The sequence below is a fragment of the Bacillus sp. ok061 genome (assembly GCF_900108285.1).
Lineage (GTDB): Bacteria > Bacillota > Bacilli > Bacillales > Bacillaceae_G > Bacillus_A > Bacillus_A thuringiensis_S.
In genome coordinates this window covers 1-48836 of sequence record NZ_FNUW01000036.1, presented here as the reverse complement: position 1 = coordinate 48836, position 48836 = coordinate 1, and the positions used below count along the sequence as shown (strand labels likewise).

Here is a 48836-nt window from a genome sequence, read left to right as displayed (position 1 = left end):
TAATGCGACGCGGGTCCATCCATAAGTGACAGCCGAAGCCGCCTTTCAATTTCGAACCATGCAGTTCAAAATGTTATCCGGTATTAGCCCCGGTTTCCCGGAGTTATCCCAGTCTTATGGGCAGGTTACCCACGTGTTACTCACCCGTCCGCCGCTAACTTCATAAGAGCAAGCTCTTAATCCATTCGCTCGACTTGCATGTATTAGGCACGCCGCCAGCGTTCATCCTGAGCCAGGATCAAACTCTCCAATAAAGTTAGTTTGTCTAGCATCTAAAAATAAAAATTGACGTTTCACGTTGTTTGTTTCGTTCAGTTTTCAAAGAACTACTTGGTCGCTCAGAAGCGACTTTATCAATATAACATTTCGTTATATTCTCGTCAACAACTTTTTTCAATAAGTTGTTTTTCGTTTGTTTTGCTTGTTACCTTTCGTGGCAACGAATATAAATATACCAGTTTGATTATTAAAATGCAATAGTTTTTCTAATAAAATTTTTAACTTAGTAAAAAAGTATAAAAACAGCACATTTCTTCTATATAAGTATAATTTCTCGCACCATCAAGATCTATTATACTCACGCAACTCATACTCAAATAAAAAAAGCTTTGGAGAAATCTCCAAAGCTTAATCTTGTTTATGGCGCATAGCAGGGAATAATAATACATCACGAATAGATGGTGCATTTGTTAATAACATAACTAGACGATCAATACCAATTCCTAATCCACCCGTAGGAGGCATACCGTACTCAAGAGCTTCAATATAATCGTCATCCATCATATGTGCTTCGTCATTACCTTGTTCGCGCTCTTTTAATTGCGCTTCAAAACGTTCTTTTTGATCGATCGGATCATTTAACTCAGTAAATGCATTTGCATGTTCACGTGCAACGATAAATAATTCGAAACGATCTGTGAATCGTGGATCTTGGTCATTCTTTTTCGCAAGTGGCGAAATTTCTACCGGATGACCGTAAATAAATGTTGGTTGGATTAATTTATCTTCTACTTTTTGCTCGAAGAACTCATTAATAATATGACCAACTTCCATTGTATCCTTAATTTCTACATTATGTTCTTTCGCAAGCTCACGTGCTTCTTCTACACTCATTGGATTCCAGAAATCCGCTCCAGAGTGTTGCTTAATTGCATCTACCATATGAAGACGTGTCCATTCTGGTTCTAGATTAATTTCATAATCACCATATTGGATTGTTGTTGTACCCAATACTTTTTTCGCAATATGAGCAACCATATTTTCTGTTAGTTTCATAATATCATTATAATCAGCGTACGCTTCATATAATTCAATCATCGTAAACTCAGGGTTATGACGAGTTGATACACCCTCATTACGGAATACACGGCCAATCTCATAAACTTTTTCTAATCCGCCCACAATAAGACGTTTTAAATGAAGTTCAATTGCGATACGCATATATAATTCCATATCTAACGCATTATGATGCGTAGTGAAAGGACGAGCAGATGCTCCACCTGCAATCGCGTGCATCATAGGCGTTTCTACTTCAAGATAACCGTTGTCATCTAAATATCTTCTCATTTCACGAATGATTTTACTACGAGTAACAAATGTTTCACGACTTTCCATACTTGTAATTAAATCTAAGTAACGTTGACGGTATCGTTGTTCAACATCTTTTAATCCATGGTATTTATCCGGTAACGGACGAAGAGATTTCGTTAAAAGCGTAAATCCTGTTGCTTTTACTGAAAGTTCTCCAACGTTTGTTTTGAACACTTTACCTTCAATACCTACTAAGTCACCTAAATCTGCTGTCGTAAATAACTCGTACTCTTCATCTCCAACAGTATCTTTACGAACGTAAATTTGAACTTGTCCGTGTAAATCTTGAATGTGCGCGAATCCAGCTTTTCCTTTACCGCGTTTTGTCATAATACGACCAGCGATAGCAACAGTGATTTCTTTCTCTTCTAATTCTTCTTTAGAGAATTCTCCATATAAACTTACTAAGTCGGTCGTTGAATTTGTGCGTTCAAATCGTTTACCGAACGGATCGATTCCTTGCTCACGTAAATTATGTAGCTTTTCACGACGAACAAGCAATTGGTCGTTTAATTCTTCGTGGTTCATGTTATCCATGATATTGATATCACTCCAGCTCTATTAATTTTTACAATATATACAGTATAGCATTTTCTACTCAACTAGAAAAACTGCCAGCAACTAACTGGCAGTTCTTCTTTCTTTCACGTAATTATAGGAAGTGTGTAGAAGAATGTCAATCTTCTCCGTCCCCCTTATTAACCAACGTAAATTGTTTGTTGTTTCGCTTCTACCTCTTCTACAAATGCACCTAATACATTCGCAAGGTCTTCACGTGTGTTGCAAGTATTGATACCACTACGCACACTCGCATTACCACGAACACCTTTTAAATACCAAGCCGCATGCTTTCTCATCTCTCTTACAGCAACATTTTCGTTCTTTAAATCGATAAGACGATCTAGATGCAACATACATACATCAATTTTCTCACGTACTGTTGGTTCCGGCATTAACTCACCTGTCTCTAAATACTTTACTGTACGATAAATCATCCATGGATCCCCAAGAGCCGCACGGCCAATCATAACACCATCTACACCAATCTCATCAAGCATACGCTTCGCATCTTGCGGTGTTTCGACATCACCATTTCCGATAACTGGGATATTCACAGCTTGCTTTACTTGTTTAATGATATCCCAATCCGCTTTACCTTCATACATTTGCACTCGCGTACGACCGTGAACCGCCACAGCTTGTCCACCAGCACGCTCAATAGCTCTAGCATTTTCTATTGCGAAAATATGTTCTTCATCCCAACCGATACGCATTTTAACTGTAACCGGCTTTTCAACGGCATCTACAACTGCTGCTACCATTTCATATATTTTATTTGGATCTAAAAGCCATCTTGCCCCCGCATCACATTTTACGATTTTCGGTACTGGGCAACCCATATTGATATCAATAATATCTGCTGTCGTATATTTATCTACGTATTTCGCAGCATCTACAAGAGTTTCTTTCTCTCCACCGAAAATTTGTAAACTTAATGGTTTTTCTCTTTCATCGATATATAACATATCTAATGTTCTTTTGTTATTAAGTAATATCGCCTTATCACTTACCATTTCAGCACAAACTAGACCTGCACCAAATTCTTTCACTGTTAAACGGAATGCAGAATTACACACTCCCGCCATCGGTGCTAATACAACCGGATTTTTCATCTCAATATTTGCAATCTTTAACAATCAACCTACTCCTTCCTGCACAGTCACTTTGGCATTAATTCATCTATCGAAACATTTAATGCCTTAGCAACTTCTACTACAAAATCTTGAGAAGGTGATCGATTCCCTCTCTCAACTTCACCTAAAACAGATACAGATACCCCTAATTCTTTAGCAAAACCTTCTTGCGTGTAGCCTTTTAGCTTTCGAAAAGCACGAATGCGTCTTCCCCATTTTTCTGCTTCCATACCGTTACTCCCTCTCGCCTTTTCATTTCTTCTACTTGTGAACGTGAAATGTTTTGTTTTATGTCTTGATTAATCTCTAACAACGGAACGATAACAAAAGCTCTTTCAAACATCCGCGGATGCGGAACAATAAGATTCTCTGCTTCAATATTCTCTTGATTATAAAGTAAAATGTCAAGGTCGATAGTCCTCGGCCCCCACCTAATTTCCCTTTTTCTTCCTAGGTCATTTTCTACTTTTTGTGTTACTTTCAATAATTCTTGTGGTGATAAATTGGTAGAAATTTTTATAACTAAATTTAAAAAGCAACTTTGGTCAGTATAGCCAACTGGCTCAGTTTCATATACAGATGAAATATCATCAACCTGAATATAAGGATTTTTATTTAAGAACTGAATCGCTTCGGTTAGATACGTATAACGCTCTCCAATATTTGACCCTAATGCAATGTATGCTACATTATTCATGGACGTTCTCTCGTAATTTCTACTGCTACAGCACGATAATGACCTGGTATCGGTGGATCCGGCTTAATTACCTTAATTGTACATCGTGAAATACTCTCATATTGTTTTAATATATCTGCAGCAATATTTTCAGCGATACTCTCCACAAGCTTATACTTTCTATCCTCAACAACTTTTCTACATAATTCGAAAAGCTCTCCATAATTGACCGAATGCTCTAATTCATCACTTTCCCCTGCACGCTTTAAATCCAACTCCACCGTTAAGTCAACTTTAAATCTCTGACCTAATTTATTTTCCTCCGGGAACACACCATGATAACCGTAAAACTCCATATCATGGATATAAATTTTATCCAATTACTTTACCCCCTTACCAATCATTGCATCCATCATTTTAGCCATACGCGCCATTTCTTTCACATCATGGACACGAACAAACTCACAACCCTTTTCAATACCAAGACAAACAGTAGCTCCAGTCCCCTCAAGGCGTTCCTCTACTGGCAAATCTAATACGTGCCCAATAAAGGACTTTCTCGAAGTACCTAAGAGAACCGGATAACCTAGCACATTTAACTGTTCTAAATTACGCATCACCTCTAAGTTTTGCTCAGGTGTTTTAGCAAAACCGATACCTGGATCTAAAATAATATTCTCATCTCGCACACCAGCATTTTTAGCAATTTTGATACTATCATACAAATCAGCAATCATATCCGCCATTAAATTACGATAATTTATATTATCGCGGTTATGCATTAAAATGATAGGTACATCATAACGAGCTGCGACTTCAGCAATTTTTGGCTCCGCCTTTGCTCCCCAAATATCATTAATAATATGAGCACCAGCCTCAATTGCTTGCTTTGCAACTTCAGCTTTATATGTATCGATAGATATAGGCAATTTTACTTCTTTTGAAACCGCTTGAATCATCGGGACAACTCGCTTTATTTCTTCTTCTACTGATACTTTAGCAAAACCCGGGCGAGTAGATTCGCCACCAATATCAATAATATGAGCACCTTCACCTTGCATTTCTTTTGCGTGACGTACCGCAGCATCTACCTCGTTGTAACTCCCACCATCAGAAAACGAATCTGGTGTTACATTTAAAATTCCCATAATTAATGTCTTTTCATTTAAATTCAATGTATATTCGCCGCAGCGTAAATCATAATCCCACTTCAAACTACACATCTCCTCTTCGTAATTCATTTCTGCTCCATAATTTCTCTCTCTGCATTCCATAAAGGTACATTAAACTTTTTGTAACCACTCCCACTTTCCCCGGGAAATCCTGCGCTTCTATACGATAAAGCGGAACAATTTCTTGAATTGAGTTTGTTACAAAGACTTCATCTGCTGAAAGTAATTCATCTTTTGTAAAGAAACCTTCCTTTACTTCTATATTCAATTCTTCAGCACTTTTTATAATAAACGCACGAGTGATACCATTTAAAATCCCTGTTTTTAACGAAGGTGTATATAAAACATCACCTTTCACAAAAAAGAGATTCGAAACAATACCCTCTGCAACATAACCTGCTTCAGTAAGGAAAATACCTTCCTTGCTCACTACATTTCCAATTTCACGCTTCCCTAAAATGTTATTTAGATAATGATGAGACTTCAGACGAAATGCTCCTTCTGGTGTATTTCGCACTTGTTTTAAAATAACCCCTTCTTTTTCTACTACATCTTCTGGAGCTGTTAAAGGTTTTATAAAAACAATAACCGAAGGGTCTTCATACATTTCCGTTTGTAATCCTATTTCATCTACACCTGCTGATACATTAAAACGTACATACGCATGTTCCAATTCATTCTTAGCGAGTAGATTTTTCAAAATAAGCATCACGTCATCTTTTGTCATTATCCATTTAATTTGCAATATATCTAGCGCATCTATTAAACGGTTATAATGATCATCTAACAAAAAAGGATGACCATTATAAATACGAAATGTCTCAAAAACTCCCAGCCCATATAAATAACCATGGTCATAAGGGGAGATTTTCGCTTCACTCGCTTCTACATACTCGCCATTTACGTAAATTAACATGATGTCACACTTGGACTATATTTACGAATGAAGTTCTGTAGTAACTCTTTCCCATGAGAAGTCATAATAGATTCTGGGTGGAATTGCACACCCTCTATCGGCAGTGTCTTATGACGAATCGCCATAATTTCCCCTTCCTCTGTCCAAGATGTTACCTCTAAACAATCTGGCAATGACTCTTTCTTAACAATCAGGGAATGATAACGCGTTGCAGTAAATGGATTAGGAATATCTAAGAAAATTGTTTTCTCATCATGATGCATAAGCGATGTTTTCCCATGCATTAATCGCTCTGCACGAACAACTTCTCCACCAAATACTTGTGCAATCGATTGATACCCAAGACAAACTCCAAAAATCGGAATCTCCCCAGCAAAGTATTTGATAACTTCCATACTAATCCCCGCTTCATTAGGACTACATGGACCTGGCGAAATCATTAAGAAATCTGGTTTCATATTCTCAATATCTGCAATACTCACTTCATCATTACGCTTAACAACAAGCTCTTGTCCAAGTTCTCCAAGAAACTGTACTAAATTAAATGTAAAAGAATCATAATTATCAATCATTAATATCATTTCTCTCACCTAACCGTTTCTTCGCTACTTTCTTTTGCACGCCATAAAGCAATTGCCTTTTTTAACGACTCTTTATATTCATTTTTCGGATTTGAATCAATTACAATTCCCGCTCCAGCTTGCACATGTGCTTGCCCATCTTTCGCAAGAAGCGTTCTAATGACAATATTTAATTCCGTATCTCCAGAATAACCAATCCAACCAATTGAACCTGTATAAATCCCTCGGCGAACAGGCTCTAATTCTTCTATAATCTCCATCGTACGTATTTTCGGTGCACCAGTAATTGTTCCACCAGGAAATACAGCTTTCACTAAATCGAAAGCATCCTTATCTTCTTCCACCTCACCACGCACATTGGAAACGATATGCATAACATGTGAGTACTTTTCAATTACCATAAATTCATCGACTTCTACAGTGCCATATTTACAAACGCGTCCTAAATCATTTCGCTCTAAATCTACAAGCATCACATGCTCTGCTCGTTCCTTTTCGTTCTCAATTAATTCCCTTGCTAAGTCTTGATCCTCTTGTTCATTTGCACCGCGGGATCTTGTACCTGCAATTGGTCGTGTACTTACTTCTTGCCCTTGTTTTTTAATTAGCAATTCAGGCGAAGCACTAACAATTTGAAAATCCCCAAGCTCTAAGTAACCCATATATGGAGATGGATTAATTTTACGAAGACTTGTATAAATTTCTAGTGGATGCGTTTGTAAAGTTCTTTCCTGTCTTGTCGACAAGTTTACTTGAAACACATCACCATTTCCAATATACTCTTGAATACGTTCAACAGCCTTCATAAAGCCCGCTTCTGTAAAGGCAACCGCTTCATTTTTCTTTTTAGGACGTTCAAACGGCATAGTCACTTCAGGCACTTCTGCCGTCCAAAGATCCTTCCATTCATTTAAACGTTCTTCCGCTTCTGCATGCTTATCTACATAATGTGTAATAATCCACAATACTTTTTCTTTTTGATCATAGACGAACACATCGTCAAATAATAAAAAGTATATATCGGGTATATTCAGATCATCCTCTGCAAGAGAAGGGAGTTTTTCGATATAACGGATACAATCATAACTAAAGTAGCCCATTGCACCACCTTGAAAAGGCGGGTACTCTGGATTGTAGTCTGTTTTCCATTGCTCCATATATTCTTGCATTAAATCTAATGGATTCCCTTTTTTTATTGTTTCCTTACCACTTTCACTTATATGTAACTTTTCACCCTTTCCTTGGATTACCGCTACCGGGTTTAAACCCACTATGTTATAACGACCGCCACGTCCACTTTCCAGCAAAATATGTTGCGGCTTATCCTGAGAAAGAAATTTATATTGCTTAAAGAAATCTAACTGATATGGAATAGAAAGCGCTAAAGATTTTCTTCGTTGCATATCAACACCCCGTCTTCTTTTATCCCACCCTCTTAGATGAACCACCTCAAACTACATAAGTTATTTATATAGAGATTGATTATACTCGAAGGCTAGTGAAAATAATTTAATTATACTACCTCTTATTTTACATGAAGTTTTCTAGTCATTCACTCTTTTCCTATTTCCAATCCAAAAAGAAAAAGCATCCTTTTTCAAGGATGCTTTTTCAATCGCATTTAATTATGATTCAAATTGATAAAGCGGTGTACTTAAATAACGTTCACCGTTACTTGGAATAATAACGAGTACCTTTTTCCCTTTACCTAACTTTTTCGCAACTTCTGTTGCTGCATAAATAACTGCTCCTGAAGAGATACCAACTAAAATACCTTCTTCTTTAGCCACTCTTCTCGCATATTCAAATGCTTGCTCTGTTTTCACTTGAATAATTTCATCATATACTTCTACATCCAATGTCTCTGGAACAAATCCCGCCCCAATTCCTTGGATTTTATGTGGACCTGGTTTCCCACCAGATAATACTGGTGAATCCGCAGGTTCTACTGCATAAATTTTAATACCTTCATATGCTTCCTTCAGCACTTCACCAGCACCAGTAATTGTTCCACCTGTACCAATACCTGCAATAAACGCATCTAATTGGTCGCCCATTTGTTCAATAATTTCTGGACCTGTTGTTAAACGGTGAATTTCTGGATTCGATTGGTTTTTGAACTGTTGTGGTATAAAGTAGCCATGCTCTTTCGCTAATTCAGTCGCTTTACGAATTGCTCCACCCATCCCTTCAGGACCTGGAGTCAATACTAATTCAGCACCGTAAGCACGTAATAAATTACGACGCTCAATACTCATTGTTTCTGGCATTACTAAAATTGCATTATATCCTTTAGCAGCCGCTACCATCGCTAAACCAATCCCTGTGTTACCACTTGTTGGCTCAATGATTGTATCGCCCTCTTTTAACAATCCCTTTTTTTCAGCATCTTCAATCATAGCTAGTGCAATACGATCTTTAACGCTACTCCCTGGATTCATAAATTCTAGTTTTAAGTATATATCTGCGCTGTCTGATTCTACGATGCGGTTCAACTTAACGATCGGCGTTTTCCCGATTAATTCTGAAACTGATTGTGCCACTCGCATTCCTGTCACTCCTAACACCGAGTATTTTTATTGGTTTTATCTATATTTAGATTTTGTCAGAAAATTCCCTGTTTGTCAATCTATTCGGAGGGTTAATCCCCTTATTACAAATTCTCAATTAAATTTGTAATATCTTCTTTAGAGAACTTGTATCGTTCATTACAGAAATGACAATGAACTTCTGTTTCTTCTTCTTCTTCACGAATTTGCTCTAACTCTGTTTTACCTAAACTAATTAACACACTCTCAATACGTTCACGTGAGCACGTACAATTAAATTGAACATCCATTGTTTCTAATACTTTTACTTTATCTTCTCCAAGGACTGCATATAGTAGCTCTTCTGGAGAAAGACCTTGTTCGATCAATGTTGATACAGGCGGGATTTTTTGCAAACGATCTTCAATGAATGAAATTGTTTCTTCCTGTGCGCCCGGCATAATTTGAAGGATAAATCCACCCGCCGCTAATACGCTGTCATCTCCATTTACAAGGACACCGACACCAACAGAAGAAGGCGTCTGCTCAGAAACTGCGAAATAATACGTGAAATCTTCCCCTAGTTCTCCCGAAACGATTGGGGATTGACCGATAAACGGCTCACGCATACCAATATCTTTAATTACTGTTACAAAACCTTCTGTACCTACCGCTTGATATACACGTAATTTTCCTTGTTCCGTTCCTTCAAAATCAACATGTGGATTCGTTACGTAGCCACGTACATCTCCATTTGCATGAGCATCCACTAAGATAGGGCCAATCGGACCATTACCTTCTACCTTAATCGTTAACTTTTGATCACCTTTTAACATCGCACCCATCATTGTACCTGCAGTTAAAGAACGACCAAGTGCCGCCGAAGCTGTCCTCCATGTATCATGACGTCTTTGTGCCTCACTTACTGTATTTGTTGTACGTACACTATACGCACGTACTTCTCCATCAAACGCTAACGCTTTTACTAAATAATCTTTCATACTTATTTATTCACCTTTCTCCTGCTGTAAATTTGCATTACGCTCATATAACATATACAAGCCTTTTAACGTTAAAAATGGATCTACAATATCAATTACATTCGATTCTTCTGAAATTAATTTCGCCAATCCACCTGTTGCAATAACTTTCGGTTCTTGTTTAGCTTCCTCTTTCATACGCTTAACAATACCTTCCACTTGTCCTACATAACCATAAAGAATACCTGATTGCATCGCACTTACTGTATTCTTCCCAACAACACTGCTCGGTTTTGTAATTTCAATACGAGGAAGTTTTGCCGCCCTACTATATAAAGCCTCTGCTGAAATCATAATTCCTGGCGTAATAACTCCACCCATATAATGCTTTTCTTCATTAATATAACAATATGTAGTAGCCGTACCAAAATCAACAATAATAAGTGGACTTCCATACAATTGGATTCCTGCTACTGCATTTACAATTCGATCTGCGCCTACTTCACGTGGATTTTCATATTTAATATTTAGCCCCGTTTTTATTCCAGGTCCTACTACAAGCGGTTTAATTTTAAAATATTTTTCACACATACGTTCTAAAGCGAACATAATTGGTGGTACGACTGAAGACACAATAATACCTTTCACATCTTCAAACGAGAGACCCTCATGATCAAGTAACTGTTTTACAAGCATTCCATATTCATCTTCTGTCTTATGACGATCTGTTTCCATGCGCCAATGCTGACGAAGTTCCCCCTCTTCAAACACGCCTAGTACAGCATTTGTGTTCCCTACATCCAATACAAAAATCATATTCTCACCACTTATCTTATTTAATCTATATTTGTGTAGTATGTATAAAACTTATAAAAACATCATATCACACATACTTATATAATCAGCTTTCCTATCCTCATCATTTTACAAAAAGATTGCTCTCTATTTCAATTTTTAATACTAGTTTTACTTAAATTACTTTATCCACTAAACCCTCAATAGTAATTAGCAAAAAACTTAACAAACAAAAAAGGAGTGACGATAGTCACTCCTTCATTTCTTACTTATCTTCTTTATCTTCTTTATCTTCATCGTCTTTCTTCATATTGATGTTTACTTTCACATCATCTGAAGATGTTGGACGCTCAGGTAATCTGCCATAATCATATAAATGATTAATTTGCTCTGCATCTAATGTTTCTACTTCAAGTAACGTTTTTGCGATAATATCAAGCTTATCTCGTTTTTCAGTAAGAATTTGTTTCGCACGAGCATAACAGTCTTTAATAATCGTTTGCATTTCCACATCAATTTCATGCGCAATTGCATCACTGTAGTTTTGTTCTGAATGGAAGTCTCTTCCTAAGAATACCTGACCACCTTGTGAGCTACCAAATTGCATCGGTCCAAGCTTATCACTCATACCGAATTCCGTAACCATACGTCTTGCAATACCAGTCGCACGTTGGAAGTCATTGTGAGCACCTGTACTTGCTTCACCAAATACAATCTCCTCAGCTACTCGACCACCAAGTAAACCAGTGATTTTATCAAGTAACTCTGGCTTTGTCATGAAGTAACGATCTTCCTTCGGAAGCATTACCGCATATCCACCAGCTTGACCACGAGGGACAATTGTTACTTTATGAACGACATCAGCTTCATCAAGAACAACACCAATTACAGTATGGCCTGCTTCATGGAAAGCAACGATATTACGTTCTTTTTCAGAGATAACACGACTTTTCTTAGCTGGACCTGCAATAACACGATCCGTTGCTTCATCGATATCACTCATATCAATTTTCTTCTTATCTCGACGTGCAGCTACTAAAGCAGCTTCGTTTAATAAGTTTTCAAGATCCGCACCAGAGAATCCTGGTGTACGAGTCGCAATTGCTCTTAAATTAATATGCTCATCAAGCGGTTTATTACGCGCATGTACTTTCAGTACAGCTTCACGGCCATTTACATCTGGACGATCTACTGTAATTTGACGGTCAAAACGACCTGGACGTAATAACGCTGGATCAAGAATGTCTGGACGGTTTGTCGCAGCAATGATAATAATACCTTCGTTTGCACCGAATCCATCCATTTCAACAAGTAACTGGTTCAATGTTTGCTCACGCTCATCATGACCACCACCAAGACCTGCACCACGTTGACGACCTACTGCATCAATTTCATCAATGAAAATGATACAAGGAGCATTTTTCTTTGCATTTTCAAATAAATCACGTACACGTGATGCACCGACACCGACAAACATCTCTACAAAGTCAGAACCACTGATAGAGAAGAATGGAACGCCAGCCTCACCTGCAACAGCACGTGCTAATAAAGTTTTACCTGTACCTGGAGGTCCAACTAATAGGACACCCTTCGGAATACGGGCACCAACTTCAGAAAACTTACGAGGGTCTTTTAAGAATTCCACTACCTCAACAAGTTCTTGTTTCTCTTCATCCGCCCCAGCAACATCTCTGAAACGAACTTTTTTCTTTTCATCATTATATAACTTCGCCTTACTTTTCCCGAAGTTCATAACACGGCTACCGCCGCCTTGAGCTTGATTTAATAAGAAGAAGAATAAAATGAAGATGATGACAAACGGAATGATTGAAGTAAAGAATGTTACCCAAGCACTTGTTTCTTCTGCTGGTTGATACTTAACTTCGGCACCTTTCGCTTTATCATTGATTTTCTTTTGTAATTCCTCAGTATTTGGTGCATAAGTAACAAATTGTTCTCCTTGGCTAGAGTTATTGAATTGTCCTTTTACCTCAAATACACCATTTTTCGGTTGAAGTTGCACATTACGCACTTCACCGCTTTCTAGTTTAGTAATGAATTTGTCGTAGCTAACTGATGTCGTTTTTTGTGTCGAACCATTAAAATAGCTCACGATTCCAATTACTACTAAGAATATCAGTAAATAAAAGATGGTATTACGGAAGATACGATTCATTCCTAACCTCCTCTCACGGCATAAACACTATAGTAAATCGTAACATAGAAAAACTTTCCTATACAATTGTAAAGCCTGTATTTAATTAATTTGAGTAAACGCTTGGTTTTAATACGCCTACATAAGGAAGATTACGGTACTGCTCTTTATAATCTAATCCATATCCTACTACAAATTCATGTGGAACAGTAAATCCAACATAATCCGCTTTCAGATCAACCTTACGGCCTGTTGGCTTATCTAATAATGTAACAATTTTTACAGACTTCGCTTTACGATATTTGAATAAGTCTACTAAGTAGCTTAGTGTAAGACCACTATCAATAATATCTTCGACGATTAAAATATCGCGACCTTCTACAGAAGTATCAAGGTCTTTTAAAATTTTCACTTCGCCTGTTGAAACTGTAGAGTGACCATAACTAGATACAGCCATAAAATCCATTTCAAGATATGTATCTGTTCTCTTTAATAAATCTGCCATAAATGGCATTGCGCCTTTTAATACACCAATTGCAAGAGGTACTGTGTTTTTATAATCCTCTGCAATAACTGCACCTAGTTCGCGCACCTTTTCTTGTATTTGTTCTTCAGAAATTAATACTTTTTCGATATCTTGATTCATCATTTCATTATCCTCCCGGAAGACTCCTTGCTTTTGTAGTGAATAATCATATATTTACCCTTCTTTGCCATCTCTTTCGAAATTGCAAATGCAGATCGCTTCAACAAGGGTACCCAAATAATGTTCCCACTTGCATCACAAACGACCGGCCATTCTTCCCTTTTTTCTTTTGGTACTTTCGCTTCGATAAAAATAGCTTTTATCTTTTTCGTGCCATCCATACCTTGTATTGACATGCGATCTCCATTTTCCCTAGAACGAATACGAAGTGGATATGATATATCATTATACTTAGCAACAAATACTGTTTCATTCATGTTACTTGGTATATCTTCGCTCACCTCTGTTACAAATTCATCCCCGTTCAATAGTGTAATGATCCCGGGTACTGATAAATCTTGCAAAAAAGGAGAGACGATTTCTTGTTTAAATCTAAAGCTACACTCCTCGTATGTGCGAACAATTTTCAAATCACCTGGAAAATCAAGTGAACCTGAAGGTTGTGTCCGCTTAAAAAACTCAATCACCTTGTCAATATGTATAGAAGAAAGAGAAGATGGAATCTTATATTCATAAAGATAGTTTAATATTAGTTGAATCCCTCTTCTTTGTAAAGGCATAGACATGGATTCAAAGGCAGGAATTGATAAGCTAATTTGTTTATCACTTTTTTTTGTAATTACTTTATTCATTTTCTCAAAAGCTAATTCCTGCAAATAAGCCTCATCCTCTTGCATCTGCACGCTAAATTTTTGGAATTTCTCATGCATTTGTGGATTTTCTTCTTTTAAGTGAGGAAGGACATATTTACGTAATCGATTCCTTGTATATACTTCCTTTTTATTACTCGGATCTATACGTGGAATTAAATTTAGCTTATTACAGTAATCAACAATTTCTTCCTTCGTTACCCCAAGTAACGGCCTAATTAAATATCCATTATGAAAAGGACGCTTCACTGCAATTCCTGCATATCCTTTCGGAGTACTCCCTCTTACAAGACGCATTAAAATCGTCTCTACTTGATCATCTCCATGATGTCCAAGAGCAACATATCTTGCATCATATTTCTTCATTATTCTTTCCAAAAATGCATATCTGCATTCCCTAGCAGCAACCTGTGCATTCATCCCGTATTGCTGTTGATATTGTGATACATTAATCCTTATCGTTTCACAAATAATTCCCAGTTCTTCACAAAGGTCCTGCACAAACTGTAAATCCTCATGAGATTCATCACCTCTAAACATATGATCCACATGAGCTACTACAATTTCCAACTGTTTTTCCGCTCTTTTTTCTAATAAATAATATAAAAGGGCTAACGAGTCAGGACCACCAGAAACTCCCACAACAATTGTTGAATCATTCTTTAATACATCATGCTGCTTTACAAAGTCATCTACTTTTTCAACAAATGTATCTTTCAACTTCGCAATCACCTTTCATTAAACAAGAACAGCAACATTAGTCGCCTTGTCTATAATGGTACAACTTTTACAAACATTGTGCAAAAAAAAGATATACAAAAATTACATTTTTATCTTACATCCTCCGTCTGTATTCACAAAATCAATAGCATTACCTTTTCCCACAAAAAAACCTAGGTATTCGCCTAGGTTTTTAAAATCAAATTTTAGATAAACATTCCACTTACATTTTACTGCGCCTGCATGCCTACAATCGGAATCGTAGCCCACTTCGGCATATTTTTCTTCACTTTTGCCACTACAATAGTCATATCATCATTTATATAACCATCACAAGAGCGAATCACTTCTTCCATAATGATATCAGCAATTTCTTGCGGGTCTTCGGTTTGCAATTCTTTAATTTTTCGTTTCATCCACAATTCATGATTCTCTACATGCTGCGCTCCCTCAAAAATCCCATCGCTCATCATAATAAGGATATCGCCCGTTTTTAATTGTTCACCCACCACATCAACTTCAACATCTTCGATGATTCCCATCGGCAAATTACTTGCTTCAATTTTCAAAATATTATTCGCGCGTTTAACAAAACTCGGCGTTGATCCGATCTTTAAAAACCTTGCACTCGCATCTCGCAAATCTACCATAGCTAAGTCTAATGTCGTAAACATCTCTTCCGTCGTTCTCAAAGAAAGAATTGAATTAATAGACTTAATCGCTATTTCTTCGTCAATACCGGATTGGAGTATTTTTTGTAATAATTTCACCGTTTCCTTACTTTCCATATGAGCTCTTTGCCCATTCCCCATACCATCACTAATCGCAAGTGCATATTTGCCAACACTTAAATCCATCATCGCATAAGAGTCACCCGAAACAAATCCACCGCCCTTTGCGGCTGTGGCCAATCCCGTATCAAGAGAATACGTCTTCGCCGAACCGAATGATATTAAACTGTGGCCATTCGGATAAGAAGACTTTTCTTCATGTTTAACGACAATATTTTCTTTAAGGATATCCGAAAGCATCGGTGCAACTAACTTTTCACATTCACCATGTTCATTAGATGCAACGGGAATCAACATTTCAATATCAATACTTCCTCTATCTAAACAATAAATATCAACATGCTCTACTTCGACACCAAAATCACGGAACGCTTGCATAATCTGTTCTTCCTGCACCTGATGATTTTCACGCTCTCGTTGTATCTCCTTAGCAAAATCCTCCATAACCTTTGATACACCTAATAGTTGCTCCGCAACTATTCTACGATTTTCCTTCATTTGTTTTCGTAATTTTTGTCCCTCATAGAAATGATCTAATTCACCCGCTACTAAATCCGTCACTTTTTTCCCTCTCACACAATGCTTGTCCCACTCACGAACTAATTTACGATTATGTTGCAGGGTTCCTTCTTCCGTTTCACTCATTATTTGTTTCATATAATCGTACGTTTTATCGAAATTCACTACCCAGCATTGATCCTTTTTAAAGCATGTTTGACATGTTTTCGCAGTAATTGTACTCAAAAACAAATCTGCTTCTGTCTCTTTATCTTCTTCCTCTACATACCCATATACAGAAAAGCTATTAGATAAAGCAGCAAATACATTTGCAAATTGGTTGATTTTGTTCGCTGTAACATCGCGCATCCTTCTTAAATATTGTTGTTGATCTTGCGAATGCTCTTGTGTACCTGGCATAAATTTAGCAATACGATCTAAAACAAGCTTTGGCGTTAATAAGAAGATAGCAATCGCTACGCCTGACTCAATTAAAGTCGTTACAATATTTGTCTGTTTGTCTACATATAATGTAATTAAGCTTGTCCCAATTAATAAACCTAAACTAACACCTAAACGCTTCCCTTCTTTTAACAACCCACCAAGCAATCCAGAAAAAGCAAGAAGGCTAAGCTGGGACAAGCTAGATACATTTGCTAAACTTAATATCAAACCTGTTACGACCCCCACTGTAGATCCTGTAGCAGCACCCGCAATAAATGCAAATACTAGTACTAAATACCGTGTAAAAATATGTTGAATAGAAGCATCATATACAAACCAATCTGTTGTACCCGTTAAAACAGATGCTAGTAATATAATCAAACAAACAATTTCTTCCGTCTCTAACGCCTGTTGTTTTCCTTTCCTTTCTACTAAAAGCGGAACACTTTGTAAAAATATCATAGTTAATACAAAACTAAGCCCAGCCTCAATGGTACTAACGAGTAAATCGTACATGGTGACAGTTTGTTGTGCAAAATATACAACAACTAAGTGTGCGGTTAATGCGGAGATAAATACTTGAAATGGAACAAGTCCAACGGTTTTACGTGTGAATCTACTAAAGAAGATATTATAAATGAAGAAAGTAAAGATAGATGCAAAAGTAAAAAATAAATTATCTATCGAGACTGAAAGAGCTCCTCCCATTAGAGCTAAAAATGCTAGCGGCATCTTATCCCGCTTCATAACATAAACAGCAGCAAAAAATGGTAGTGCAAACGGTAAGATATTTGTTAATATATATGCTCTTCCCAAAAGAAAACCAATAACAACAATAATAAATCCCCATCTAAAGAAAACTTGTTCAAATTTCATTCGCAACTTACTCGTCCACTTTATTCCTCCAAGCTGACTCTCATTCATTGCCAATGCACTTGTATTCATAGTATTCCTTCCTGCTTTAGGCATACTTTTAACACCACCTGCATAGTTTAATTACTGTCATTATAAAAGATGATTGTTGGGATTTTTGTCAAAACAACAGTTTTCACTTTTATAATCGTTCGACTTTTTATTCGAAATAACTCTACAGATATACACGGTATGTAAGTTATTTCAATTTTTTAATTAAATATTCAGAAAATATAGGGTGATTTTGTAGAAGTGTTGTATATCTTAATCCATTTAACAAAAAAAGATCATGCAAATTTGCATGATCTTTTTAGATGACCCGTACGGGATTCGAACCCGTGTTACCGCCGTGAAAGGGCGGTGTCTTAACCACTTGACCAACGGGCCGTTAAATTAAATATAGCGGCGGAGGGGATCGAACCCCCGACCTCACGGGTATGAACCGTACGCTCTAGCCAGCTGAGCTACACCGCCATGTCGTCGTATTTAACGGACAATTAGTATCTTACATCAGATATTATTTAAAGTCAACATATCTTGAAAACTTTTTTAAAATATATTTTCACATATAAAAAAGTACCCTGAGCCATCACTCTGGGTACCTCTCTATATGTTAAAAACTAAACGGTCTTATTATCCGCGACGTGCGCCACGGCCACCACGTTTAGACTCTGTGTTACGCTTTAAAGAAGTTAAACGATCTTCGCTATCCTTTAAGAAGCGTGCCATCTTTTGCTCAAATGTTTCTTTTGGAGCTCGGTCGTTACCGCCACCGCGATTATCTCTGTTGAAAGAGCGATTATTACGTTGTGGACGTCCAGAACGTTGTTGATCACCACCGCGTTGGTATTCACCGCGTGGACGATCTCCTTCTGTTTTTTCACGTTCTTTCGCTTTTTTGATAGATAAACCAATCTTTCCATCTTTTTCAACATTAATAACTTTTACTTCTACTTGGTCGCCCACTTTTAAGTGATCGTTAATATCTTTTACATAGTTATCAGCAACTTCACTAATATGAACAAGACCAGTTAAGCCTTCTGGCAGCTCCACAAAAGCCCCAAAATTTGTAATACCTGTTACTTTACCCTGTAACTTGCTGCCTACCTCGATTGACATAAAAAAAATGCTCCTCCTTAGTGGTTAAAAAGTCAAATTTTACTTTATTATATATAATCCTAAAATATAGTGTCAATAAGACATACTCTACTTCGAAACAGGAAAAATTATCTCCCCTTTACCAGAGAAGAAATAATCCCTTCTAGCAATCTTTAATACGTACTCTTCATCATTTAACTTTTGAACTTCGTCTTTTAGACTTTTTTCTTTATTCGTTAATGAATCCAGTTCTTTTTTCATGTCCTTAACTTTTGCTTCTTTTGCTTTAATGGAACTGTTTTGTTGATAAAACGTTACACTAATACTCGCAATAATTGTAAAAGTAAAGACAAGAAAAACCGCTAAACGGCGATAAAGTCGCTTCCTGTTCTCATCCGTTTGTATTATATGCTCTTTAACAGGATTTGGACTCTGTTTTTCGATTGTTCTTTGTCTCAGTTCCCTCATTTCCGAGGTCCCCCTAACTTCTTTTTTATACGCTCCCATATTTGGAAGATATGTCCCTTCAATTTTGCTATATATTGCAGGAACCCTATATGTTTCACTATAAAAAGTTTAACACGATTAGGGAGAAGTTTCCATATGAGCGAAGCAATAAATCGAACAGGCCAGAAAAAAACTTTCCATATGAAAAGTAATATCCAAATCACCATTTTCCATAACACATGTCCAATTGAAAGCAGTATACGAAATAAGAATAATATAAATGCAATAAATAGCTGCGCTATAATAATAACAGGTTTTATCATGAGTAGCTGTATAATTCGAACAAAAAAATATGTTGTTTGCATAAAAATATAGATGAGAAAATTTAACAGCTTCATGTATAGTGCTTTCAGTAAGCTTTGATATGCCGCAAAACCACATAATAATGCCAAAAACACATATATACGTAACTCAGCTTCATTTACGAGAAGCAATACATAAAAGACAAATAATGCTTGGACAATCCAAAATAGTATATCATGTATAAATACAAGCCAACGTTTACGTTCTTGACGCTTTAAAAAACGTTGATATGTATCTAAAGATGCTCCAATCCAAGCACCCATTCCAATCATTGAAAGCATTGTATACAACTGAATTGTTAAGCTCATTTAAACAACTTACTAAAGAAACCTTTAGTTTTTTCTCCTTGATTTTCATCAATATACAGCATCTCATGAACTTTCCCTTTAATCGACACAATACCTTTTTCTACATCTAAATTTTTCATTTGTAAATTTTGACCACGAATCGTTAAAAAACCCATTACGGTTTCGAGTAAAAACTCTTCGCTATCAAAACTCTCTACCTGCTTCACACCAGTAATATCAATTACACGCCTTCCACGCATAATAATATCATGCTCCACAGAAACATTTTGTTGATTAGAAGACGTAGGTGAGTAACCATTATTCACGTAAATCCCCCCATAGGTTTTTACTAGCTAATAGTAATGTATGAGGGGATAAATGATTTTAGAACAAGCCTTCTTCCGCTTTTACTTTTTCTTCGCGAACTAAGCTATACATATTTGCTGCATCTTCTTTTTTAGTTGTTTCTTTCAATTCATTTATTTTTACAGTCACTATTTTTTGACCAAAACGAATTGTTAATTCATCAGCTACTTTCACATCCGAACTTGCTTTTGCCACTTGACCATTAATAGATATTCTTCCTTGATCAGCTACTTCTTTCGCTAATGTTCTTCTTTTAATTAAACGTGACACTTTTAAAAACTTATCTAGACGCATCTCAAATCCCCCTATTAACGCTCTGTTTGTTTCGCTTCTTCCCATAAAACATCTAACTGTTCTAATGATAAATCTTCCATCTCTTTATTCATTTCAGCTACTTTTGCCTCCATGTATAAAAAACGACCAGTAAATTTCTCATTAGTTGAACGTAACGCCTCTTCTGGATCTATTTTATAATGACGAGCTATATTAACAAATGCAAATAGTAAATCACCAAACTCACCTAGCATCTTTTCCTCATCCATGTTTGTAACTTCTTGTTGGAACTCTTGCCATTCTTCCAAAGCTTTCTCTATCATAGGCTGCACATCAACCCAATCAAATCCAACCTTACCGGCTTTCTTCTGAATTTCATAGGCGCGTAGTAACTGCGGCAAACTTTTTGGAACGCCATTTAAAACAGATTCTTTCACGAATCCTTTTTCTTGTTTTTTAATTTCTTCCCAATTGGCAATCACTTCATCAGCATTGTTTACATCCGTATTTCCAAATACATGTGGATGGCGACGAACCATTTTCTCAGATAGAGTTCGAATGATATCATCTATAGAAAACCAACCTTCATCTTCTCCAATTTGAGCATGAAGCATAACTTGTAATAATATATCACCTAATTCTTCTACTAAGTGATCATCATCCTCTTCATCAATTGCTTCCAATACTTCATAAGCTTCCTCAATTAAATATTTCTTTAATGATTGATGTGTTTGCTTTTTATCCCACGGACAACCATTTGGGCCTCGAAGTTCTGCAATAATTTCTCTAAGTACATCGAACTGTTGATACAAGGATGCACGCTCCTGAACTGGCGGCACATACACACTCGTTAAATTATTCAATTCCGTTTCATGATCTAACATATACAACGGTACCTTCTTTACTTGTTCAAATGAAGTTCCTGCAGCTGTTACGATATACACTTCATAATCATCCGGCAACATCTCCATTAATGTTAATTTCACATCAGATGCAACGAATGCATCATATACTTGGCAAAAGATTAGATGTTGACGTAATTCTAATTGTCCTCTTTTAAATGATGTAGCGTCAAGTAATTGAAATCCTTCAATTGGATCAATCTTTAGGCTTGCAAACATAGGATCAAGGAAACTTTGTCCACCCTCAATTCGCACTTCAACATTTGAATCTTCACCTTTTTCCAACAGTAGCTGAACTGTTCTTTCTGCTACAAGCGGATGCCCTGGAACAGCATAGATAATTTCTGTACCTTCAGCTTGTTCTAGCAATTTATTCGCAATTGTTTCATATACAATTTCAAACGTATCATGCGCTTCATATACATCATCAAAAGCCGTATATTGTACGCCTTCTTTCTCCAATTCTTCTATAACTGGATGTTCCTTCGTCCTAACAAACAGATGATCTGCTTCTTTTATCTTTCGATATACACCCATCGTTAGCTGATCTAATTCACCAGCACCTAAACCTAAAATAGTAATGATTCCACTCACAATCTGTCACCTCTATCCACTCTTCTTCAATGAACCTTCTTTTTTCTCTTGTTTCATAACGGTTCCTAATTCTTTTTTTGTAAATACACGTAATTTCAAAATTAAAAACATATATGTCAATCCGCCGACAACTACACCTAGCAACGCTTCAAGCGTCGCGATTCCTCTATGTTCCGTATCAATTACTAATCCAGACACCTGCAACACACGTGTGAACATCATTAATACAAATCCCATACAGATACCACTAATCACTACACCTAACATATTTCGCTTATTGATAAGCGATCCTGATACAGCTCTCATAAGCAACAAACTATTTAGCCCAGAAATTATAATTAACGCACACAAAGTCGCAAAGGCTGCCCCTTTCACACCAAAATAAGGCATAAATATATAATTTAACGCTAACTTTAAGCAACCTCCAAATACAACAAATAATGCTGGCTTAAATGTTTGTCCCAACCCTTGTAAAATAGAAGCCGTCGTAATTGACAACGAACTAAATAAAATAGATAAAGATAAAATAGATAAAACATCTGATCCATCACTATTTTCAAACAACATAATATTCGTAGGTTGAATAATACAAGTTAGTCCAATAGCTGCTGCAAGTCCAATAACAAGTGTTATTTTCATTGCTAACTTTACCTTTTCTTGAATAAAGGAAAGATCTCCTCTTTCCTTCGCCGCTGTAATAATTGGAATAAGTGACAACGAGAAAGAAGTCGTCACAACAGTACCTAATTGCATTAGCGGAATACTTCTATCATAAACACCCTTTAATACCTTTGCACTTTCAACCTGTTCTCCCGCACCAATAAGTAAGGTGTACAAGGATATTGAATCTGCCATCTGTATAAAAATAAGCACTAAATTACTAACACAAATCGCTAACCCCTGCCAAAAAAGGATTTTAATTATCCTCCTTTTGCCCTTAATTCTCGCTACACTTTTGAAAAATATAGAACGAAAATCTCGACGCATATACAACATAAGTACAATAATCCCAATAAGTCCACCCGCAATTGAGCCTAACATAGCCCCTGCACCAACTGTATATAAATCAAATCCGTGAGCAATTAGGAATAGCGATAAAAATACAATAATAGAAACTCGAATTGTTTGTTCTATTACTTGCGAAACAGCTGTTGGCATCATATTATTGAAGCCTTGAAAATACCCTCTTGCTACAGACAAAAACGGCATCAATAAGAATGAAAATGAAATAGCACGTAGTAACTTATCTAAGTATATATCGCCCATAGCTATCGCAATTGTTTTGGCCCCAAAAAACAATGTAAAGAAGCCTATAAAACCAATTCCCAATAAAAAACAAAAAGATACACAAATAATTTCTTCTGCTTCTTTTTGTTTTCCCCGCTCTAGTCGTTCTGCAACCATTTTCGAAATGATAATAGGAAACCCATAAGTAGCTAAAATTAAACAAAATCCATAAAACGGGTAAATTTGTTGGTAAATATAAAAACCAATATCACCCGCTATATTTTGATATGGAATACGGTAAAAAGCGCTTAATACTTTTGTAACAAAACTTGCAATCGTTAATATAATAGCCCCACGCCAAAAGGCTTGATACTTCTTCGCTTCCATACAAGAAAACTCCTTTTTCTATTCTCACCTCTCGTATTATATCATAAAGAAATGAACAAGCTGCCTTACCACCACGGGTAATAATAGGTTCCTGCACCGTTAAAAATACTCAACGAAAAAAGGTAGCAAAGCGCTACCTTCATTCAATATACATATATCTCCAAATAATTGATTTCTCAAAAAGAAAGATCATAATTAGGAAAAATTGCTACTTCTAAAATTATACACCCTTACTGTTCCATTTGTTTCGCTAAGAAACTGGCAGCAGTATTAACCGCTTTATGCTCGATTTCGCTTATAATAGCTTCTTTCGAAAAAATAATGACAGCTCCAATTGGGTCTCCGTTTGCAACAATCGGTCCAACTGTATAAGAATGAACCTTTTCTGTTACACCATCGATAATGGAAATATCACTTTCGTCCGTCATAATAACAGACTTTCGTTCTTCCATCGTTTTTTCGATTAAATCGCCAACACTTTTATTTAAGTATTCTTTTTTCGATACGCCTGATACTGCGATGATAGAATCTCGATCACAGACAAGCACATTATGTCCTAAGCTGTCATATAAAGCCTCAGCATATTCTTTTGCAAAATCACCTAGTTCACTAATTGGAGAATACTTCTTTAAAATTACCTCTCCATCGCGATCAACAAATATTTCTAGTGGGTCTCCTTCTCGAATACGTAAAGTTCTACGAATTTCCTTCGGGATTACTACCCTGCCTAAATCATCAATTCGACGTACGATTCCAGTTGCTTTCATTCTAATGCTGCCTCACTTTCTACTGATGATCAAAGTGGTGAATTTACCTGTTCATGTAAAAATCACCAACTGTTAGACATAGTATTTTACACATTAGTTCTTCTATGCACGTCGAATTGTATTTTTTTATCTTATTTTAGGCATTTATTACTTCTTTTTTTACATCTGGTAAGCCTTTTAATAAATTTTCAGCAATTGTTAACCACTTCGATGTCTCTAAACCATTTGTTTTCATAACAATTTTCAATTGTGATCCTTCCATTCCTAAACCGATCATACGTCCAAAACTATTTCCAAGCATGAATAATTTTCCACCATCAATATTTTGACTTGCTTGTTCAGAAAACAGGAATGTTACTTCAAATTTATTCTGTTTAATTAACTCAATTTGTTCTTTCATTGCCAACACTTTAATATTTGCAATTTGTAATAAATAACCGACTTCTTGTGGATAATCACCGAATCTATCGATCATTTCTTCCTGCAATTCTTCAATATCCTCAATTGCAGAAACACCTCTAAATTGTTTATACATCATAATTTTTTGCTTACTATCTGAAATATAAGCATCTGGTAAGTATGCATCTACCTCTAAGTCAATTTCAACATTAACTGTATTTTCAGCCCCATCTGTTCCTCTACGCTGTTCAATTGCATCTTTTAACATTTGAGAATATAGATCAAATCCGACAGAATCAATAAATCCATGCTGCTCTGCCCCTAACAAATTACCCGCTCCACGAATAGATAAATCTCTCATTGCAATTTTGAAACCAGATCCAAGTTCCGTGAACTCTTTAATTGCTTGCAGACGCTTCTCTGCAACCTCTGACAGCACTTTGTCACGTTTATAGGCAAAGTATGCATATGCAACACGATTAGAACGTCCAACACGCCCACGAAGCTGATACAACTGTGATAATCCCATACGATCTGCATCAAATACAATTAACGTATTTACATTCGGAATATCTACACCCGTCTCAATAATTGTTGTACTTACAAGAACATCATGCTGTCCTTCTAAAAATGATAGCATAACAGACTCTAATTCACTTTCGTTCATTTTCCCATGTGCGTACGTTACGCGGGCATCTGGAACTAACATCGAAATTTCATCTGCTTTTCTTTCAATATCCTCTACACGGTTATATAGGAAGTAAATTTGACCGCCTCTTGCAAGCTCTCGCTCTATCGCCTCTCGCATTAATGCTGGATTATACTCTACTACATACGTTTGGACTGGGAAACGATTTTCTGGCGGTGTCTCAATAACAGATAAGTCGCGCACACCAAGCATAGACATATGAAGCGTCCGCGGAATCGGAGTTGCCGTTAATGTTAATACGTCAACATTCGCCTTCAATTGTTTAATTTTCTCTTTATGCGTCACACCAAATCTTTGTTCTTCATCAATAATAAGAAGCCCTAAATCTTTATAAGCAACATCTTTAGATAAAATACGATGTGTTCCGATTACAATATCTATTGTGCCATCCTTTAAACCCTTAATCGTTTCATTTTGTTGTTTTCTCGTACGGAATCTACTTAATAATCCTATATTGATTGGATAATCTTGAAAACGCTCTCGAATTGTTTCATAGTGTTGCTGCGCAAGAATCGTTGTCGGTACTAAAATTGCAACTTGTTTTTCATCCATAATTGCTTTAAATGCCGCACGAATAGCCACTTCAGTCTTTCCATACCCTACATCACCACAAAGGAGCCTATCCATCGGGCGTCCGCGTTCCATATCTTTTTTAATCTCGTCAATAGAACGTAACTGATCCTCTGTCTCTTGATATGGGAAAGATGATTCGAACTCTTGTTGTTCTGCTGTATCTGGCGTATATGCATAGCCTTTTGAAGCTTCGCGTTCAGCATATAGTTTAATTAGGTCATCCGCAATGTCTTGTACAGATTTTTCAACTTTCGTTTTAACTTTTTTCCAATCATTACCACCTAATTTGTAAACTTTTGGATCCTTACCTTCAGACCCTACATATTTTTGGACTTGATCAATTTGTTCAATTGGAACGTATAACTTATCATTACCTTGATATTTAATATTTAAATAATCTTTATGAACACCATTAATCTCTAATGTCTCAATACCTAAAAATTTACCTATACCATGATTTACATGAACTACATAATCTCCAACTTTTAATTCCGAATAACTTTTAATACGTTCAGCATTCGATAACTTTTGTTTACGTTGTGATTTTTTAACTTTCTTATGAAAAAGCTCCTTTTCAGTAATGACAACAAGCTTTTGCATCGGCATTTCAAATCCTGCATGTAAATCACCTACAGCAATTTGTAACCTTCCAGGCAATAAGATATCTGTACCTTCTACAATATCTGCCTCAATATCATAATCACTTAAAATATGTTGTAATTTTTTCACACGTTCATCATCTGTTCCAAGTACAACAGTCGTAAAATGCCCTTCATTCCATCTATCAATTTCTGTTTTTAACAAATTCATCTGTCCATGGAAATCTTGCATTGTTTTACATGTTACATTCACAATATTTTGCGGATGTGTGTGTGCAATATGACGCAAGAATAACGTTAAATATACAAAACTTCTTTTTTTATGATGAAGAAATCCCTCGAATGCGTGAGAGAAAGATAAATCTTGAATAATTGTTCCTTCACCAAGAAGTGATATATACCATTCCGCCTCTTCTGTTTCTAGATGTGATGCTGTTTCTTGAATACGGGAAATCTCATCTAAAATTACAACACCGTCTTCTGGTAAATAATCTATCAGACTAGCAGGTTCTTTATAGAAAATAGATAAGTATTTAAACATCTGTTCTATACTTTGCCCGTTTTTCAACATCTCAATTTCATGACTTACCGTCTCAAGTACTGTAGTCTTTAGTTTATCATCAGAAAGTTTTTGCATCGTCTTAGTCAAACCTTCTTCAAGATGCTGAATTCCTGATTTTAATTCTTCCTGTGAAAATAAAAACTCTGTTGCCGGACCAAACTTAACGCTTTCTTTTTTTCCTTGAGAACGCTGTTCATCCACATCAAATAATCGAATAGAATCGACTTCTGTATCGAAGAATTCAATACGAAATGGTAGTTCTTCAGTTAAAGGATAAATATCTAATATTCCCCCGCGCAAACTGAACTCCCCTGGAGCTTCTACCATCGACTTACGTTCATAGCCAATATGATGTAAAGTATGCAAGAGCGCATCTAAATCAATCTCTTGCCCTAGATTGATTTCAACTTGCTTTTGCTTCCACAATTCTTTTATTGGTAAAAATCTACGCAATCCTGCCACTGGAGCTACAATGATTCCATTCTCTCCCGCAGCCAAACGATTTAATACTTCTATACGTTGCGCCTTCAATTCTGGACTTGCAACCCCAATTTCCGATGCTATCAGTTCATTCACTGGATATAGCCACACATCTTTTTCACCAAGTAACGCCACTAAATCTTCATGTACTTTTTGCGCTTGATATAAGTTATGTGTCACGATTAATTGTGATTTTTTTGTTTTTTTATATAAAGCCGCCATTAATAATGAACGAGAAGACGTTGCCATCCCTGATATAAGTTGTTCCTTTAACCCATCTTCTAATCCATTAATAACCGATTGTATCTCTTCATTTTTATAAAATTGCTCTAATAAACCTATCATTTTTAAAACTCCTCTCAACATAAAGAGCAAGTCATTCTATTTTATGCAAATATTTCGGAAAAGGAAAACAGAAAAATGCTTTGGACATGCCAAAGCGACAACATTTTATTGCAGAAATTTTTCATATTCATAATACTCAGGATAAGATGCGAGCGTTTCTTGACACGATTCACAAATCGTTTTTATATATATATTTCCATTCTCATGAAAATGAATCATCTCTACTACTTCTTGCTCTGTTAGTTGAAATAAAACGTCGCTATATACTTTTTCTGCGTTAATGGAGCCTACATTACCTCCGCAGTGTCTGCAATAATAATACCCTTCCATACTAGCCTCCTAAAAATTAAATTACTACTAGTATGGGTAAAACAAAAGAGAACTATTCCTAATCTCATTTTTAACTATTGAAAGTATTCATGATTTGGAGAAAAGGCTTATTTAGCCACTCTTCACATGCATCCGCTGCTTTTTCAATAGAATGATTAACATCCGGAATCTCTTCAGATGTAAAGCGTCCTAATACATAATCGACTACCTTCATTCCATTTTTCGGGCGATCAATTCCCATACGGATACGTTGAAATTCTTGTGTTCCTAGGTGTGAAATCGTTGACTTTACACCATTATGTCCACCAGCACTACCTTTCATGCGAAGACGTAATTTACCTACAGGAATGTCTAAATCGTCGTACATAACAACGAAGTCCTCAACATCAATTTTATAATAATCCATGAGTGGACGAATACTTTCCCCAGATAAATTCATATATGTTAGCGGCTTTAATAAGATTACCTTTTCTCCATTAACAAACCCTGCACCAAATACACCTTTAAATTTTTGTTCATTCAAAGAAATGTTCCAACGCTTCGCAAGCTCATCAATGGCCATAAATCCAATATTATGCCTTGTTAATTCATATTCTCTACCTGGGTTCCCAAGTCCTACTATCAATTTCATTCTTGTACCACTACTTTCTTTTTTCGATACGAAAAGACGTAACCAATTTTGGTTACGTCTCATTCTATCCAATTAATTGAATAATACACTCACAGATTCTTCTTCGTATACACGAATGATTGCTTCTCCGATTAATGGAGCAACTGAAAGTTCATGTACTTTGTCGATTTTCTTCTCTTCCGGTAATACGATAGAGTTCGTTACAACTAACTCTTTAATATTTGAATTTTGAATACGCTCAATTGCTGGACCAGATAATACTGGGTGTGTACAGCAAGCATATACTTCAGAAGCGCCGTTCTCAACAAGAGCGTTTGCTGCTAATGTAATTGTACCAGCTGTATCAATGATGTCATCAATTAAAATCGCTGTTTTGCCTTCAATATTACCGATAATGTTCATTACCTCCGAAACGTTCGGGCGAGGACGACGCTTATCAATAATAGCGATTGGCGCTTTTAGACGATCTGCCATTTTTCTTGCACGAGTTACACCACCATGATCAGGAGACACGATTACGATATCTTTAAGACCTTTTGTTTCAAAGTAATCAGAAAGAATCGGTACACCCATTAAGTGGTCGATTGGGATATCAAAGAACCCTTGAATTTGTGGAGCATGTAAATCTAGAGTGATTACACGAGTTGCACCTGCTGTTTCAAGCAAGTTTGCTACAAGTTTCGATGTAATTGGTTCACGAGAACGCGCTTTACGGTCTTGACGCGCATAACCATAGTAAGGAATAACAATATTAATTGTTTTCGCAGATGCACGTTTTAATGCATCGATCATAATAAGTAATTCCATGATATGTTCGTTTACTGGGAAGCTTGTAGATTGAATAATGAATACATCGCAACCACGGATACTTTCTTCAATGTTAATTTGAACTTCTCCATCACTAAAACGATCAACAGAACATTTTCCTAGTCCTACTCCAATATGCTTTGCAATCTGCTCAGCAAGTTCCTTATTAGAGTTTAAAGAGAATACTTTCAAATTAGAATTTAGATATTGAGTCGACATCTAGATTAACCCTCCACATTATGATTTTTTCTTATTCAGCAATTGATCAACATAGTCTTCTTTGTTAACTTGACGTGCACGTGCTACCGATAATGCTTTTGATGGAACATTCTCTGTAATTGTAGAGCCTGCTGCCACATAAGCACCATCTTCAACTGTTACTGGAGCAACAAGGTTTGAATTACATCCAATAAATACCCCATTACCAATCACAGTTTTGAATTTATTCTTACCGTCATAGTTCACCGTAATTGAACCACAACCAAGATTCACGTCTTCTCCAACTTGTGCATCCCCGATATAACTCAAGTGTGAAGCTTTACTTCTATTACCAAAGACAGTCTTTTTGATTTCCACGAAGTTTCCAACGCGTACTTCATCTCCAATAACTGAATCTGGGCGAATATGTGCAAATGGACCAACCGATACTTCTGTACCAAGTTTACTATCATGTACAGTAGATTGACGAATTGTCGTACGATCTCCAATTTCACTATCACGAATTACTGTATGCGGTCCAATTTCACAATCAGAACCAATTACAGTGTTCCCCTCAATAATTGTTCCTGGATGAAGAACTGTATCACTACCGATAATTGCATCAGCAGAAATATAAGTGTTACTTGGATCAATAATTGTAACACCATTTACCATGTTCTTTCGGTTAATACGGTTTTTCATAATAATTTCCGCTTGCGATAGAGCGACTCTGTCGTTAACACCTAACGTTTCATCGAACTGCTCTGTTTGATAAGCTGATACGATATGACCTTCATTTTTTAAAATCTCAATAACATCTGGAAGGTAATATTCACCTTGTACGTTATCATTTGAAACTTTAGAAAGTGAAGCAAATAAAGCCTTATTATCAAAACAATACGTACCTGTATTGATTTCTTTAATAGCTAATTCTTTCTCATTTGCATCTTTATGCTCAACAATCTTTTCAACATGACCATTTTCATTACGAACAATACGGCCATATCCAGCAGGCTCTTCTATGTATGCTGTTAGCACCGTCGCCATTGCTCCTGCTTCTTTATGTTGCTGAAGTAATGCTTCCATCGTTTCAGCAGTTATTAGAGGCGTATCACCACAAATAACTAAAGTTGTTCCTTCTTCATTTGCAAGTACACTTGCAGCTTGATCTACAGCATGTGCTGTACCAAGTTGTTCTGCTTGTAATGCAAACTCACTTACGTTCCCTAGCTGTTCTTGTACCATTTCAGCACCATGTCCAACAACCGTTACAAGTTTCTGCAATCCTAATTGAGATACTTGATCGACTACGTGTTGTACCATAGGTTTTCCACATACAGGATGCAGCACTTTGTATAGCTTAGACTTCATACGTGTGCCTTTACCTGCAGCTAGAATCACTGCAAATCTGTTTGACATATAGACCCTCCATCGCAACCTATTTATCCATTAAAGATATTATCCTAAATCATCATATATTTCAAGAAACACATTTTAACTATTAAATTTTACCATAATTCTTATAAGATGTTTTACTCTTTAGTATCTTTTTTAAGAAATAAGCTATACTATTTAAAATGATTTTGAAAAAATTAGTAGTTTCTTCTTTTTATGTTAATGAATTATGAAATTTTCAAATATAAAGCCAAAAAAACAAACTCCTGTAAATGCTTACAGGAGTTTGCTACAAAATTATAAGGCTTTTCGTCAAAGCCCTTTTCATTCGAATTTTACGAAGCACCTGCTTCTTCAAACTCAACCTCTTCTAACTCGCCTAAACGATGATACTCTGTTAAAACCGCATCTTGAATTTTAGAGCGTGTACCAGAATTAATCGGATGTGCAATGTCACGGAACTCTCCATCTGGAGTACGTTTACTTGGCATTGCTACAAATAATCCATTATTACCATCAATTACACGAATATCATGAACAACAAATTCATGGTCCAAAGTAATAGAGGCAATTGCTCTCATGCGGCCTTCTGTGTTTACGCGGCGTAATCTTACGTCAGTCACTTCCATCTTGTGTTCACCACCCTTTTCTAAATAAGCGATATATTTGTATAAATTCCACAAATTTTCTATTTTCCCTTTAATTTTTTAAAAATTTTTAAGATAAAAATTTTTAATGTAGTTGAATATAGAGATTAGTGGAGGCTATCGCTTACAAAAGGTTACTTAACTAGGGCGATTACTTCAATTTCAACGGAAACATCTTTCGGTAATTTTGCTACTTGCACACAAGATCGAGCTGGTTTATGAGTAGAGAAATAAGAGCTATACACTTCATTCACAGCATTAAAATCATCCATGTCCTTTAAAAATACTGTTGTTTTTACGACTGTATCAAATGAAGCACCAGCTTCCTCTAATACCGCTTGTAAATTTTGAAATACTTGTTCTGTTTGTACTGTTACATCTCCTGTTACAAGCTCCCCATTTGCCGTCAATGGAATTTGTCCTGAGCTATAGAACATATTATTTACAATAATCCCTTGCGAGTAAGGTCCAATTGCTTGTGGTGCCTTGCTTGTTTGAACAACTTTCATACTTTTCACCCTTTTATTATTTATTTTACTCTTTAAAAATAGTGTACGAAAGGCAGTTTGTCCATCTATTTTATAATCTATAAATAAAATAAAAAAGATAGAGCTATCTAATCTGCTCTACCTTTTATTCAGCCTCTACAAGCCCTTCATCAAATGGTGCAAGAGAATAATTCCCTTTTTCCACTTGAATCGTTTTTTCTTTCACATCAACTTCCGATAGACGAATTAATGATACAAAATTATTAATTAGTCGTTCTTCAATATCTGTGGATTCTACTAATACACCAATACCAACAACATTAGCCTTGAACTCTTCTAACATACTCATCATACCTTGAATCGTTCCGCCAGCTTTCATGAAGTCATCAATAATTAAAACATTCGATCCTTCTGGAAGGCTGCGTTTTGCTAACGTCATTGTTTGAATTCGTTTAGAAGAACCCGACACATAGTTAATACTAACAGTCGGACCTTCTGTTACCTTATTATCTTTCCTTGCAATTACAACTGGTACATCTAAGTAATTTGCCACTGCATAAGCAAGTGGAATCCCTTTCGTTGCCACCGTCATAACTGCATCAATTGATTGCCTAGCAAAAACAGAAGCAAACAAACGACCTGCGCCATTAATATGGCGAGGATTACTCAATAAATCTGTCATGTATAAGTAACCGCCAGGCAAAATACGATCTGGATTTTCAAATAAGCCACAAAGCTCATCAATAATTAGATCTGCCTCTTCTTCACTTATATACGGTATATATTTCACTCCTCCTGCTGCTCCTGGTATCGTTTGCAATGTGCCGACCCCTTGTTGTTCAAACGTTTGCTTAATAATAACTAAATCTTCACTAATAGAAGACTTAGCCGATTGATACCTTTTAGCAAAAAAAGTGAGAGATACTAGCTGACGAGGGTTTTGTAGCAAGTAATAAGTCATATCGACTAATCTTGTACTTCTTCTAATTTTCATACTCTCACCTCAAATCACGAATATTCTAAACAAATCATAACGTATTATACGTCTTTATTCAAGCGTTTCTCGCTCTCCTAATAAACGTACCGCATAGACTTGTTCACAAAATCCTTTTAATCCGTTATAAATGCGATGCATTCGTGAATCATGGTGTACAAGTCCAAATACAGTTGGACCACTTCCACTCATCAATACAGCATCCGCTCCGAATCGCTTCATCTGTGATTTAATACGTGCAACTTCAGGATGCATTCCAAATGTTACATCTTCTAAAACGTTACCAACAGTATCACAAATCCCTTTATAATCCCCAGAATTTATGACATCAACCATTTTATCTACATTTGGATGTGTAACTCGATTTAACTTTAAATTTCCATACACATCAGCAGTAGATACACCTATATGTGGTTTCGCTAAAATAACCCAACAAGAAGGCGGAGTCTTTATATGCTCAATTTTCTCTCCTCTTCCAGTGGCAATTGCTGTGCCGCCGTATACACAGAACGATACATCTGATCCAATTTCTGCGCCAAGCTCTGCTAACTCATCAATTGTAAGCCCTAAATTCCATAATTTATTAAGACCACGTAATGTCGCTGCTGCATCACTACTTCCACCTGCTAATCCAGCTGCTACTGGAATCGTTTTTTCAATAGTAATAGATACACCTTTTTTTACATTGAACTTCTCTTTTAATAATTTCGCTGCCTGATAAGCTAAATTTCGTTGGTCGTCTGGGACATACCGATTATGGGATAAAATTTCAATACGGTCTTCTGCTAATTCCGTTAGTTCTAGACGATCTGCTAAATCAATGGTTGTCATAATCATTTTCACTTCATGATATCCGTCTTGTCTTTTTCCCAGTACATCTAACGACAGATTAATCTTTGCTGGTGCTTTCACTAGTAGCTTCAATCTATTCACCCACTCTATGTACTCAATCTTTTATCGTTTATTTTACCATAAATTTATAGTAAGACGATGACACTTCCCTAATTATAACGAAAAGCATTCAGAATGAAACTACTTATGTAAAATGATGGCACCTTTTCGAGTACAAAAAGCCGAGGAATGTCTCCTCGGCTACCGTAGCATAGAAAGTATCTTACAACTACTGGTTTCGTTTCATTAATTGCTGTTCTGCAATTTCTATAGCACGTTTCACCATGTTACCAGCATCTTTCGCACGAATTCCGCCCCATCCTTCTTTCTGAACAACATCATAAAAGCCAAGCTCTTTTGCTAGCTCTTCTTTAAATTGGTTTGACATGACACCTCTTCGTCTACTCAATGCAGAGTCCCTCCTTATTTTGCTACGGTACAGTTAGTATGCAAAATAATATAGCCTTTCATTTATGGGAATATATGTAATGTATACGGATTATAAAATGACCTCATTATGAGGGTCTCCATAAAATGTTAACTCTACTGTCTCTGTTAAAACATCTGCATAACTATAAGATACACGTTGCAACGCATCTTCTTGTTGATCCAATTGTACAACAAAAACGGAACGGTATGTTTCTGCTAGTACACCTGATTGCTCCACAGTTTTTCTTCTTCCACTATTTGCTTTTAACATAAGTCGCTGTCCAAGATGGTGATCTAATTCGCTTTTAATTTCATCTAAACGTTTTGACATATACTTCGCTACACCTCGCTGTAATTTAGATTGAACACTTAAAGCACGATATATCTATCCTAATTATTAACCGCGATTCACAGCTAATATCATCCTGCGTTTGAATAGATAGAAGAAATACTATATTGTAAAAGTATCATTATGTAGTCTGTACGTTCTTATCTCTTTTTATCCAAATTCATTTAAATCCTTCCATACAAAAAAGCAAGATACATATGTACCCTGCTTACTCTTCGTAATGTTGAAAAGGTAATCCCGTTCGTAAAATCCCTCTCGTTTCAATTCCACCTAGTCCCTTTTCACCAGTAATTGTATTACGTACGACATCCCATACATTGACTCTCTCCATAAATGAAGTAAAACTAATTTTACCAACTACATATACAGGATCTAGTGCATGAATATTAATTCTAGATGGTGAACTAGCGAAATTGGCCCCTGCACGAATTAGTGCCTCAAAGTGCGATTGACATGCCCCAGCAAAAATAACAAGTTGATCCAATGATGGATATTTTTTTCGCACTTCTCGAACAGCCTGTACAAAATGCCTTGAATGCCTATATGCCGCTAAATCCCCCTTCACTCCTTTCGATTTTGTATATGCATCATGCCCTGTAATAACGAGAATGTCTGGGCGAAAGTGATCTATTAAGTCTACTACTTTTTCATGCATCTCCGTTTCTTTACAATGAATACCTTGTACAGGAACGCCAATTTTGTTATATAAGTCTAAGCACTTGCGCAAATATAAAGGGTCTCCATCTATATGCAATACACGTCCTGGCATTTGAAAATAATTCACCTCACTTGTGTATCCACCAGTTGAAGTATGTTCATGCCTTTGTTTCATTAATACATAATCTTGTTGAAACAAACGATACGTGCGCTCCATTGTTTCTTTCTCACGCTTCACCCTTTTTTTATGTTCTCGTTGATCTATACTAATTAAATCTTCAAGTGGCGCATCCGCCACCAGTCTAATTTCCTCTCCAAACAATATAGCTATTTCGCCTTTTATTTCTATAATACGAAAAAGAATATCCCTCTTATGAGAATATCGTTCCACTAATTCTCCAACATGTAAAGCCATTCTCCTACCTCCAAACTCATTAGGCCATCTTACCTGTTTTTAAAATATGAATTTAGAGGGAGAAAGGTGACAAAAGGGACAGTTCAAGTTGAACTGTCCCTTTCATATTCTTATGATAATTTATGAAGAACTAATGCATTACTTAATGTTGCAAACTCTTCAATAGATAGCGTTTCGCCTCTTCGCTTTGGATCAATTCCCACTTCTGTTAAAATTCGATCCAATAACTCCTTATCTTTCGGGAAACCATTTAAATTATTTGATAAATTATTCATTAAAGTTTTACGGCGCTGTGCGAAACTCGCTCGTACTACTTCAAAGAAGAACGTTTCATCTGTCACCTCTACAACCGGTTTAGGACGCTTTAGAAGGCGAATAATTGCAGAATCAACATTTGGCTGTGGTACAAACACTGTACGCGGTACAGTCATAACTGTTTCAACTTCTGTATAATACTGAATGGCAATCGATAAAGAACCATACTCTTTCGTTCCAGGTTTAGCAGCTAAGCGATCTCCAACTTCTTTTTGCATCATAACAACAAATCCGCGAACTGGTAATTTTTCTTCAAGCAATTTAAATAAAATTGGCGTTGTAATATAGTATGGCAAGTTAGCTACTACCATTACATCTTGCCCTTCTTCAAATTGCTCATTAAATACTTCATGTACATCCGCTTTTAGTACGTCTTTATTAATAACTGTAACGTTACCATATGGCGCTAACGTCTCATCTAAAATTGGTAATAGTCTTTGATCAATTTCAAAAGCCACTACTTTTTTAGCACGCTTCGCTAATTGCTCTGTTAATGCACCGATACCTGGTCCAATTTCAATTGCACCACTTTCTGAACCAATTTCTGCATGATCGACAATACGATTTAATACATTTGTATCAATTAAAAAGTTTTGTCCTAAACTTTTTTTGAATGAAAATCCATACTTTTCAACAATGTCTTTTGTACGATTTGGCGTTGCGATATCCTTCATTTTTTTTCCTCCTGTATTACTTGCTTATAAGCTTCTCCAAATGATTCCTTTGAAACTTGAAACATCTGTAATCGTTTATGTAACTGTTTTGCATTTGTATAACCAATCTTTAATAGCTTACCCATTCTTTCTCTGCGGCTCTTTGCCATTTCTCCGCCCACTAAGCCTGCATCGACTAAATCACTCCAACTAATTTCACTTGTGTAAGCTTCCATTTCTTCATGTATATTCTCTAGAGCACGGCGAATCGACTCATTAGAAGCGTGTTCAATCCCAACACCCTTTTTCCTTTTAGCGAGCGCTTCTTCCTTCGGTAAAAAAGCATGCTTACAGCCAGGAACCTTATCAGAAATAATTTTTCGAATACGTTCTCCAGGATAATCCGGATCTGTGAAAATAATAACGCCCCTTTTTTGCTGCGCTAATTTAACTTGCTCAATAACATGATCACCGATTGCTGAACCGTTCGTTTCAATTGTATCCGCATCAACAGCACGCTTAATCGCAACTGTATCATCTTTACCTTCTACAACGATAATCTCTTTTATTTTCATGCTTGCCTCCACACTCGTTTCGTCTCTACTTAGTAAAACAAAAAAATGACGACTTTTCCATTATTATTTTCCCCATTCTTATATTTTTAAAAATAGAATAGAAAAATCTTTGTTCTCTGTCTTTATTGTAACACTTCATCATTCACATTTATTTTCTTCATCACTTCTACTAGTTTTTTTCAAAATAAAAAAGAACAGGTTTCCCCATTCTTTTTTATTCAACACCAAATAAAACTTTTGCATTTTTGGTTGTCATTTCTGCTACTTCCTCATAAGAAATTCCTTTTAAATTCGCAATTTCTTCTGCTACAAGCTTTACATAACTCGGTTCATTTCGTTTTCCTCGAAATGGATGTGGTGTTAAATATGGACAATCCGTCTCTATTAACAATTTCTCTAATGGAATCTCCGTGGCAACTTCTTTCGGTTTCTTAGCATTTTTAAATGTAACTGGGCCGCCTAACGAAATTAAAAAGTTCATATCAACACATCGCTCTGCTACTTCTACGCTGCCGCTAAAGCAATGCATAATGCCTCCTACTTCAGCTGCATTCTCTTCTTCTAGAATATCAACAATATCTTGAGTTGCATCGCGGTTATGTATAATAATCGGCAATTTCACTTTTTTAGCTAATGTAATTTGTTTACGGAATACTTCTTTCTGTATTTCTTTTGGAGACTTATCCCAGTGATAATCTAAACCCATTTCTCCAAGTGCAACGACTTTAGGATGAGAAGCAAGTTCTTCTAACCAAGCTAAATGTTCTTCTGTCATGTCAATTGCATCAACTGGATGCCATCCAACCGCAGCGTAAATAAAATCATAGGCTTCAGCTAATTCCATCGCCTTTTTTATCGTTACTTCATCAAAACCAACAACAACTGTATAAGTAACTCCCGCTTCTTTCATTCGGGCAATAACTTCTTGCAAATCTTCTTCGAATTGCTCTGCATTCAAATGTGAATGTGTATCAAACAACATAATACATAACTCCTTTTATATTGAAATCAAGTTTATTCTACAAAAATAAGTTCTTTAATAACTTAACGATAACAATACTACAATCTTAATGCAAAAATAGAGAGTGTAAAAAGAAAAAAGACGCTTCACACATGTTACACGTGAAACATCTCTTTTCTTGTCTTAATTACTTGATTTTTGTACCATTTGGTAGGTTTTGATCAATTGATGCTAATGACAATACGCCATTCTCTTCACCCGCTAAAATCATACCTTGCGATAATTCACCGCGTAATTTTACAGGTTTTAAGTTTGTTACACAAATAACCTTTTTACCTTTTAGGTCCTCTGGCGAATAGAATTTCGCAATTCCAGAAACAACTTGACGCTTTTCTGTGCCTAAGTCTAGTTGAATTTTTAACAACTTGTCTGCTTTTTTCACAGGTTCAGCAGATAGTACTTCAGCTACGCGTAATTCTACTTTAAAGAAATCATCAATTGTAATTTCTTCTGCCTTCGGTTCTTCTTCTTTTTTCTCTTCTACTTTAGGAGCAGAGCTTTTCATTTGTTCCTTAATGTACTCTACTTCCACTTCCATCTCTAAGCGAGGGAAAATTGGGTTTCCTTTTTCTACTTTTGTTCCAGCTGGAATACAGCCAATTGTAGATAGACTTTCCCAAGATTTATGAGCCTCATCAGTAAGGCCAAGCTGAGCGAACATCTTGCTTGGTGCTACTGTTAAGAATGGCATAAGCATAATACCTGTTTGACGAAGTACTTCTGCTAAATGAGCCATTACAGAAGCTAACTTTTCACGATCATTCTCATCTTTCGCTAATACCCATGGTTGTGTTTCATCAATATATTTGTTCGTACGACTAACCAATTGCCAAATAGATCCTAACGCTACAGAGAACTCCATATTCTCCATTGCCTCTTCTACTTTTTTCAATGTATCTTTTGCAAACGTTACTAACGTTTCATCAAATTCCGTTACATCCGCTTTAAATGCAGGGATTTCTCCATTAAAGTACTTATCAATCATAGCTACTGTACGATTTAATAAGTTACCTAAGTCATTTGCTAGATCGAAATTAATACGCTCCACAAATCCTTCTGGTGTGAATACACCGTCAGATCCGAATGGAACTTCACGAAGTAAGTAATAACGTAATGCATCTAATCCGTAACGATCGATCAATGTAACTGGATCTACTACGTTTCCTTTTGACTTACTCATCTTTCCATCCTTCATTAAAATCCAGCCATGAGCAAAGACTTTTTTCGGAAGAGGTAAATCTAATGCCATTAAAATGATTGGCCAATAAATTGTATGGAAACGAACGATTTCTTTTCCAACTAAATGCACATCTGCCGGCCAGAATTTCTTATACATCTCTTCATTTTCTGTTCCATAACCTAATGCTGTAATGTAGTTAGATAATGCGTCAACCCATACGTAAATAACGTGTTTCGGATTACCTGGAACACGAACTCCCCAGTCAAATGAAGTACGAGAAACTGCTAAATCTTCTAAGCCTGGTTTAATGAAGTTATTAATCATTTCATTCTTACGAGACTCTGGCTGAATGAAATGTGGATTATCTTCATAGAATTTTAATAGTCTGTCGACATATTTACCCATTCTAAAGAAATATGATTCTTCACGAACAAGTTCTACATCATGACCACTATCTGGACTTTTTCCTCCAACTACTTTGTCACCTTCCATAATTGGATCTACTAATTGATGCTCCGTATAGAATGTCTCATCTTGTACAGAATACCAACCTTCATATTCATCAAGATAAATATCACCTTGATCTACTAGTTGCTTAAAGATTTTTTCAACAACATCTTTATGACGATCTTCAGTTGTACGAATAAAATCATCATAAGAGATATCCATCTTCTCCCAAAGTTCTTTAATTCCTGCAACAATATTATCCACATATGCTTGTGGTGTAATATTTAATTCTTCTGCTTTTTTTTGGATTTTCTGTCCATGCTCATCAGTTCCTGTTAAATAATGAACATTGTATCCTTGCATACGCTTATATCGTGCCATTGCATCTCCTGCTACTGTCGTATAAGCATGTCCAATGTGTAATTTTCCACTTGGATAATAAATTGGGGTAGTAATATAAAAGGACTTATTTTCCTCTGTCATTGTTTTGGACCTCCCGAATAACCTCATATGTATTTATAAACAGTATATCAAAAACTCATATATAAAGTGAAACTTTAATCAGCGGGGTTTTTGTTCATCCCCACTGATTATTAGCCCACATCAATCGGGCTTTTACGAGCAGCCCGAATCTCACTTATCTTCTTTACCCCAACCTAATTTTGAATTTGGGTTCTTAATGCTCGATATCTTTATCATCTATTGCTCATATTCCAAAAAAATATACAATCTCCACTTAAAATTTGTTAATTTTTCAGAAAACAATGTAAATAATTGTGGAATTTCCTCTCAATCTATTATATATAAGAAATAAGAAATCTATAAATCTTTTTAAAAAATATAGAATTTAAGAATTGACGGAAATGTAAATGATTGGTATCATATGTCCATAGGGTATTTTGTCGAAAAATGACGAATCTAAAAATAGACTCGAAACTTATAAACTATTTATTTAGGAGGAAAAAAATTATGAAATCTACTGGTATTGTTCGTAAAGTTGATGAATTAGGTCGTGTAGTAATTCCAATCGAATTACGCCGTACTTTAGGTATTGCAGAAAAGGATGCTCTTGAAATCTATGTTGATGACGAGAAAATCATCTTAAAAAAATATAAACCAAACATGACTTGCCAAGTAACTGGTGAAGTATCTGACGGTAACCTTTCTTTAGCTGAAGGTAAAATCATCTTAAGCAAAGAAGGCGCTGAGCAAATCTTAAACGAACTTCAAGATTATATCGAAACAGCAAAATAAGCTTCTCAATTATGAGAAGCTTATTTTTTATCGACATGATAGATTTGATATACATCTCTTTTCGACAAATCTCGATCTTTAGCGACTGTTTTAATCGCTTCTTTTGAATTCATACCTTTTTCATTTATATAGTGTTCAATATGATCATATACTGAAAGAGATTCCCACCATTGTTCTTCTGGAGCAGGTTCTTCTGTCGAACCAGCTACTAAAATACAAAACTCACCACGTACCTCATTTTGCTTCGTCCACTCAATTGCTTCTTCGACTGTTCCTCGAATAAATTCCTCAAATTTTTTCGTTAACTCCCGACATAATACAATCTCTCTATTTCCCAACACTTCCTGCATCGAAATTAAAGTATCATCTAAACGATGAGGCGCTTCATAAAACATCATTGTAGTTTGTACATAACGAAGCTTTTCTAACTCCATCTTTCGTTCCTTTTTATTTCTCTGCAAGAAACCATAGAAATAAAACTGCTTTGTTTCAAGACCAGATGCAATTAATGCTGTAAGGGCTGCATTTGCTCCAGGAAGCGGAATTACATGATATTGCTCAGCTACTGCCTCAACAACAATATCGTAACCTGGATCAGAAATACACGGCATACCAGCGTCACTAACAAGTGCTACATTCTTTCCATCCTCTAATTTCTCTAATATTTTCTTCCCACTTACTTCTTTATTGTGCTCATGATAACTCGTGACAGGTGTTTCAATTTCAAAATAATTACAAAGTTTTTTCGTTTGTCTCGTATCTTCAGCAGCAATTAAATCAACTTCTTTTAAAATTCGTATTGCACGAAATGTCATATCTTCTAGATTTCCAATAGGAGTTGGTACTAAATATAAAACTCCCTTTTCATTTTGTTGAAAGCTTTTTTGTTGCCACATAGCGTTCTCCTTTTTGCATATATGCCTCTTTTTGTTTTCTCGTTAATTGCTTAAAATAATACTCCGCTTGCATAGCTGTACGCTTATCATCGTGGGTCTCTACATATTTTAAAACGACAGGAAGCCTCGCACGTGTATACCTAGCTCCTTTGCCGCTATTATGAGTCTCAATTCGTTTTTCTATATGGTTTGTATATCCAGCATAATAACTTCCATCAGAGCACTCTACCACATAAAAAAAATGCTTATTCTTCTCCATATAAAATTGAACGTATCTCCTTTGTATATTCGTTATTGTCCTCATATACAACGAGGGGTGGTAAAATTTTCAAATCTGCATTTCCATCCTTAATTCCTTCAATTAACAATGTATTTGCTTCTTTTCCAATCTTAGGATAAACAAATCGCACACGCTTTGGTTCAATTTTATATTTACGCATTAATGTGACAATGTCGAGTAATCGTCCTGGACGATGTACAAACGCTACTTTCCCGCCTTGTTTTACTAACTGACTACTTGCAGATACAACATCTTCTAATGTACACATAATTTCATGACGAGCTATCGCTAAATGTTCATTCATATTTTTCTCTGAAGTTTGAGGCGTTTGAAAATATGGTGGATTACATGTAACAACATCATATTGATGACGCCCGAGTTTCTCTGGCATATCTTTCAAATCTCCATGTATGAGGTGAATTCTTTCTTCCAACCCATTGTATTGCACACTTCTTACTCCCATATCATATAAGCGTTCTTGAATTTCTACACCAGTAATCTTTCCTTTTGTTCTTGTACTTAATAGAAGGGGGACAACCGCGTTACCTGTACACAAATCAAGTAAATTTCCCTTTTGAATCGGTACCCATGCAAAATCTGCAAGTAAAACAGCATCTAAAGAAAAATTAAATACTGATGGGCTTTGTATAATCTTCATGTCTTGCGCTAATAAGTAATCTAAACGTTCATCTTCATATAAATTCATATACTGCTCCTTTTCTTACCCTTAACCTACCCTATTTCATGTATAAAAAATTACCTTTCCAATTATAATTGGAAAGGTAATTTCACTTTTTATTTAAGAATGACAGACAGAACAAACAATCTCCCTCTTTACGTACACTTCCATAATGAAGATTGCAAATATGAAAACCTTCTTGATACAGTCTCGCTAAATTGTCATAGCCTTCACCAATATCTGTTTTCGGCTTCACTTCTTTACGTTTTTGAGTTTTTTGTTTTTCTTTATTCTGCACTTCTTCAAAACGGTGTCGCAAATTGTTATTTTCCATTTTTATATGCTGGTTTTCTTCCAACAACTCTGCAAGATGCTGTTTTAACTCTCCCAACTGTTTGTATAAATGTCCAATTTGCTCTTCCATACTAGAAACCGATTCAAAAATATCTTTTTTCTCCACAAGCACCCACCTCATTAATCTGTGGTTTGACTCGAAACGACCCCTTTATTCACTAACTCATCTAACGTATATTCTACTATCCGTTCCTTGTCTACTAGTTCCACTTGAATTAATCTTTCTAAAATATTTAATCCGATAACACGGCCAGTACCATGCGGGGTTTGTATACGTTGATCTAAATCAGGAAGTTGTTCCTTTGCTGCCTCATATTCATCATTCTCATATTTTAAGCAACACATTAAGCGACCACATAAACCAGAGATTTTTGCAGGATTTAATGATAAATTTTGATCCTTTGCCATTTTAATGGATACAGGTTCAAAATCTCCTAAAAAAGTAGAACAACAAAGCATACGACCACATGGACCAATACCACCTAGCATCTTCGCTTCATCACGAACACCAATTTGTCTTAGTTCAATTCTTGTTCTAAAAATTGCCGCTAAGTCCTTCACTAGTTCGCGGAAATCGATCCGACCATCCGCAGTAAAATAGAAAATAATCTTATTACGATCGAATGTATACTCTACATCTACAAGTTTCATATCAAGATTATGCTCTACTACCTTTTGCTGACAGACTTGATATGCTTCTTTTGCAGCATGTTTGTTCTCTTCAACAATGGTACGATCATTTTCATTTGCAATACGAATAACCTTTTTTAGCGGTAATACAACGTCGTTTTCATCAACTTGCTTTTTGGTAATAACTACTTTTCCATATTCAATACCTCTTACCGTTTCTACAATGACAAACTCATTTTCAGAGATATCGAACTGATTTGGATCAAAGTAATATACCTTTCCGGCCTTCTTAAAGCGAACACCTACTACATCATACAAAACGGTCATCCCTCCTGCAACCGCAACACTAACTGTTCGAACACAAGCTGCGCATTTACATTAGCGTTGATTCTATTTTTTGCCTCTAATATATTAAAGAGAGCTGATACAATGCGCTTCTGAGCATAGGAAAATGATTCAAACATCTCTTTCTGCTCATGAAAAACAAGACGATCTTCTTCTCCAAGTTGAACATATAGTAAATCCTTATAAATAAGGAGTAACATATCTAAACCTTGCTGTAATTGTTCTTTCTCTCCAAAGTGTTTTCCCCATTTTTCTTGTACAAAAAAAATAGAGGTTTTATCTTTTTCGAGCGCTTCACATAATTTTATCACTAAAGCTCGTGCTTGTGCAAACCATTCATCACTACATAAAGCTAAAGCTTCATCAAAACTATTTGTGAGTTGAGCAGCAAGTGTCGATAAAGATGCTGTAATACCTTCTTCCTGTAATCTTCTAATTAAAGATTCCGTAGGTAACGGTCTAAACGTAACAACTTGGCAGCGAGATAAAATCGTATTTAAAATTTGATGACTTTGTTCAGTAAGTAAAATAGCGGTTGTATCACTACTTGGTTCTTCTAAAAATTTCAAAAGTGTATTTGCCGCATTTGCTGTCATACGATCTGCGTGCTCAATAATATATAATTTTTTATTTGCCTCTAATCCTGTTTTTGAAAACTCTCCTTGTAAATCATGAATTTGCTGCTTCTTAATAGATAATCCGTCTGGTTTTACAATATGTAAGTTAGGGTGGTTACCTGAATCAATTCGCTTACAATTTGTGCATACATGACAGGGCTCTACTCCATTCCGCTGAGAACAGAGGAAACTCTTTGCCATTTGAATTGCTGTCGCAAACTTTCCCGTACCTTTCCCTCCCTCTAACAAGTAAGCGTGGGATATACGCTCTTTTGCAATGCTATTCATCAACATTTTTACACCGATGGGTTGTATAGCAGAAAGCTGCTCCCACGTCTTCATCATAATGCATACCTCACTTATTTCATTCTTTCCTTCTATTATAACAATTTATCTTCTATAATCTGAACAACTTCTTCTATAAGTTTTTCCATCGGCTGATCAGCATTTACCAATACAATACGATCCGAGAAACGTTCTACAACTTGTAAATACCCCTCGCGTACACGTTTATGGAAAGAGATATCTTCCATATCTAGTCGATTTACTTCACGTCCTGCATCTTTTTCAATCCGAGCCAAACCAACCTCAGGCTCAATGTCTAGATAAATTGTTAAACTAGGCATACAGTCCTCTGTTGCGAAACGATTTATTTCAAATACCTTATCCATACCCAATCCTCTTGCATAGCCTTGATATGCTAAAGAGCTATCTATAAAACGATCACATAACACGAGATAGTTCTCATTAAGTGCTGGCATAACTTTTTCTACTAAATGTTGTCTGCGCGCAGCAGCATAAAGAAGCGCTTCTGTACGTGCTTCCATCATCGTATATTCTTGTTTATGTAAAATCGTCCTAATATCCTCAGAAATTGCAATACCACCTGGTTCCCTTGTCGCCATTACCTTTTGTGCTCTTTGTTCAAAATATGGCAATAAGCTTTTAATTAACGTTGTTTTACCTGAACCTTCTGGGCCCTCAATTGTTACAAATAATCCCTTCATCCTAAAACCTACTTTCTATATCATACACTTTCATATATTTCGTATTACCTTGAAAACGAGCTCCTGCTCTCTCTAAATACATAATTTGCTCTTTATGCTCTGAAGTAATTCTCTCTCCATACATAACCAATGGAATTCCAGGTGGATACGGAATTACCATTTCCGCCGCTATCATTCCAACAGCCTCTTCTATAGATACTACCTTTGTTCCATATCCTTCTAGTTGTTTATACGTATACGGCAAAGGAGAGAATTCATCTTTATAAGTATAACGAATAGATTCCCTCTTGTCTTTCACGTCATAATGTTGCAATGCTACTCGAATCATCTCTATAACCTTCATATACCCCTCATTTACTTGCAGGGGTAAAATAAATAGGACATTGTACGGATCAGCCATCTCTGTATATATACCGACCTTTTCAAATACGGACTGTAATTCGTACCCTGATAACTGACAACGAGTTTGTACGGTAACCTTTAACTCGTCTTGCAACGGATATTCTAAAATGGCGATTTGGGGAATAGAACGTAACCGTTCCTTAAATCTCCGTAAAAACTCAACAATTTCACCATGTCCTTCTTCTTTTATACGCGCCATTGTAAAGCGTGCTATATCCAAGGAAGCCATAATTGGATACGATGGACTACTAGATTGTAGCATACTTAAATAAGTAGTAACCTTCTCTTCGTCTACTAAGTGACTATTTATATGTAAATAGGAACCCATTGTCATTGCGGGTAATGTTTTATGTGCAGAATGAACTACAATATCTGCACCATATGTTAACGCTGATTTCGGGAATGGTTCTCCCAAACAAAGATGTGCCCCATGTGCCTCATCTACCAAAACAGGTATTTTATGTGCATGTGCAAAAGCGATGCTTGCCTCTAAATCCATCCCCATACCATAATAATTAGGATGCGTTAAAATGAGTGCTTTCGCATTTGGATATTTTCCAATTGCTTTCTTAATAATTTCATTACGAACTCCCACTGGTACGTTATAAACTTCATCAATCCATGGATCTAAAAAAATGGGATTTGCTCCCGCTAGTTTTAAACCATTAATAATTGATTTATGACAATTTCTTTGTACAAGAACAATATCATGTTCCCTGCAACAAGACAAAATCATTGCTAAGTTCCCGACTGTTGAACCATTAATTAAAAAATAACTTCTCTTTGTATCATACACTTCAGTCAATAATTGTTGTGCCTCATCTATACATTCAAACGGACTATGCAAATCATCTAGTCCTGCTAACTCAGTTACATCAATAGATAGAATATCTTTAAACTCTCTTATTGCCTTCTGTGGGAAGTTTAAACCATTCTTATGACCTGGAACATGAAAGGATAACGGCCCTCTTTCTTTAAACTCTATTAACGCCTCATATAAAGGCATATGATTTTGATTCATCTACATCTCTTCCTTATTATTCATTCTCTATCTATTATACAGAACAAAAAAAATAATAGGCATATGCCTATTTAAAAATATGATACTTCTAATTTTCGAAGTTGCTTTAAATAATATATATATTTCGGATCACCTGTCTCTGTATTCACCATATCCTTTTCACATTCATAACATATTAAATTATTATAAACATATATACCTTCTTTTCTTTTTGTCTCACAAACAATACAAACTTCACTTTGTAATTTCATAACCTTCCCTCCCTATTTAAGTGAACTTATTTTATACTTCTAATCCTTAACAATTTCCAGAAAAATATACACCCATCTCTTATATAATATGATTAACCCTTGGGCAACGTGTTTGTATTACCATTACTTCTTTCCCATTCTTTTTAACAATACAAAAAAACACGAGTCAAATGACTCGTGTTTTAGTTGCTTGGCGACGTCCTACTCTCACAGGGACAAGGTCCCAACTACCATCGGCGCTAGAGAGCTTAACTTCCGTGTTCGGTATGGGAACGGGTGTGACCTCTCTGCCATCATCACCAAACTATGAAGGTATATTCCTTCAAAACTAGATAACATTTGCTACATATTATATGGTTAAGTCCTCGATCTATTAGTATTCGTCAGCTCCACATGTCACCATGCTTCCACCTCGAACCTATCAACCTGATCATCTTTCAGGGATCTTACTAGCTTACGCTATGGGAAATCTCATCTTGAGGGGGGCTTCAT

50 protein-coding genes, 2 tRNA genes and 3 rRNA genes are annotated in these 48836 nt (G+C 36.1%); 1 reads left to right on the top strand and 54 read right to left on the bottom strand.

Features of this window, described 5'->3' with window-relative positions; all coding sequences use genetic code 11:
• From C4S65_RS29650 to metG, 43 genes are all read right to left on the bottom strand, one after another.
• Positions 1-254 (bottom strand): 16S ribosomal RNA (locus C4S65_RS29650); the annotation flags it as partial.
• A gap of 373 nt (positions 255-627) precedes the next feature.
• Positions 628-2127, bottom strand: coding sequence for a lysine--tRNA ligase (lysS, locus tag C4S65_RS29645; protein WP_000369679.1), 1500 nt, complete (start codon positions 2125-2127; stop codon positions 628-630).
• Positions 2128-2288: 161 nt separating this feature from the next.
• A complete protein-coding gene (gene dusB / locus C4S65_RS29640; RefSeq protein ID WP_000912243.1) occupies positions 2289-3287 on the bottom strand; it encodes a tRNA dihydrouridine synthase DusB in 999 nt (332 codons plus the stop codon).
• Positions 3288-3310: 23 nt separating this feature from the next.
• Entirely contained in the window at positions 3311-3514 is a 204-nt protein-coding gene (locus C4S65_RS29635) for a helix-turn-helix transcriptional regulator (RefSeq protein ID WP_000387030.1), read from the bottom strand.
• The gene (gene folK, locus C4S65_RS29630) at positions 3466-3981 is read right to left on the bottom strand and encodes a 2-amino-4-hydroxy-6-hydroxymethyldihydropteridine diphosphokinase (protein WP_001066691.1); all 516 of its coding nucleotides are present in this window, start codon (positions 3979-3981) and stop codon (positions 3466-3468) included. Before folK ends, C4S65_RS29635 begins: the two co-directional genes overlap by 49 nt.
• Positions 3978-4340, bottom strand: a complete 363-nt coding sequence (gene folB / locus C4S65_RS29625) for a dihydroneopterin aldolase (protein WP_000358066.1) — start codon at positions 4338-4340, stop codon at positions 3978-3980. The genes folK and folB overlap by 4 nt, the downstream gene beginning before the upstream one ends.
• Positions 4341-5201: a dihydropteroate synthase gene (gene folP, locus C4S65_RS29620; RefSeq protein ID WP_103945736.1), complete on the bottom strand. Its 861-nt coding sequence runs from the start codon at positions 5199-5201 to the stop codon at positions 4341-4343.
• Positions 5176-6048 carry an aminodeoxychorismate lyase gene (gene pabC, locus C4S65_RS29615; RefSeq protein ID WP_103945735.1) on the bottom strand — a complete coding sequence of 291 codons (873 nt, stop codon included), beginning with the start codon at positions 6046-6048 and terminating at the stop codon, positions 5176-5178. The genes folP and pabC overlap by 26 nt, the downstream gene beginning before the upstream one ends.
• On the bottom strand, positions 6042-6629 hold the full coding sequence (pabA, locus tag C4S65_RS29610; protein ID WP_103945734.1) for an aminodeoxychorismate/anthranilate synthase component II: 588 nt from the start codon (positions 6627-6629) through the stop codon (positions 6042-6044). The genes pabC and pabA overlap by 7 nt, the downstream gene beginning before the upstream one ends.
• 5 nt (positions 6630-6634) lie before the next feature.
• Positions 6635-8032: an anthranilate synthase component I gene (trpE, locus tag C4S65_RS29605; RefSeq protein WP_061666996.1), complete on the bottom strand. Its 1398-nt coding sequence runs from the start codon at positions 8030-8032 to the stop codon at positions 6635-6637.
• Between the two features lie 222 nt (positions 8033-8254).
• Positions 8255-9178, bottom strand: a complete 924-nt coding sequence (gene cysK / locus C4S65_RS29600; RefSeq protein ID WP_001261711.1) for a cysteine synthase A — start codon at positions 9176-9178, stop codon at positions 8255-8257.
• Between the two features lie 104 nt (positions 9179-9282).
• Entirely contained in the window at positions 9283-10158 is an 876-nt protein-coding gene (gene hslO / locus C4S65_RS29595; protein ID WP_000656367.1) for a redox-regulated molecular chaperone HslO, read from the bottom strand.
• 6 nt (positions 10159-10164) lie between these two features.
• Entirely contained in the window at positions 10165-10953 is a 789-nt protein-coding gene (locus tag C4S65_RS29590) for a type III pantothenate kinase (protein WP_000578366.1), read from the bottom strand.
• 244 nt (positions 10954-11197) lie between these two features.
• Positions 11198-13108: an ATP-dependent zinc metalloprotease FtsH gene (gene ftsH, locus C4S65_RS29585; RefSeq protein WP_016079510.1), complete on the bottom strand. Its 1911-nt coding sequence runs from the start codon at positions 13106-13108 to the stop codon at positions 11198-11200.
• Between the two features lie 85 nt (positions 13109-13193).
• The gene (gene hpt / locus C4S65_RS29580; protein ID WP_000981846.1) at positions 13194-13736 is read right to left on the bottom strand and encodes a hypoxanthine phosphoribosyltransferase; all 543 of its coding nucleotides are present in this window, start codon (positions 13734-13736) and stop codon (positions 13194-13196) included.
• Positions 13733-15163, bottom strand: coding sequence for a tRNA lysidine(34) synthetase TilS (tilS, locus tag C4S65_RS29575; RefSeq protein WP_000655456.1), 1431 nt, complete (start codon positions 15161-15163; stop codon positions 13733-13735). Before tilS ends, hpt begins: the two co-directional genes overlap by 4 nt.
• A gap of 230 nt (positions 15164-15393) precedes the next feature.
• Positions 15394-17865: a stage II sporulation protein E gene (gene spoIIE / locus C4S65_RS29570; RefSeq protein ID WP_001123551.1), complete on the bottom strand. Its 2472-nt coding sequence runs from the start codon at positions 17863-17865 to the stop codon at positions 15394-15396.
• A gap of 258 nt (positions 17866-18123) precedes the next feature.
• Positions 18124-18195: transfer RNA gene (locus tag C4S65_RS29565), tRNA-Glu, on the bottom strand.
• Positions 18196-18208: 13 nt separating this feature from the next.
• Positions 18209-18282: transfer RNA gene (locus C4S65_RS29560), tRNA-Met, on the bottom strand.
• A 159-nt stretch (positions 18283-18441) separates the two neighbouring features.
• Positions 18442-18927: a S1 domain-containing RNA-binding protein gene (locus C4S65_RS29555; RefSeq protein ID WP_000021451.1), complete on the bottom strand. Its 486-nt coding sequence runs from the start codon at positions 18925-18927 to the stop codon at positions 18442-18444.
• A gap of 87 nt (positions 18928-19014) precedes the next feature.
• The gene (gene divIC, locus C4S65_RS29550; RefSeq protein ID WP_001208739.1) at positions 19015-19374 is read right to left on the bottom strand and encodes a cell division protein DivIC; all 360 of its coding nucleotides are present in this window, start codon (positions 19372-19374) and stop codon (positions 19015-19017) included.
• A complete protein-coding gene (gene yabQ, locus C4S65_RS29545) occupies positions 19371-20024 on the bottom strand; it encodes a spore cortex biosynthesis protein YabQ (RefSeq protein ID WP_000059770.1) in 654 nt (217 codons plus the stop codon). Before yabQ ends, divIC begins: the two co-directional genes overlap by 4 nt.
• Positions 20021-20329: a sporulation protein YabP gene (gene yabP, locus C4S65_RS29540; RefSeq protein WP_001059105.1), complete on the bottom strand. Its 309-nt coding sequence runs from the start codon at positions 20327-20329 to the stop codon at positions 20021-20023. The genes yabQ and yabP overlap by 4 nt, the downstream gene beginning before the upstream one ends.
• 58 nt (positions 20330-20387) lie before the next feature.
• The gene (locus tag C4S65_RS29535) at positions 20388-20663 is read right to left on the bottom strand and encodes an RNA-binding S4 domain-containing protein (RefSeq protein WP_001234876.1); all 276 of its coding nucleotides are present in this window, start codon (positions 20661-20663) and stop codon (positions 20388-20390) included.
• A 14-nt stretch (positions 20664-20677) separates the two neighbouring features.
• Positions 20678-22138, bottom strand: coding sequence for a nucleoside triphosphate pyrophosphohydrolase (gene mazG / locus C4S65_RS29530; RefSeq protein ID WP_061666994.1), 1461 nt, complete (start codon positions 22136-22138; stop codon positions 20678-20680).
• 12 nt (positions 22139-22150) lie between these two features.
• Positions 22151-23752, bottom strand: coding sequence for an oligosaccharide flippase family protein (locus tag C4S65_RS29525; RefSeq protein WP_103945733.1), 1602 nt, complete (start codon positions 23750-23752; stop codon positions 22151-22153).
• A gap of 230 nt (positions 23753-23982) precedes the next feature.
• Positions 23983-24519, bottom strand: a complete 537-nt coding sequence (gene spoVT / locus C4S65_RS29520) for a stage V sporulation protein T (protein ID WP_000648306.1) — start codon at positions 24517-24519, stop codon at positions 23983-23985.
• A 136-nt stretch (positions 24520-24655) separates the two neighbouring features.
• Positions 24656-28186 carry a transcription-repair coupling factor gene (mfd, locus tag C4S65_RS29515; RefSeq protein WP_061666992.1) on the bottom strand — a complete coding sequence of 1177 codons (3531 nt, stop codon included), beginning with the start codon at positions 28184-28186 and terminating at the stop codon, positions 24656-24658.
• 105 nt (positions 28187-28291) lie between these two features.
• Positions 28292-28516, bottom strand: coding sequence for an anti-sigma-F factor Fin family protein (locus C4S65_RS29510; RefSeq protein WP_000399438.1), 225 nt, complete (start codon positions 28514-28516; stop codon positions 28292-28294).
• Between the two features lie 70 nt (positions 28517-28586).
• Positions 28587-29147 carry an aminoacyl-tRNA hydrolase gene (pth, locus tag C4S65_RS29505; protein WP_000767702.1) on the bottom strand — a complete coding sequence of 187 codons (561 nt, stop codon included), beginning with the start codon at positions 29145-29147 and terminating at the stop codon, positions 28587-28589.
• Positions 29148-29219: 72 nt separating this feature from the next.
• Complete coding sequence (locus C4S65_RS29500) at positions 29220-30173, bottom strand: ribose-phosphate diphosphokinase (RefSeq protein WP_000107420.1); 954 nt, start codon at positions 30171-30173, stop codon at positions 29220-29222.
• A gap of 18 nt (positions 30174-30191) precedes the next feature.
• A complete protein-coding gene (glmU, locus tag C4S65_RS29495) occupies positions 30192-31571 on the bottom strand; it encodes a bifunctional UDP-N-acetylglucosamine diphosphorylase/glucosamine-1-phosphate N-acetyltransferase GlmU (protein WP_000071039.1) in 1380 nt (459 codons plus the stop codon).
• A gap of 311 nt (positions 31572-31882) precedes the next feature.
• Entirely contained in the window at positions 31883-32176 is a 294-nt protein-coding gene (gene spoVG, locus C4S65_RS29490; protein WP_000454041.1) for a septation regulator SpoVG, read from the bottom strand.
• A 152-nt stretch (positions 32177-32328) separates the two neighbouring features.
• Entirely contained in the window at positions 32329-32703 is a 375-nt protein-coding gene (locus C4S65_RS29485) for a RidA family protein (RefSeq protein ID WP_000869815.1), read from the bottom strand.
• A 124-nt stretch (positions 32704-32827) separates the two neighbouring features.
• Complete coding sequence (gene purR, locus C4S65_RS29480) at positions 32828-33676, bottom strand: pur operon repressor (protein WP_061666991.1); 849 nt, start codon at positions 33674-33676, stop codon at positions 32828-32830.
• A 54-nt stretch (positions 33677-33730) separates the two neighbouring features.
• The gene (gene ispE / locus C4S65_RS29475; RefSeq protein ID WP_000772104.1) at positions 33731-34600 is read right to left on the bottom strand and encodes a 4-(cytidine 5'-diphospho)-2-C-methyl-D-erythritol kinase; all 870 of its coding nucleotides are present in this window, start codon (positions 34598-34600) and stop codon (positions 33731-33733) included.
• A 196-nt stretch (positions 34601-34796) separates the two neighbouring features.
• The gene (locus C4S65_RS29470) at positions 34797-34955 is read right to left on the bottom strand and encodes a small, acid-soluble spore protein, alpha/beta type (RefSeq protein WP_000070633.1); all 159 of its coding nucleotides are present in this window, start codon (positions 34953-34955) and stop codon (positions 34797-34799) included.
• A 111-nt stretch (positions 34956-35066) separates the two neighbouring features.
• Entirely contained in the window at positions 35067-35327 is a 261-nt protein-coding gene (locus C4S65_RS29465) for a Veg family protein (protein WP_000044347.1), read from the bottom strand.
• A 226-nt stretch (positions 35328-35553) separates the two neighbouring features.
• Positions 35554-36417, bottom strand: a complete 864-nt coding sequence (gene yabG / locus C4S65_RS29460) for a sporulation peptidase YabG (RefSeq protein ID WP_001173734.1) — start codon at positions 36415-36417, stop codon at positions 35554-35556.
• A 110-nt stretch (positions 36418-36527) separates the two neighbouring features.
• On the bottom strand, positions 36528-37406 hold the full coding sequence (gene rsmA, locus C4S65_RS29455) for a 16S rRNA (adenine(1518)-N(6)/adenine(1519)-N(6))-dimethyltransferase RsmA (protein WP_000651548.1): 879 nt from the start codon (positions 37404-37406) through the stop codon (positions 36528-36530).
• Positions 37403-37960: a ribonuclease M5 gene (rnmV, locus tag C4S65_RS29450; RefSeq protein WP_000692837.1), complete on the bottom strand. Its 558-nt coding sequence runs from the start codon at positions 37958-37960 to the stop codon at positions 37403-37405. The genes rsmA and rnmV overlap by 4 nt, the downstream gene beginning before the upstream one ends.
• Positions 37961-38174: 214 nt before the next feature.
• Positions 38175-38942, bottom strand: a complete 768-nt coding sequence (locus tag C4S65_RS29445) for a TatD family hydrolase (RefSeq protein ID WP_061666990.1) — start codon at positions 38940-38942, stop codon at positions 38175-38177.
• 166 nt (positions 38943-39108) lie between these two features.
• Complete coding sequence (gene metG, locus C4S65_RS29440) at positions 39109-41118, bottom strand: methionine--tRNA ligase (protein ID WP_086406415.1); 2010 nt, start codon at positions 41116-41118, stop codon at positions 39109-39111.
• Positions 41119-41577: 459 nt separating this feature from the next.
• On the opposite strand from metG, the gene C4S65_RS29435 reads away from it, so the two are divergent.
• Entirely contained in the window at positions 41578-41862 is a 285-nt protein-coding gene (locus tag C4S65_RS29435) for an AbrB/MazE/SpoVT family DNA-binding domain-containing protein (RefSeq protein WP_000843036.1), read from the top strand.
• Positions 41863-41882: 20 nt separating this feature from the next.
• Here C4S65_RS29435 and rsmI read toward each other — a convergent pair whose 3' ends face one another.
• The 11 genes from rsmI to C4S65_RS29380 all read right to left on the bottom strand — a co-directional run.
• Entirely contained in the window at positions 41883-42758 is an 876-nt protein-coding gene (rsmI, locus tag C4S65_RS29430; RefSeq protein ID WP_000267816.1) for a 16S rRNA (cytidine(1402)-2'-O)-methyltransferase, read from the bottom strand.
• On the bottom strand, positions 42727-43017 hold the full coding sequence (locus C4S65_RS29425; RefSeq protein ID WP_086406416.1) for a GIY-YIG nuclease family protein: 291 nt from the start codon (positions 43015-43017) through the stop codon (positions 42727-42729). Before C4S65_RS29425 ends, rsmI begins: the two co-directional genes overlap by 32 nt.
• Positions 43004-43744, bottom strand: coding sequence for a tRNA1(Val) (adenine(37)-N6)-methyltransferase (locus C4S65_RS29420; protein ID WP_001055354.1), 741 nt, complete (start codon positions 43742-43744; stop codon positions 43004-43006). Before C4S65_RS29420 ends, C4S65_RS29425 begins: the two co-directional genes overlap by 14 nt.
• 82 nt (positions 43745-43826) lie before the next feature.
• Positions 43827-44177: a DNA replication initiation control protein YabA gene (yabA, locus tag C4S65_RS29415; RefSeq protein WP_000412063.1), complete on the bottom strand. Its 351-nt coding sequence runs from the start codon at positions 44175-44177 to the stop codon at positions 43827-43829.
• 14 nt (positions 44178-44191) lie between these two features.
• Complete coding sequence (locus C4S65_RS29410; protein WP_000272429.1) at positions 44192-45019, bottom strand: stage 0 sporulation family protein; 828 nt, start codon at positions 45017-45019, stop codon at positions 44192-44194.
• Between the two features lie 5 nt (positions 45020-45024).
• Complete coding sequence (gene holB / locus C4S65_RS29405) at positions 45025-46008, bottom strand: DNA polymerase III subunit delta' (protein ID WP_000978586.1); 984 nt, start codon at positions 46006-46008, stop codon at positions 45025-45027.
• A 35-nt stretch (positions 46009-46043) separates the two neighbouring features.
• Positions 46044-46670 (bottom strand): dTMP kinase, encoded by a 627-nt coding sequence (gene tmk / locus C4S65_RS29400; RefSeq protein WP_000677227.1) that lies wholly within the window; start codon positions 46668-46670, stop codon positions 46044-46046.
• A 1-nt stretch (position 46671) separates the two neighbouring features.
• Positions 46672-48093, bottom strand: a complete 1422-nt coding sequence (locus C4S65_RS29395; protein ID WP_001073006.1) for an aminotransferase class I/II-fold pyridoxal phosphate-dependent enzyme — start codon at positions 48091-48093, stop codon at positions 46672-46674.
• 71 nt (positions 48094-48164) lie between these two features.
• Positions 48165-48344, bottom strand: coding sequence for a sigma factor G inhibitor Gin (locus C4S65_RS29390; RefSeq protein ID WP_000776280.1), 180 nt, complete (start codon positions 48342-48344; stop codon positions 48165-48167).
• 188 nt (positions 48345-48532) lie between these two features.
• Positions 48533-48648, bottom strand: a 5S ribosomal RNA gene (rrf, locus tag C4S65_RS29385).
• A 49-nt stretch (positions 48649-48697) separates the two neighbouring features.
• Positions 48698-48836: ribosomal RNA gene (locus C4S65_RS29380) — 23S ribosomal RNA — on the bottom strand; the annotation flags it as partial.

Coding starts and splice junctions, on each gene's coding strand:
- folP (WP_103945736.1), bottom strand. CDS start 5,201: ATGAATTACGAAGAGGAGATGTGTAGTTTGAAGTGGGATTATGATTTA.
- C4S65_RS29555 (WP_000021451.1), bottom strand. CDS start 18,927: ATGTCAATCGAGGTAGGCAGCAAGTTACAGGGTAAAGTAACAGGTATT.
- folK (WP_001066691.1), bottom strand. CDS start 3,981: ATGAATAATGTAGCATACATTGCATTAGGGTCAAATATTGGAGAGCGT.
- hslO (WP_000656367.1), bottom strand. CDS start 10,158: ATGAAAGATTATTTAGTAAAAGCGTTAGCGTTTGATGGAGAAGTACGT.
- C4S65_RS29425 (WP_086406416.1), bottom strand. CDS start 43,017: ATGGAGAAGAATAAGCATTTTTTTTATGTGGTAGAGTGCTCTGATGGA.
- C4S65_RS29525 (WP_103945733.1), bottom strand. CDS start 23,752: ATGGAAGCGAAGAAGTATCAAGCCTTTTGGCGTGGGGCTATTATATTA.
- C4S65_RS29435 (WP_000843036.1), top strand. CDS start 41,578: ATGAAATCTACTGGTATTGTTCGTAAAGTTGATGAATTAGGTCGTGTA.
- C4S65_RS29510 (WP_000399438.1), bottom strand. CDS start 28,516: ATGGAAGGGTATTATTATTGCAGACACTGCGGAGGTAATGTAGGCTCC.
- tmk (WP_000677227.1), bottom strand. CDS start 46,670: ATGAAGGGATTATTTGTAACAATTGAGGGCCCAGAAGGTTCAGGTAAA.
- C4S65_RS29465 (WP_000044347.1), bottom strand. CDS start 35,327: ATGTCAAAACGTTTAGATGAAATTAAAAGCGAATTAGATCACCATCTT.
- C4S65_RS29420 (WP_001055354.1), bottom strand. CDS start 43,744: ATGAATTTATATGAAGATGAACGTTTAGATTACTTATTAGCGCAAGAC.
- rsmI (WP_000267816.1), bottom strand. CDS start 42,758: ATGTGGCAACAAAAAAGCTTTCAACAAAATGAAAAGGGAGTTTTATAT.
- rsmA (WP_000651548.1), bottom strand. CDS start 37,406: ATGAAGGATATCGCAACGCCAAATCGTACAAAAGACATTGTTGAAAAG.
- holB (WP_000978586.1), bottom strand. CDS start 46,008: ATGATGAAGACGTGGGAGCAGCTTTCTGCTATACAACCCATCGGTGTA.
- yabQ (WP_000059770.1), bottom strand. CDS start 20,024: ATGAGCTTAACAATTCAGTTGTATACAATGCTTTCAATGATTGGAATG.
- mfd (WP_061666992.1), bottom strand. CDS start 28,186: ATGATAGGTTTATTAGAGCAATTTTATAAAAATGAAGAGATACAATCG.
- trpE (WP_061666996.1), bottom strand. CDS start 8,032: ATGCAACGAAGAAAATCTTTAGCGCTTTCTATTCCATATCAGTTAGAT.
- C4S65_RS29485 (WP_000869815.1), bottom strand. CDS start 32,703: ATGAAAGTTGTTCAAACAAGCAAGGCACCACAAGCAATTGGACCTTAC.
- purR (WP_061666991.1), bottom strand. CDS start 33,676: ATGAAAATTAGAAGAAGTACAAGATTAGTCGATATGACTTATTACTTG.
- hpt (WP_000981846.1), bottom strand. CDS start 13,736: ATGATGAATCAAGATATCGAAAAAGTATTAATTTCTGAAGAACAAATA.
- rnmV (WP_000692837.1), bottom strand. CDS start 37,960: ATGAAAATAAAAGAGATTATCGTTGTAGAAGGTAAAGATGATACAGTT.
- glmU (WP_000071039.1), bottom strand. CDS start 31,571: ATGTCAAACAGATTTGCAGTGATTCTAGCTGCAGGTAAAGGCACACGT.
- divIC (WP_001208739.1), bottom strand. CDS start 19,374: ATGAGGGAACTGAGACAAAGAACAATCGAAAAACAGAGTCCAAATCCT.
- C4S65_RS29535 (WP_001234876.1), bottom strand. CDS start 20,663: ATGCGTCTAGATAAGTTTTTAAAAGTGTCACGTTTAATTAAAAGAAGA.
- C4S65_RS29590 (WP_000578366.1), bottom strand. CDS start 10,953: ATGATTTTTGTATTGGATGTAGGGAACACAAATGCTGTACTAGGCGTG.
- spoIIE (WP_001123551.1), bottom strand. CDS start 17,865: ATGCCTAAAGCAGGAAGGAATACTATGAATACAAGTGCATTGGCAATG.
- C4S65_RS29470 (WP_000070633.1), bottom strand. CDS start 34,955: ATGTCAAACCAATTTAAAGAAGAGCTAGCAAAAGAGCTTGGCTTTTAT.
- cysK (WP_001261711.1), bottom strand. CDS start 9,178: ATGCGAGTGGCACAATCAGTTTCAGAATTAATCGGGAAAACGCCGATC.
- pabA (WP_103945734.1), bottom strand. CDS start 6,629: ATGATATTAATGATTGATAATTATGATTCTTTTACATTTAATTTAGTA.
- yabG (WP_001173734.1), bottom strand. CDS start 36,417: ATGGCTTTACATGTTGGAGAATTAGTGGAACGATATTCTCATAAGAGG.
- metG (WP_086406415.1), bottom strand. CDS start 41,118: ATGAGGTTATTCGGGAGGTCCAAAACAATGACAGAGGAAAATAAGTCC.
- C4S65_RS29635 (WP_000387030.1), bottom strand. CDS start 3,514: ATGGAAGCAGAAAAATGGGGAAGACGCATTCGTGCTTTTCGAAAGCTA.
- C4S65_RS29390 (WP_000776280.1), bottom strand. CDS start 48,344: ATGAAATTACAAAGTGAAGTTTGTATTGTTTGTGAGACAAAAAGAAAA.
- pabC (WP_103945735.1), bottom strand. CDS start 6,048: ATGTTAATTTACGTAAATGGCGAGTATGTAGAAGCGAGTGAAGCGAAA.
- C4S65_RS29500 (WP_000107420.1), bottom strand. CDS start 30,173: ATGTCGACTCAATATCTAAATTCTAATTTGAAAGTATTCTCTTTAAAC.
- ftsH (WP_016079510.1), bottom strand. CDS start 13,108: ATGAATCGTATCTTCCGTAATACCATCTTTTATTTACTGATATTCTTA.
- spoVG (WP_000454041.1), bottom strand. CDS start 32,176: ATGGAAGTGACTGACGTAAGATTACGCCGCGTAAACACAGAAGGCCGC.
- C4S65_RS29395 (WP_001073006.1), bottom strand. CDS start 48,093: ATGAATCAAAATCATATGCCTTTATATGAGGCGTTAATAGAGTTTAAA.
- lysS (WP_000369679.1), bottom strand. CDS start 2,127: ATGGATAACATGAACCACGAAGAATTAAACGACCAATTGCTTGTTCGT.
- pth (WP_000767702.1), bottom strand. CDS start 29,147: ATGAAATTGATAGTAGGACTTGGGAACCCAGGTAGAGAATATGAATTA.
- spoVT (WP_000648306.1), bottom strand. CDS start 24,519: ATGAAAGCAACTGGAATCGTACGTCGAATTGATGATTTAGGCAGGGTA.
- C4S65_RS29445 (WP_061666990.1), bottom strand. CDS start 38,942: ATGTTGTTTGATACACATTCACATTTGAATGCAGAGCAATTCGAAGAA.